The sequence below is a fragment of the Streptomyces sp. NPDC090083 genome, assembly GCF_044747445.1.
Classification (GTDB): Bacteria; Actinomycetota; Actinomycetes; order Streptomycetales; family Streptomycetaceae; genus Streptomyces.
In genome coordinates this window covers 223562-264121 of sequence record NZ_JBIVED010000015.1, presented here as the reverse complement: position 1 = coordinate 264121, position 40560 = coordinate 223562, and the positions used below count along the sequence as shown (strand labels likewise).

The 40560-nt window shown below is 70.6% G+C and carries 33 protein-coding genes, 1 rRNA gene and 1 riboswitch (1 of these 35 running past the window's edge); of the genes, 25 read left to right on the top strand and 9 right to left on the bottom strand.

Annotation, left to right across the window (positions count from 1 at the left end; genetic code table 11):
• The 11 genes from rrf to ACIPTO_RS38375 all read left to right on the top strand — a co-directional run.
• A 5S ribosomal RNA gene (rrf, locus tag ACIPTO_RS38425) occupies window positions 1-95 on the top strand; the annotation flags it as partial.
• Between the two features lie 110 nt (window positions 96-205).
• Window positions 206-814, top strand: a complete 609-nt coding sequence (locus ACIPTO_RS38420; protein WP_366322147.1) for a CDP-alcohol phosphatidyltransferase family protein — start codon at window positions 206-208, stop codon at window positions 812-814.
• A gap of 115 nt (window positions 815-929) precedes the next feature.
• Complete coding sequence (locus ACIPTO_RS38415) at window positions 930-3425, top strand: mannose-1-phosphate guanyltransferase (RefSeq protein ID WP_366322145.1); 2496 nt, start codon at window positions 930-932, stop codon at window positions 3423-3425.
• Between the two features lie 167 nt (window positions 3426-3592).
• A complete protein-coding gene (locus tag ACIPTO_RS38410; protein WP_366322163.1) occupies window positions 3593-4429 on the top strand; it encodes a DUF881 domain-containing protein in 837 nt (278 codons plus the stop codon).
• Window positions 4426-4758: a small basic family protein gene (locus ACIPTO_RS38405; RefSeq protein WP_019059351.1), complete on the top strand. Its 333-nt coding sequence runs from the start codon at window positions 4426-4428 to the stop codon at window positions 4756-4758. Before ACIPTO_RS38410 ends, ACIPTO_RS38405 begins: the two co-directional genes overlap by 4 nt.
• Before the next feature lie 5 nt (window positions 4759-4763).
• Window positions 4764-5600, top strand: coding sequence for a DUF881 domain-containing protein (locus ACIPTO_RS38400; protein WP_401199789.1), 837 nt, complete (start codon window positions 4764-4766; stop codon window positions 5598-5600).
• Window positions 5601-5661: 61 nt separating this feature from the next.
• A complete protein-coding gene (locus ACIPTO_RS38395) occupies window positions 5662-6543 on the top strand; it encodes an FHA domain-containing protein (protein ID WP_327405539.1) in 882 nt (293 codons plus the stop codon).
• Between the two features lie 43 nt (window positions 6544-6586).
• Window positions 6587-7324, top strand: a complete 738-nt coding sequence (locus tag ACIPTO_RS38390; protein ID WP_366322142.1) for a MerR family transcriptional regulator — start codon at window positions 6587-6589, stop codon at window positions 7322-7324.
• An 86-nt stretch (window positions 7325-7410) separates the two neighbouring features.
• Window positions 7411-7884 (top strand): bifunctional nuclease family protein, encoded by a 474-nt coding sequence (locus ACIPTO_RS38385; RefSeq protein ID WP_006123076.1) that lies wholly within the window; start codon window positions 7411-7413, stop codon window positions 7882-7884.
• 216 nt (window positions 7885-8100) lie between these two features.
• Window positions 8101-8745: a MerR family transcriptional regulator gene (locus ACIPTO_RS38380; protein WP_366322140.1), complete on the top strand. Its 645-nt coding sequence runs from the start codon at window positions 8101-8103 to the stop codon at window positions 8743-8745.
• A gap of 57 nt (window positions 8746-8802) precedes the next feature.
• Complete coding sequence (locus ACIPTO_RS38375; protein ID WP_401199773.1) at window positions 8803-10446, top strand: DNA polymerase IV; 1644 nt, start codon at window positions 8803-8805, stop codon at window positions 10444-10446.
• Here ACIPTO_RS38375 and ACIPTO_RS38370 read toward each other — a convergent pair.
• Window positions 10368-10739, bottom strand: coding sequence for a PRC-barrel domain-containing protein (locus tag ACIPTO_RS38370; RefSeq protein ID WP_366322138.1), 372 nt, complete (start codon window positions 10737-10739; stop codon window positions 10368-10370). The two genes, ACIPTO_RS38375 and ACIPTO_RS38370, sit on opposite strands and share 79 nt — an antisense overlap.
• Before the next feature lie 114 nt (window positions 10740-10853).
• A riboswitch (glycine riboswitch) is annotated at window positions 10854-10949 on the top strand.
• Between the two features lie 181 nt (window positions 10950-11130).
• On the opposite strand from ACIPTO_RS38370, the gene gcvP reads away from it, so the two are divergent.
• Window positions 11131-14016 (top strand): aminomethyl-transferring glycine dehydrogenase, encoded by a 2886-nt coding sequence (gene gcvP, locus ACIPTO_RS38365; protein ID WP_401199771.1) that lies wholly within the window; start codon window positions 11131-11133, stop codon window positions 14014-14016.
• A gap of 93 nt (window positions 14017-14109) precedes the next feature.
• Here gcvP and ACIPTO_RS38360 read toward each other — a convergent pair whose 3' ends face one another.
• From ACIPTO_RS38360 to modA, 3 genes are read right to left on the bottom strand one after another with little or no spacing between them, the layout of a single operon-like run.
• A complete protein-coding gene (locus ACIPTO_RS38360; protein ID WP_401199769.1) occupies window positions 14110-15189 on the bottom strand; it encodes an ABC transporter ATP-binding protein in 1080 nt (359 codons plus the stop codon).
• A 49-nt stretch (window positions 15190-15238) separates the two neighbouring features.
• Window positions 15239-16096, bottom strand: a complete 858-nt coding sequence (modB, locus tag ACIPTO_RS38355) for a molybdate ABC transporter permease subunit (protein ID WP_366322132.1) — start codon at window positions 16094-16096, stop codon at window positions 15239-15241.
• Window positions 16093-16914 carry a molybdate ABC transporter substrate-binding protein gene (gene modA, locus ACIPTO_RS38350; protein ID WP_366322130.1) on the bottom strand — a complete coding sequence of 274 codons (822 nt, stop codon included), beginning with the start codon at window positions 16912-16914 and terminating at the stop codon, window positions 16093-16095. Before modA ends, modB begins: the two co-directional genes overlap by 4 nt.
• Before the next feature lie 205 nt (window positions 16915-17119).
• Here modA and ACIPTO_RS38345 point away from each other — a divergent pair, with 205 nt between their 5' ends.
• Window positions 17120-17608 (top strand): molybdopterin-dependent oxidoreductase, encoded by a 489-nt coding sequence (locus ACIPTO_RS38345; RefSeq protein WP_401199766.1) that lies wholly within the window; start codon window positions 17120-17122, stop codon window positions 17606-17608.
• On the opposite strand, the gene ACIPTO_RS38340 is transcribed toward ACIPTO_RS38345, so the two are convergent.
• Together ACIPTO_RS38340 and ACIPTO_RS38335 are read right to left on the bottom strand one after the other, a co-directional pair.
• Window positions 17523-20264: a molybdopterin-dependent oxidoreductase gene (locus ACIPTO_RS38340; RefSeq protein ID WP_401199764.1), complete on the bottom strand. Its 2742-nt coding sequence runs from the start codon at window positions 20262-20264 to the stop codon at window positions 17523-17525. The genes ACIPTO_RS38345 and ACIPTO_RS38340 overlap by 86 nt on opposite strands.
• On the bottom strand, window positions 20261-21082 hold the full coding sequence (locus ACIPTO_RS38335; RefSeq protein ID WP_366322124.1) for an FAD binding domain-containing protein: 822 nt from the start codon (window positions 21080-21082) through the stop codon (window positions 20261-20263). Before ACIPTO_RS38335 ends, ACIPTO_RS38340 begins: the two co-directional genes overlap by 4 nt.
• Before the next feature lie 180 nt (window positions 21083-21262).
• Here ACIPTO_RS38335 and ACIPTO_RS38330 point away from each other — a divergent pair, with 180 nt between their 5' ends.
• The 3 genes from ACIPTO_RS38330 to ACIPTO_RS38320 all read left to right on the top strand — a co-directional run bounded on the left by ACIPTO_RS38330 (window position 21263) and on the right by ACIPTO_RS38320 (window position 24968).
• Window positions 21263-22744 (top strand): helix-turn-helix domain-containing protein, encoded by a 1482-nt coding sequence (locus ACIPTO_RS38330; RefSeq protein ID WP_401199762.1) that lies wholly within the window; start codon window positions 21263-21265, stop codon window positions 22742-22744.
• Between the two features lie 26 nt (window positions 22745-22770).
• Window positions 22771-23706, top strand: a complete 936-nt coding sequence (locus ACIPTO_RS38325; RefSeq protein WP_401199760.1) for a LysR substrate-binding domain-containing protein — start codon at window positions 22771-22773, stop codon at window positions 23704-23706.
• Between the two features lie 101 nt (window positions 23707-23807).
• Window positions 23808-24968 (top strand): NAD-dependent formate dehydrogenase, encoded by a 1161-nt coding sequence (locus tag ACIPTO_RS38320; protein WP_366322118.1) that lies wholly within the window; start codon window positions 23808-23810, stop codon window positions 24966-24968.
• Window positions 24969-24998: 30 nt separating this feature from the next.
• Here the strand turns inward: ACIPTO_RS38320 and ACIPTO_RS38315 are convergent, their stop codons facing one another.
• The gene (locus tag ACIPTO_RS38315) at window positions 24999-25394 is read right to left on the bottom strand and encodes a helix-turn-helix transcriptional regulator (protein ID WP_366322116.1); all 396 of its coding nucleotides are present in this window, start codon (window positions 25392-25394) and stop codon (window positions 24999-25001) included.
• 98 nt (window positions 25395-25492) lie between these two features.
• Here ACIPTO_RS38315 and ACIPTO_RS38310 point away from each other — a divergent pair, with 98 nt between their 5' ends.
• The gene (locus ACIPTO_RS38310; RefSeq protein ID WP_366322114.1) at window positions 25493-26083 is read left to right on the top strand and encodes a DUF1707 domain-containing protein; all 591 of its coding nucleotides are present in this window, start codon (window positions 25493-25495) and stop codon (window positions 26081-26083) included.
• Here ACIPTO_RS38310 and ACIPTO_RS38305 read toward each other — a convergent pair.
• Window positions 26061-26582 carry a hypothetical protein gene (locus ACIPTO_RS38305; protein WP_401199757.1) on the bottom strand — a complete coding sequence of 174 codons (522 nt, stop codon included), beginning with the start codon at window positions 26580-26582 and terminating at the stop codon, window positions 26061-26063. The genes ACIPTO_RS38310 and ACIPTO_RS38305 overlap by 23 nt on opposite strands.
• Window positions 26583-26747: 165 nt before the next feature.
• Window positions 26748-28703, bottom strand: coding sequence for an APC family permease (locus ACIPTO_RS38300; RefSeq protein ID WP_401199755.1), 1956 nt, complete (start codon window positions 28701-28703; stop codon window positions 26748-26750).
• Between the two features lie 466 nt (window positions 28704-29169).
• Between ACIPTO_RS38300 and ACIPTO_RS38295 the strand changes: the two genes are divergently transcribed.
• From ACIPTO_RS38295 to ACIPTO_RS38260, 8 genes are all read left to right on the top strand, one after another.
• Entirely contained in the window at window positions 29170-31002 is a 1833-nt protein-coding gene (locus ACIPTO_RS38295) for an APC family permease (protein WP_401199753.1), read from the top strand.
• Between the two features lie 259 nt (window positions 31003-31261).
• Window positions 31262-31351: a K(+)-transporting ATPase subunit F gene (kdpF, locus tag ACIPTO_RS38290; protein WP_016434100.1), complete on the top strand. Its 90-nt coding sequence runs from the start codon at window positions 31262-31264 to the stop codon at window positions 31349-31351.
• 7 nt (window positions 31352-31358) lie between these two features.
• Entirely contained in the window at window positions 31359-33023 is a 1665-nt protein-coding gene (gene kdpA, locus ACIPTO_RS38285) for a potassium-transporting ATPase subunit KdpA (RefSeq protein WP_401199750.1), read from the top strand.
• A gap of 29 nt (window positions 33024-33052) precedes the next feature.
• Window positions 33053-35149: a potassium-transporting ATPase subunit KdpB gene (kdpB, locus tag ACIPTO_RS38280; protein WP_401199787.1), complete on the top strand. Its 2097-nt coding sequence runs from the start codon at window positions 33053-33055 to the stop codon at window positions 35147-35149.
• Window positions 35150-35154: 5 nt separating this feature from the next.
• A complete protein-coding gene (locus ACIPTO_RS38275) occupies window positions 35155-35787 on the top strand; it encodes a potassium-transporting ATPase subunit C (protein WP_401199748.1) in 633 nt (210 codons plus the stop codon).
• Window positions 35788-35887: 100 nt separating this feature from the next.
• The gene (locus ACIPTO_RS38270; RefSeq protein WP_401199746.1) at window positions 35888-36571 is read left to right on the top strand and encodes a response regulator; all 684 of its coding nucleotides are present in this window, start codon (window positions 35888-35890) and stop codon (window positions 36569-36571) included.
• 1 nt (window position 36572) lies between these two features.
• The gene (locus tag ACIPTO_RS38265) at window positions 36573-39119 is read left to right on the top strand and encodes a DUF4118 domain-containing protein (protein ID WP_401199744.1); all 2547 of its coding nucleotides are present in this window, start codon (window positions 36573-36575) and stop codon (window positions 39117-39119) included.
• 57 nt (window positions 39120-39176) lie between these two features.
• A protein-coding gene (locus ACIPTO_RS38260) for a glycoside hydrolase family 43 protein (RefSeq protein ID WP_401199742.1) crosses the window boundary here: on the top strand, window positions 39177-40560 show its 5' portion. Its footprint extends 62 nt past the window's final position; the window shows 1384 of its 1446 coding nt (coding positions 1-1384); it begins with the start codon at window positions 39177-39179; the stop codon falls past the right edge of the window.

The following is a 40560-nucleotide window of genomic DNA, read 5'->3' as shown; positions in this document are numbered from 1 at the left end:
AAACGCCCGGTTACATTCCGAACCCGGAAGCTAAGCCTTACAGCGCCGATGGTACTGCAGGGGGGACCCTGTGGGAGAGTAGGACGCCGCCGAACTCCTTTTAGAGCTCTGGCTCTTGGGCATGCAGCCCAAGAGCCAGAGCTTTTTTGCGTTGGGGTAAGGTTCGGGGGAATCGTCGGCACGTTTTCCCACAGGAGGCCCCCGGGTGGAGGTCCAGGAGACCCGCGTCCAGACAGACCGGGTGCTCACCATCCCGAACATCCTCAGCATGGCGCGCCTGGTCGGCGTACCCATCTTCCTGTGGCTGATCCTCAGGCCCGAGTTCGGCGGCCCCAAGAGCGACGGCTGGGCGCTTCTGGTGCTGATGCTGAGCGGGATCAGCGACTACCTCGACGGCAAGCTCGCGCGACGCTGGAACCAGATCAGCAGTCTCGGCCGGCTGCTTGATCCCGCCGCGGACCGGCTCTACATTCTCTCGACGCTCGTCGGCCTCACCTGGCGCGAGATTCTGCCAATCTGGTTGACCGCCGTGCTGCTGGCGCGTGAGCTGGTCCTGCTGGTGGTGGTGGGCGTCCTCAGGCGGCACGGCTATCCGCCGTTGCAGGTGAACTTCCTCGGCAAGGCAGCCACGTTCAACCTGATGTACGCCTTCCCGTTGCTGCTGCTCAGTGACGGAAGTGGATGGCTGCCCTCACTCGCAGCGATTTTCGGATGGGCGTTCGCAGGATGGGGTACAACGCTCTATTGGTGGGCAGGAGTGCTGTACGTGGTACAAGTCCGCCGCCTGCTGCGTGCGGACGCCATGGCCGACTGACCTTGCCGATTGGGGCGGTAACAGTCGCTCGATGGCCCGTGGCGCAAAAGTGCGGGACAATCTGGACTGGTGAAGTCGGCTAGACCGTCGTCTCGCAGAGGAGGACGCTTCCGACATGAAGGCCGTCGTGATGGCCGGAGGCGAAGGCACACGCCTTCGCCCCATGACCTCAAGCATGCCCAAGCCGTTGCTGCCCGTGGTCAATCGACCGATCATGGAGCACGTGCTCAGGCTGCTCAAAAGGCATGGGCTCAATGAGACCGTAGTCACCGTGCAGTTCCTGGCCTCGCTGGTCAAGAACTACTTCGGTGACGGCGAAGAGCTCGGGATGGAGCTCTCGTATGCCAATGAGGAGAAGCCACTCGGTACCGCCGGAAGCGTCAAGAACGCCGAAGAGGCGTTGAAGGACGATGCCTTCCTCGTCATCTCCGGTGATGCCCTGACCGACTTCGACCTCACCGAACTCATCAATTTCCACAAGGAAAAGGGCGCGCTGGTCACGGTCTGTCTGACCCGGGTGCCCAATCCGCTGGAATTCGGCATCACCATCGTCGACGAAGAGGGAAAGGTCGAGCGGTTCCTCGAGAAGCCGACCTGGGGTCAGGTCTTCTCGGACACCGTGAACACGGGCATCTACGTGATGGAGCCCGAGGTTTTCGACTATGTCGACCCCGACGTTCCCGTCGACTGGTCCGGTGATGTCTTCCCGCAGCTGATGAAGGAAGGCAAGCCGGTCTACGGCTTCATCGCCGAGGGCTACTGGGAGGACGTCGGTACCCACGAGAGCTACGTGAAGGCGCAGGCCGATGTCCTGGAGGGCAAGGTCGACGTCGAGATCGACGGCTTCGAGCTGTCGCCGGGCGTGTGGGTGGCCGAGGGCGCCGAGGTGCATCCGGACGCGGTTCTCCGCGGGCCGCTGTACATCGGTGACTACGCCAAGGTCGAGGCCGGTGCCGAAATCCGTGAGCACACGGTCATCGGTTCCAACGTCGTCGTGAAGTCCGGGGCCTTTCTGCACCGGGCCGTCGTGCACGACAACGTGTACGTCGGGCAGCACAGCAATCTGCGGGGCTGTGTCGTCGGAAAGAACACCGACATCATGCGTGCCGCGCGGATCGAGGACGGCGCCGTCATCGGCGACGAGTGCCTGATCGGCGAAGAATCGATCGTGCAGGGCAATGTGCGGGTGTACCCGTTCAAGACGATCGAGGCCGGCGCGTTCGTCAACACGTCGGTCATCTGGGAATCCCGAGGGCAGGCGCACCTCTTCGGCGCGCGCGGGGTCTCCGGGATCCTGAACGTGGAGATCACACCGGAACTGGCCGTACGCCTCGCTGGTGCCTATGCCACGACGCTCAAGAAGGGGTCCACGGTCACCACGGCCCGTGACCACTCCCGAGGCGCCCGTGCGCTCAAGCGGGCGGTGATCTCCGCCCTGCAGACCAGCGCCATCGACGTACGGGACCTGGAGAACGTTCCGCTTCCCGTGGCCCGGCAGCAGACCGCGCGGGGCAGCGCCGGCGGGATCATGATCCGGACCACACCCGGTGTGCCGGACTCCGTCGACATCATGTTCTTCGACAGCGACGGCGCCGATCTCTCGCAAGCGAGTCAGCGCAAGCTGGACCGGGTGTTCGCGCGGCAGGAGTACCGGCGCGCGTTCCCCGGCGAGATCGGCGACCTGCACTTCCCGGCCAGCGTCTTCGACTCGTACACCGGGACTCTGCTGCGGAACGTCGACACGACCGGGATCGCCGACTCCGGCCTGAAGGTCGTGGTGGACGCGTCGAACGGCAGTGCCGGGCTCGTGCTGCCGAGCCTGCTTGGCAAGCTCGGTGTGGACTCGCTGACGATCAATCCCGGTCTCGACGAGTCCAGGCCGACGGAGACCGCGGACACGCGGCGGTCGGGGCTGGTGCGGCTCGGCGAGATCGTTGCCTCCGCGCGGGCCGCGTTCGGGGTGCGGTTCGACCCTGTCGGTGAGCGGCTGTCGCTCGTCGACGAGAAGGGGCGGATCGTCGAGGACGACCGGGCCCTGCTGGTGATGCTCGACCTGGTGGCCGCGGAGCGGCGCAGCGGGCGGGTGGCGCTCCCGGTGACCACCACGAGGATCGCCGAGCAGGTGGCGGCGTATCACGGGACCCAGGTCGAGTGGACGACGACCTCGCCGGACGACCTGACCAGGGTCGGGCGCGACGAGACGACCATCTTCGGCGGGGACGGCAAGGCCGGGTTCATCATCCCGGAGTTCAGCAGTGTCTTCGACGGCTCGGCGGCCTTCGTACGGCTCATCGGGCTGGTGGCGCGGACGCAGTTGACGCTGAGCCAGATCGATGCCCGGATTCCGCGGGCGCACGTCCTCAAGCGGGACCTGGCCACTCCCTGGGCCGTCAAGGGACTCGTGATGCGGCGGGTCGTCGAGGCGGCCGGTGATCGCTTCGTCGACACCACGGACGGTGTGCGGGTCGTCGAGACCGACGGGCGCTGGGTGATGGTGCTCCCCGACCCTGCCGAGGCGGTCACGCATCTGTGGGCCGAAGGGCCCGACGACGCCTCCGCGCAGGCCCTGTTGGACGAGTGGGCGGCGGTCGTGGACAGCGCCGGGCAGTAAAACACGGAGCACGCGCGCGTGCCGGACATGTGTCCCCAAGGGGGCCTGTCCGGCATGCCGGTGGGGCCATTCGGAGGTACAGGCCACCACGTGCGACGATGTGCGGCATGCCGCAGCAGCCCCCCGTTCGGAGCACACCCACGCGCCCTTCGCGGCCGGACGCGTCCATGTCGCTGCTCACCAACGTCATGGACCACAGCCTCGACGACGGTTACGCCGAGGCAGCCGCCCGCAAGAAGGCCGCCGGTGCGAGCGGCATGCCGAAGACCCTCCGGGCGAAGCTCGGTCTCGCCGCCGGCCTGGTGCTGGCGGCGCTCGTCGTGACCGTGGGCGCGGCACAGGCGCGGGTGGCCGCCCCGGTGGTGGCCAAGGAGCGCCAGGAGCTGATCGACCGCATCGACAAGGAGACCAAGTCGGCGGACAAGCTGGAGGGCTCCGTCGACGCGCTCCGGGACGACGTCAGCGCGCGGCAGCGGGCCGCGCTCAGGACGAGCGGTGGCAGTGAGCAGGCGGACCTGGTGAGCATGCTCTCCGGCGCGACCGCGGTGCACGGCCCCGGTGTACGGCTCGTCGTCAATGACGCGAAGGAAGCCAGTACCGGCGGCGGCGACAACCCGCGCGAGACCGCGGACTTCTCCGACACCGGGCGGGTGCGCGACCGCGACATGCAGCGTGTCGTGAACGGACTGTGGGCGGCGGGCGCCGAGGCCGTCTCCATCAACGGACAGCGGCTGACGGCGCTGTCCGCGATCAGGGCCGCGGGCAACGCGATACTGGTCGACAACAAGCCACTGGTGCCGCCCTACACGGTGCTCGCGGTGGGTGACGGCCAGCGGCTGAGCAGCGGATTCCAGAACGGTGCCGACGGGCTCTATCTGCATGCCCTGGAGAGCACCTACGGCATCAGGGCGACCATCGCCGTGGAGAGTGACCTCCGGCTGCCCGCCGCGCCGAGTGTGATCGTACGTACAGCACAGCCGAGAACTGAGAAGGGCACATCGTGATCGCCGTACTGGGCCTCATCGTGGGAGTGGTGGCCGGAATCCTGGTCCGGCCTGAGGTGCCGGTGGTGGTGGAGCCCTATCTGCCGATCGCCGTGGTCGCGGCGCTCGACGCCGTCTTCGGCGGGCTGCGGGCCATGCTCGACGGGATCTTCGACGACAAGGTCTTCGTGGTGTCGTTCCTGTCGAACGTGGTGGTGGCCGCCCTGATCGTGTTCCTGGGCGACAAGTTGGGTGTCGGTGCCCAACTGTCGACGGGTGTCGTGGTCGTCCTCGGCATCCGGATCTTCTCCAACGCCGCGGCCATCCGCCGGCATGTCTTCCGGGCGTGACGTCGATGAGCCACGAAGACGAGCGGCCCGAACACCGGCTGCGCAGGGAGCTTCCCGAGGAGGTGGCGGCTTCCGTTTCCGCGGAGGCGCCGGTTCCGGGGGAGCGGGCCGCGTCCGGGGTGACCGGTCGGCAGCGGCTGGTGCAGGGGCTGTGGCCGCCGCGCGTGAGCCGGGCCCAACTCATCGTCGCCGTGCTGCTGTTCGGCCTCGGTTTCGGGCTGGCGGTGCAGGTCGCGTCCAACAGCAACAGCGACAGCGCGCTCCGCGGGGCCCGGCAGGAAGATCTTGTTCGCATTCTCGATGAACTGGATGACCGTACTCAGCGTCTTGAGGACGAGAAGCAGGGTCTGCAGAAACAGCGCGACGAGCTGGAGAACAGCTCCGACCAGGCCGAGGAGGCCCGCAAGCAGACGGCCGAGAAGGAGAAGCAGCTCGGCATTCTGGCGGGCACCGTGGCCGCGCAGGGACCCGGCATCACGATGACCATCGACGACACGAAGGGAACGGTCGAGGCGGACATGCTGCTCGACGCGATCCAGGAGCTGCGCGCGGCCGGCGCGGAGGCGATCCAGGTGAACGGTGTGCGGGTCGTGGCCAACACGTATCTGTCGGATTCCGGCAAGAGCGTGAGCGTCGACGGGAACAAGATCAACGCCCCGTATCGTTTCAAGGTCATCGGCAAGCCGCAGGATCTCGAACCGGCGCTCAACATCCCTGGAGGCGTGGTGCAGACTCTCGAGAAGGAGCAGGCCACCGTTACCGTCGGGCGGTCGGCCAAGATCGTCGTGGATGCCTTGCGGGCCGCGAAGCAGCCTGACTACGCTCGGTCGTCCTCCCGGTGAACCGGGGGTGCATGGGGACCGACCGGCGAGGGCATGAGGTTGCGGGGGGTCGACGCACCGATTGGGTGGTGCGTGGTGGAAACTGTCTGGTGGATACGGACGTTGTGAGGATGTCCGGGTCAACCGGTGTGTTCAATCAGGGTTCGTCCTGCCCCACGGGCGGGTCTGTTTCGGTCAAGGGGAATCGCCCGTGAAGTTGTTTGCGAAGTTGTTCGGCAAGAGTGCGAAAGAGAGCAGCGACAATCAGACCGCTCGCCACCGCGCACAACCGGACGCAGAAGGCCAGCGCCCGCTGTTCCGCGACCAGGTCGCGGGCCAGGGCGCGCCGTCGGTTGACCCTGCGCAGTCCGGCGACATAGGTTTCGGGCAACCGTCAACCTCAAGTACGGGTGGAGGGTTTTCCCCTATGTCGGCCCTGGTGTGTACGAGGTGCGGTAACCGCAACGCGGAGAACAGCCGCTTCTGCTCCAACTGTGGTGCGCCGCTGCGTCCTGGCGCGACCCCGGAGCGTCCGTCCGAGACGACCTCCACGATCTCCATCTCCGGTCTCGAGGCCTACGACGCCGAAGTGACCGGGCAGACGCAGATGCCCACGCTCTCCCCGGAGGCGCAGGCCGCCGTGGACGCCCTGCCGCTGGGCTCGGCGCTGCTGGTGGTCCGTCGCGGTCCCAACTCGGGTAGCCGCTTCCTGCTGGACGGCGAGCTGACCACGGCCGGCCGTCATCCGCAGAGCGACATCTTCCTGGACGACGTGACGGTCTCGCGCCGGCATGTGGAGTTCCGGCGCTCTCCTGACGGTTCGTTCACGGTCGCCGACGTCGGCAGCCTCAACGGCACGTACGTCAACCGCGAGCGTATCGACTCGGTCTCGCTGGCGAACGGTGACGAGGTGCAGATCGGCAAGTACCGGCTGGTGTTCTACGCGAGCCAGCGGGGTTACTGACCCTCCCTCGGACTGGGTCCGGGGGATTCCCCCAGGAAGGTCCATGCTTCAAACACCGAGCGGCGGTGCCGGACACGGTACCGCCGCCACGGACACTGGCCTGATGAGCATCGGCACGGTGCTGACCGTGCTGCGTGATGAGTTCCCCGAGGTCACCATCTCCAAGATCCGGTTCCTGGAGTCGGAGGGCCTCATCGAGCCGCAGCGGACCCCGTCCGGGTACCGCAAGTTCAGCCCCGCCGACGTCGAGCGCCTGGGCCATGTCCTGCGGATGCAGCGGGACCACTATCTGCCGCTCAAGGTGATCCGTGAGCACCTCGACGCCATGGCGCGCGGTGAGGCGGCGCCGCTGCCCACCGTGGGGCGGCAGCGGGACGGCGAGGTCGTCCTGGAGCCCGTGGAAGGGCCCACCGCGGCCCGGATCGGCAGGTCCGAGCTGATGGCCGCCGCCGGGATCGGCGAGCAGGAGCTCGAGGAGTGGGAGTCGTACGGGCTCATCGCCCCGCTGCCGGACGGGGTGTACGACGCGGAGGCCGTCACCGTGGCGGGACTTGTCCTCGAACTCGGGCGGTTCGGGATCGAGCCGCGGCATCTGCGCGCGATGAAGGCCGCCGCCGACCGTGAGGCCGGACTCGTCGACCAGGTGGTGGCCCCGCTCAAGCGCCACCGCAATCCGCAGACCAGGGCCCACGCGGAGGCCCGTACGAAGGAGCTGGCCGGGCTCACGGTGAAGCTGCACGCGGCGCTCGTGCAGACCGCGCTCGGTGTGCGCCTGCCCTGAGCCGGACGGCCTCCGCGGCTGCCTGATCGGTCACCCGTTCTCGGCCCGACTACCCAAACGTCCCGGGCACGGCCTAGGGTTGCTGTGTGAACGAGCTCGATGTCGTAGGTGTCCGGGTCGAAATGCCCTCCAACCAACCGATCGTGCTCCTGCGTGAAGTGGGAGGCGACCGCTACCTCCCCATCTGGATCGGGCCCGGGGAGGCGACGGCGATCGCCTTCGCGCAGCAGGGCATGGCCCCCGCACGACCGCTGACCCACGACCTGTTCAAGGACGTGCTGGAGGCCGTCGGCCAGGAGCTGACCGAAGTACGCATCACGGATCTGCGGGAGGGCGTCTTCTACGCGGAGCTGGTCTTCGCCAGCGGCGTCGAGGTGAGCGCCCGCCCGTCCGACGCCATAGCGCTCGCCCTGCGCACCGGGACGCCGATCTACGGCAGCGACGGTGTGCTCGACGACGCGGGCATCGCGATCCCGGACGAGCAGGAGGACGAGGTGGAGAAGTTCCGCGAGTTCCTCGACCAGATCTCCCCCGAGGACTTCGGCACCAACAGCCAGTGAGGGTGCGGGCAGGCGCGAAAATGCTGGCATTTGCCACCGGCGTGTGAGTGCGTCCTGCGGCCCTCCGCGAGCGCATTCGGCTAGCCTTTCCCCGCGGTGGGACACGGGAAACCACTCCTTGGGTGATTATCACTCGGCGTGCCGAGTGTGGCGATCGTTGACGCACCCCTGGTGACTGCCTACCGTCGAGAAGGCAGGTCAAGGACGGAGGTCGGCGTGAGAAGCAGCGGCGACGGTACGGCTGGGGGTGCCCCGGAACGCAGTTTCGGGGACAGAGGCCCGTACCCGCTTCACGGCAGTGCGGCCGATCGCGTTCCGCAGCGGCCGGCGGCAGTGCCGAGCAGCGGAGGGGCGGCGTCCATGGCGTCCGAGGAGATCGGCTACCGGGGCCCCACGGCCTGTGCGGCGGCCGGCATCACCTACCGGCAACTGGACTACTGGGCGCGCACCGGGCTCGTCGAGCCCAGCGTGCGGCCCGCGCACGGGTCGGGGACGCAGCGGCTCTACAGCTTCCGGGACGTCGTCGTCCTGAAGATCGTCAAGCGGTTCCTGGACACGGGGGTGTCGCTGCAGAACATCCGCAGCGCCGTCCTGCACCTCAGGGAGTGCGGCTTCCGCGATCTGGAGCGCATGACGCTGATGAGCGACGGCGCCACGGTCTACGAGTGCACCTCGCCGGACGAGGTCCACGCGCTGCTCCAGGGCGGCCAGGGCGTCTTCGGCATCGCCGTGGGAGTCGTGTGGCGGGACGTCGAGACCGCCCTGTCGCAGCTGCACGGGGAGCGGGTCGACACCGGCGAGACGCTCGTCGGGTCCAACCCCGCGGACGAGCTGGCCAGGCGGCGCAACCGGGCCGTCTGAGGGCCCTGCGGGAGCCGTGGCGGGGCATTGTCAGTGGCGTAGGGCAGCATCGGAGATGTGAGAACCGCGCCCACGATCCTGCATCTCGACATGGATGCCTTCTTCGCCTCGGCGGAGCAGGCGTCCAAACCGAGTCTGCGCGGGAAGGCCGTCGTCGTGGGCGGGCTCGGGCCGCGCGGGGTGGTGGCCACCGCGTCGTACGAGGCGCGGGTCTTCGGGGTGAACTCGGCGATGCCCATGGCCCAGGCGCGGCGGCTCGCGCCGAACGCCGCGTACCTCGTGCCGCGCTTCGGGTTCTACCGGTCGATCAGCGACCAGGTGATGGGGCTGCTGCGGGCGCTGTCGCCGCTGGTGGAGCCGCTCAGCCTGGACGAGGCGTTCGTGGACCTGGAGGCCGGGGGAGCGGCCTGGGACGCCGAGTCCGCGCGGCTGACGGGGGCACGGCTGCGGGCGGACATACGGGCGGTCACGGGGCTCACCGGCTCGGTGGGACTCGCCGCCTCCAAGATGATCGCGAAGATCGCCTCCGAGCGGGCCAAGCCCGACGGGCTGGTGATGATCGAGCCGGGGACCGAGCGGACGCTGCTGGGACCGCTGTCGGTGCGCACGCTGCCTGGGGTCGGCCCGGCGACGGGCGATCATCTGCGGCGGGCCGGGATCACCACGGTCGACGACATCGCGGAGGCGGGCGACGACGAGCTCGTACGGCTGCTGGGCAAGGCGCACGGGCACGCGCTGTACGCGATGGCGCTGGCCCACGACGAGCGGCCCGTGGTGGCCGAGCGGGAGACCAAGTCGGTGTCGGTCGAGGACACGTACGACGTGGACATCCACGACCGGACCCGGGTCGGCCTAGAGGTGCAGCGGCTCGCGGACCGGTGCGTACGCCGGCTGAGAGCGGCCGGGCTGTCCGGGCGGACCATCGTGCTGAAGGTGCGGCGCTACGACTTCTCGACGCTGACGCGTTCCGAGACGCTGCGCGGTCCCACCGACGACCCTGCGGTGGTGCGGGAGGCGGCGGCCCGGCTGCTGGACTCCGTGGACACCACGGGCGGAGTGCGCCTGCTCGGGGTCGGCGTCTCCGGGCTCGCCGACTACACGCAGGAGGACCTGTTCGCGCAGGCGGCCGGGGAGCAGGTCGATCTGCTGGAGGAGGAGCACACGGAGGCGCCGGGCGAGGAGCCCGCGGTCCCCGTGGAGCGGCGCTGGCCCGCCGGACACGACGTGCGGCACGCCGGGTTCGGGCACGGGTGGGTGCAGGGCAGCGGGCTGGGGCGGGTCACCGTGCGGTTCGAGACGCCGGAGGATGCTGGGCCGGGGAGGGTGCGGACATTCCGGACCGATGATCCGGAGCTGGAGCCGGCGGAGCCGTTGCCGTTGGTGAAGCGGGAGCGGGAGCGGGAGATGGAGGGGGCGGCGGCCGTGTCCGTGTCGGCGCCGTATCCCTCGGAGGCGCGCGTAACCGGCGCAGGGTCTGCCGAGGTGCCTTCCTCGGAGGAGTCCGGTCCCGGTGTTCCCCGGGCCGAGCCGCTGTCCGCCGACGCACGGCTCACCGGTGTCGTGCCGGACGGCCCGACGCGCTCGACGGCGCCGGACCTGCATGCCCCGTCCGCCGGGCCGACTCAGCTGTCGTCAGAGCCCGCCAGCCTGCCGAAGTCGTGGTCCGGGAGGGACGGCGGCGGGGCCACGTCCAGGCCGTAGTGGTGGTAGAGCTGGAGTTCCTGGTCGGGGGAGAGGTGGCGGCCGACGCCGAAGTCGGGGGCGTCCTTGATCAGGGAGCGCTCGAAGGGGATGTGGAGGCTGCCCTCGATCAGTTCGCTGGGCTCCAGGGGGACGAAGGCGTCCCTGGAGAACAGGCCGGTGCGTATGGCCGCCCACTCCGGTACGCCGGTCGCGTCGTCGAGGTAGACCTCGTCGATCGTGCCGATCTTGGCACCGGTGCGGTCGAACGCCTTGCGGCCGATCAGGTTGCGCGGATCGATATCGGTCTGCACGGGCCCTCCTCCTGGTCGCAACTCATCCGTAGACACTACAAAAGAGCACATTCGGGCCTGTGGCCACTCGAAAGCCGGGCTCCAGTGCTCGCTGGTAGGCTGGCCAGCGGCTGCTGACCCCGTGCGGGAGAGTCCTCCAGACTTCATCGGAGGCGCCGAAGGAGCAACTCCTCCCCGGAATCTCTCAGGCCCACGTACCGCACGGACGAGGTCACTCTGGAAAGCAGGGCGGGTGCCGGCGACGGCTTCCGCTCTCACCGACGGTGAAAGCCGGGTGCCCTCGGGATGCCCGGTGAAGCTCTCAGGTTGAGATGACAGAGGGGGAGGCCGTCCGGGCACCCCACCGCCGTGGTGTCCCTCGAAGGTCGTGTCTGACCAGGAGGCCTCCGTAATGACCGCCCCTCGCATTCCGCTCTCCGAGCTCGAACAGGGCATTCCGTTCGAGCAGCGTCACATCGGGCCCGACCAGGAGGCGCGGGCCAAGATGCTCGCGCAGGTCGGCTACGGCTCGCTCGACGAGCTCACCGCCGCCGCGGTCCCGGACGTGATCAAGAACGCCGACTCCCTCGACCTGCCGGGCGCCCGCACCGAGGCCGAGGTGCTGGCCGAACTGCGCTCCCTCGCGGACCGCAACGAGGTCCTCGGTTCCATGATCGGGCTCGGGTACTACGGGACCTTCACCCCGCCGGTGATCCTGCGGAACGTGATGGAGAACCCGGCCTGGTACACGGCGTACACGCCGTATCAGCCGGAGATCTCCCAGGGGCGGCTCGAAGCGCTCCTCAACTTCCAGACGATGGTCGCCGATCTGACCGGGCTGCCGACCTCCGGTGCCTCCCTGCTCGACGAGGGCACGGCCGCGGCCGAGGCCGTCGCCCTGTCGCGGCGCATGGGCAATAACAAGAAGGGCCTCTTCCTGGTCGACGCGGACGCGCTGCCGCAGACCATCGCCGTGATCGAGACCCGTGCCGAGCCGGCCGGCGTCGAGGTCGTCGTCGCCGATCTCAGCGAGGGCATCCCGGCCGAGCTGGCCGAGCGCGAGATCAACGGCGTGCTCGTCCAGTACCCGGGCGCCTCCGGAGCCGTACGCGACATCGAGCCGCTGATCGAGCAGGCGCACGCGCGCGGCGCGCTCGTCACCGTCGCCGCCGATCTGCTGGCGCTGACCCTGCTGAAGTCGCCCGGTGAGCTGGGCGCGGACATCGCGGTCGGTACGACGCAGCGGTTCGGGGTCCCGATGGGCTTCGGCGGGCCGCACGCCGGATACATGGCCGTGCACGAGAAGTTCGCGCGCAGCCTGCCCGGCCGGCTCGTCGGCGTCTCCGTCGACGTCGACGGACACAAGGCCTACCGCCTCGCCCTGCAGACCCGCGAGCAGCACATCCGCCGTGAGAAGGCCACCAGCAACATCTGTACCGCCCAGGTGCTGCTCGCCGTCATGGCCGGCATGTACGCCGTCTACCACGGCCCCGAGGGGCTGAAGGGCATCGCGCGGCGGACGCACCGCTACGCCACGATCCTCGCCGCCGGTCTCACCGCGGGCGGCGTCGAGGTCGTGCACGGCGCCTACTTCGACACGCTGACCGTACGGGTTCCGGGCCGGGCCGCCGAGGTCGTCGCCGCCGCTCGCCAGGACGGGGTCAACCTGCGTCTCGTGGACGCCGACCAGGTGTCCATCGCCTGTGACGAGACCACCACGCGGGACCAACTGGCCGCCGTATGGACCGCGTTCGGGGTCGACGGAGACGTCGATACGCTGGACGGGACCGCCGGGGACACCCTGCCCGAGGGGCTGCTGCGGACCGACGCCTACCTCGCGCACCCCGTGTTCCGGGACCACCGCTCCGAGACCGCGATGCTGCGGTACCTGCGGCGGCTCGCCGACCGGGACTACGCGCTCGACCGGGGCATGATCCCGCTGGGCTCCTGCACGATGAAGCTCAACGCGACCACCGAGATGGAGCCGGTCACCTGGCCCGAGTTCGGGCAGCTGCACCCGTTCGCGCCCGCAGAGCAGGCGCAGGGATACCTCACGCTCATCCGGGAGCTGGAGGAGCGGCTCGCCGAGGTCACCGGCTACGACAAGGTGTCCCTGCAGCCGAATGCCGGTTCGCAGGGCGAGCTGGCGGGGCTGCTCGCCGTGCGCGGGTATCACCGGGCCAACGGCGACGCTCAGCGGACCGTGTGCCTGATCCCTTCGTCCGCGCACGGCACCAATGCCGCGAGTGCCGTGATGGCCGGGATGAAGGTCGTCGTCGTGAAGACCGCCGAGGACGGCGAGATCGACGTCGAGGACCTGCGGGCGAAGATCGAGCAGTACCGCGACGAGCTGTCCGTGCTGATGATCACGTACCCCTCCACGCACGGCGTGTTCGAGGAGCACGTCGCCGACATCTGCGCGCAGGTCCACGAGGCCGGCGGGCAGGTCTACGTCGACGGCGCCAACCTCAACGCCCTGGTGGGGCTCGCCAAGCCGGGGCACTTCGGCGGTGACGTCTCCCACCTGAACCTGCACAAGACGTTCTGCATTCCGCACGGTGGTGGCGGCCCGGGTGTCGGCCCGGTGGGCGTGCGGGCGCATCTGGCGCCGTATCTGCCGAACCACCCGCTGCAGCCCGCGGCCGGGCCGGAGACGGGGGTCGGGCCGATCTCGGCGGCGCCCTGGGGCTCCGCCGGCATCCTGCCCATCTCCTGGGCCTACGTCCGGCTCATGGGCGGCGAAGGGCTGAAGCGGGCCACCCAGGTGGCTGTCCTCAGCGCCAACTACATCGCCAAGCGGCTGGAGCCGCACTTCCCGGTGCTCTACACCGGGCCCGGCGGCCTTGTCGCGCACGAGTGCATCATCGATCTGCGGCCGATCAGCAAGGCGACCGGGGTCAGTGTCGACGACATCGCGAAGCGGCTCATCGACTACGGCTTCCACGCGCCGACCATGTCGTTCCCGGTGGCCGGGACGCTGATGATCGAGCCGACCGAGTCCGAGGACCTGATCGAGCTGGACCGGTTCTGCGAGGCGATGATCGCCATCCGCGGGGAGATCGAGAAGGTCGGGGCGGGGGAGTGGCCCGGCGAGGACAACCCGCTGCGCAACGCCCCGCACACCGCGGCGGCCCTCGGCGGGGAGTGGAAGCACGCGTACACGCGTGAGGAGGCCGTCTTCCCGGCCGGGGTCTCCGCCGCCGACAAGTACTGGCCGCCGGTTCGCCGGATCGACCAGGCCTTCGGGGACCGGAACCTGGTGTGCTCGTGCCCGCCGTTGGACGCCTACGAGGACTGAGCGCGGCGCTTGCGGGTCGGGTGTCGGGCGCGGGTGCGCTGTGGCTGGTCGCGCAGTTCCCCGCGCCCCTTTGGGGCGCTGCGTTTCTCTGGTTCAGGCCGGATACGCGTGGGTCTGGGTCGCCTTGACCGTTGCCCAGACCGGCGCGCCCTCGTGGAGGTCCAGTTCCGCCGCTGCGGCTGTGGTCAGGTCGGCGGTCAGGGGGAGTTCGCCGGTCAGGTCGGCACGGATCTGGTCGCCGTGGGATTCCAGGCCCGCCACCTCGCAGTGCCAGAGGTTGCGGGCGCTGGTGTCGGTGGGGCGGGTGCGGAAGAGGGTGACTCCGCTGGGCGGGAAGGCCACGAAGGCCTCGCCCTGGAGTTCCTCGGTCGTGGTGATCGTGGGGCCCGTGTCCAGGGTGACCGTGTGGCCGTCCGCCCGGCCCTTGTAGAGGTTGAGGCCCACCAGTTGGGCGATGTAGTCCGTGCGCGGGTGGCGGGCGATGTCGGCGGGGGCGCCCTCCTGGACGACCGTGCCCCGCTCGATCACGACCAGGCGGTCGGCCAGCACCATGGCGTCCAGGGGGTCGTGCGTGACCAGGACCGCCACCGCCTCGAACTCGGCCAGATGACGGCGGAGTTGGGCCCGTACGTCCAGGCGGGTGCGGGCGTCCAGCGCGGCCAGGGGCTCGTCCAGCAGGAGCAGCCGCGGGCGGGTCGCCAACGCCCGTGCCACGGCCACGCGTTGGGCCTGGCCGCCGGAGAGTCTGCGGGGCTTGGCCCCCGCGTGCTCGGCCAGCCCCATCCGGTCCAGCCACTCGGCGGCCACCGCGCGGGACTCCGCCTTGGTCGCGCCCTGGCAGCGGGGGCCGAAGCCGACGTTGTCCAGCGCGGTGAGGTGCGGGAACAGCAGGTAGTCCTGGAAGACGACTCCGACCGGGCGGGACTCCGGCGGTGTGCGGTCCAACGCGGTGCCGTCCAGCCGTAGATGACCGTCCGTCAGGCGGACCAGGCCCGCGAGTGCGCGGAGCGCGGTGGTCTTGCCCGCGCCGTTCGGGCCGAGCAGGGCCACGACGTCCCCGGGGGCGGCCGTCAGCTCCACGTCCAGGCGGAACGTGCCGCGGTCCACGACGAGGTGAGCGTCCAGGCCCTGGGCGTCGGCGAGTTCGGGGTCGTAGGGCTTGGTGTCGGTCATGAAGGGCGTGTCCAGGGGGCCGAAGTGCGGGCGGTCGTGGGGGAGTCGGTCATGACGTGGTCATCCAGCGGTCCCGCAGCCCTGCGAGGACCGCGATCGACACGGCCAGGAGGACCAGGCTCAGGGCGATGGCCGCCTCGGGGTCGTTCTGGAGGGCCAGGTAGACCGCCAGGGGCATGGTCTGGGTGCGGCCGGGGAAGTTGCCGGCGAAGGTGATCGTCGCGCCGAACTCGCCCAGGGCGCGGGCCCAGGCGAGGACCGCGCCCGCCGCGATGCCCGGGGCGATCAGGGGCAGTGTGACCCGGCGGAACGCGGTGAAGCGGGAGGCACCGAGGGTCTGGGCCGCCTCCTCGTAGCGGGGGTCCGCGGCGCGCAGGGTGCCCTCGACGCTGATGACCAGGAACGGCATCGCCACGAACGCCTCCGCGACCACGACGCCGGTCGTGGTGAAGGGGAGGGTGATGCCGAACCAGGAGTCCAGCCACTGGCCCACGACGCCGTTGCGGCCCAGCGCCAACAGCAGCGCCACGCCTCCCACCACCGGGGGCAGGACCAGCGGGAGTGTCACCAGGGCGCGGAGGAAGCCGCGGCCGGGGAACTCCGTGCGGGCCAGGACCCAGGCCAGCGGGACGCCCAGGACCAGGCTCACGACCGTCGCCGCCGTCGCGCTGAACAGGGACAGCTGGAGCGCCTGCCACACCTGTGTGCTGGTCAGCTGGGCGGGGAGCGACCGCCAAGGGGCCCGTACGAGAAGGGCGAGCAGGGGGAGGAGGAGAAACGCCAGTCCTACCAGCGCGGGCAGCAGGAGGGGGAGCGGGACACCGCGGCCGGTCATCCGGACACGGCGACGCCGCGGCCCGCCCTTGAGGGTCTCGGCCGCGGCGTCGGAGAGGTCGGGCTGGGTCACGGCTTGAGGAAGCCCGCGGCGGACAGCACCTTCTGGCCCTCGGCGGACTGCACCAGCGCGATGAACGCCTTGGCGGCGACCGCGTTCGGCGCGTTCTTCAGCAGGACGATCGGGTAGTCGTTGATGGCGTTGGAGGACTCGGGGAACTCCACGCCCTCCACCTTGCTGCCGGCCGCGTGCACATCGGTCTTGTAGACGACCGCCGCGTCGGCCTCCTTCAGCACCACCTTGTTGAGCGCCGACTTGACGTCCGCCTCGTACGACACCGGGGTGAGCTTCAGCTTGCTGGCGGTGAGCGCCTTCTGGGCCGCCGCGCCGCACGGCACGGTCTTGTCGCAGAGCACGACCTTCAGCGAGGACTTCGTGAGGTCCTTGAGAGAGGTCACCTTGTCGGGGTTGCCCGGCAGGGTGGCGATCTCCAGCTGGTTGCGGACGAACGTGGCCGGCGTGCCGACGCCGTCGCCCTTGTCCGTCACGATCGCCATGGTCTTGGGACTCGCGGCGGCGAACACGTCGGCCGGGGCGCCGCCCGTGATGCTGGCCGCGAGGGTGTCGCTGCCGCCGAAGTTGAAGGCCACCTTGGTGCCCGGGTTCGCCTTCTCGAACTCCTTGCCCAGGGTCGTGAACGACTCCTGGAGCGAGGCGGCGGCGAACACGGTGACGGTGCCGGACATCTTCGGGGACGCGGAGGCCGAGGAGTCGGACTTCGAGGAGGACGAGTCGTCGCTGGAGGAGCAGGCGCTCAGGGCCAGCAGCGCGGCGGCTCCCGCCCCGGCCACCTGCAGGGTCCGGCGGGTCCGACGCGCGGAACGGGTCATCACGGTTCTACTCCTCTGGTTCTGCTGATAAGGGATCGTCGCGCCCTTGCCCGGCCGCAACGGCCGTGCCGCGATGATACTGCCGCATTTGCAAGGCATAAGTCTCCTGTCGCATCGCATGAGCTGCGCTATTGGCTCGCGGGGCGCGCATGTGCGTTTGTACGGGAGTGCCGTCCGGGTACCACATTCCGGGAGGTGATGGCTCGTGACGCTCGCGCAGCTCGACCTGACCGGGGACCTGGCCCGCCCCGCCCGGCTGACCGTGCCCGATCTGCTCGGCTGGCCGCAGCACCGGGTGCGGGTCAGCTTCGAGTGCGCCACCAGCGGCACCCAGGTCCACCGCTTCGAAGGACCTCGCCTCTACGACGTGCTGTCCTCGGCGGGCCCCGGCTTCGACCCCGTCCGCCGCAAGGACCGGCTGCGCTTCCTCATCGCGGTCCGCGGTGCGGACGGGCACCACGCGCTGCTGTCCTGGGCCGAGATCGACCCCGACTTCGCTCATGCCCCTGTTCTGCTCGCCGTGGGCATCGACGACACCCCGCTCGACCGAGCCGGGCCGCAACTGGTGCTGCCGCAGGACCGTTGCGGGGCCCGGCACATCAGCGGGATCAGGGCGATCCGGGTGGACGGGGGGTACGGGACGATTCCGCCAGTGCCCGCCACACCCGGTCTCGGGTCAGCGGAAGTTCGGTGAAGCGGAGCCCGGTCGCGTCCCGCAGCGCGTTGGCGAAGGCGGGCGCGACCGGGTTGAAGGGGCTCTCGCTCATCGACTTGGCGCCCAACGGGCCGATGGCGTCGGCCGTTTCCATGAAGTGGACCTCGGTGCGCGGCACGTCCGCGTACTGGGGGAGCCGGTAGCGCCGGAAGGCCGCCGTCTCCACCGCGCCCCGCTCGTCGACCCGGACGTTCTCGAAGAGGGTCGCGCCGAGCGCCTGGGCGACCCCGCCCTCCACCTGCCCCCGGCACTGCATCGGGTTCATCACCTTGCCCGCGTCGGCCGCGTGCACACTGCGCAGGATGCGGATCTCGCCCGTGTCCGGGTCCACGGCGACCCTGAACCACTGCGCGTTGAAGGCCACCGAGCGCGGTGTCCCGCCGAAGTGCCCGTCGGCGCTGAACTCCACCCCGACCGCCGCACCCGCCGCGTGCAGCTCCTTCAGGGTGAGCCGCCCGCCCGGATGCAGTACGGCCTCCTCGGCCAACGCGCAGTCGGATCGCGGGAGTCGGAGATGCGCGGCGGCGAAGTCGAGCAGGTGGTCGGCCAGGGCCCGGGCGGCGCGCAGGGTGGCCTTGCCCGCCACGACCGTGCCCGTGGAGGCGAACGCGCCCGTGTCGTGCCGTACGACGTCGGTGTCGGACTGGCGGACGGTGATGCGGTCGACGGTGGTGGCGAGTTCGCCGGCGGCGATCTGGCGGTGGACCGTGGTGGTGCCGTTGCCGAACTCCGCCGTGCCCACGGCGAGATCGAAGCCGCCGTCGGGGAGGAGGCTCGCCCTCGCGTCGGCGATGTGGCCGCCGGGCGGGCCGGTCGCGATCATCGCCAGGGCCGTGCCCTCGCCCACCAGCCAGCCGTCCGGGGCGAGTTGGGCCACCGGCTCCGCCTGGGCGCGGCGGACGACGGCGAGGCACTGGTCGAGGCCGTAGCTCGCGATGTGCAGGTCCTCCTCCTCGCCGCCCGGGGTGATCATCGGCTCGCCGGGGCCGATGATGTTCTTCGCCTTGAACTCCAGCGGGTCCAGGCCGAGTTGGCGGGCCAGCTCGTCGAGGGCGGACTCCACGGCGAACATCACCTGGCCGAGGCCGTAGCCCCGGAAGGCGCCCGCCGGGACGGTGTGCGTGTAGACGGAGAAGGCGTCGACCTTCTTGTGCGGGGCACGGTAGACGGCCATCGACTCGCCGACGCTGTGGAACATGACGGCGGGGCCGTGGTTGCCGTAGGCGCCGGTGTTGGAGACGACTCGCAGTTGGAGGGCGGTGAGCCGGCCGTCGCGGCGGGCGCCCGCCTTCACGTGGATCGTGAAGGGGTGGCGGGTGGTCGCGCCGTAGAACTGTTCGGCCCGGGTGTACTCCAGTTTCACCGGGCGGCGCAGGCGGAGGACCGCGAGGGCGACGATGTCCTCGACGAGCATCTCCTGCTTGCCGCCGAAGCCGCCGCCGACCCGGCCGGCGACGACACGGACCTGTTCCTCAGGCAGGTCGTAGAGCGCGCAGAGGGCGCGGCGGGTGAGGAACGGGGTCTGTGAACTGGTACGCACCGTCAGCCTGTCGTCCTCGTCGAACCACGCGACCGCGCCGTGCGTCTCCAGGCTGGCGTGCTGGACGCGCTGGGTGCGGTAGGTGGCCTCGTGGACGGCGTCGGCCTCGGCGAAGCCCGTCTCCACGCTGCCGATCTCGCCGTGCGCCTCGCCCACGACGTTGTCCTGCGGGCGCGAGATCCGCGCCGTGGCCGCGTCCTTGTCGTGCACGACCGGGGCGCCGGGGCGCATCGCCGCCTCCGGGTCGAGGACCGACGGCAGGATCTCGTACGTCACCTCCACGCGTCGGCAGCCCTCCTCGGCGGCGGCCTCGCTGTCGGCGACGACGGCGGCGACACGCTGGCCGATGTGGCGGACGGTGTCGTCCAGGACGCGGGTGTCGTCCGGGTCCTCGGTGGGGTGTTCGTGGCGGGCCGTGGAGAAGTGGCGTTCCGGGGCGTCGTGGTGGGTGAACACGGCCTGCACGCCCGGGACATGAAGGGCTGCCGTGGTGTCGATCGCGGTGATGCGGGCGTGGGCGTGCGGGGACCGCAGGAGCTTCATGTGGAGCAGGCCGGGGACGTCGACGTCGAAGGTGTAGCGGGCGGTGCCGGTGACCACCTGGGGTCCGGCCGGGGCGGGCAGGTTGCGGCCCACCGCCTCGCCCGCTCCCGGTGCCTCGGCGTGGCAGACGCCCCGCACCGCGTCCTCGATGGCGCGGTAGCCGGTGCAGCGGCACAGGTTGCCCTTGAACGCCCTGGGGAGGTCGGTGAGCTGGTCCTCGTCCAGGGCGGCCGTCGTCATCAGGAAGCCGGCCGTGCAGAAGCCGCACTGGAAGCCCTGGGCGTCGAGGAACTTCCGCTGGACGGGGTGGAGTTCACCGTTCTCGGCGGCCAGGCCCTCGACCGTGGTGACGGTACGGCCGTCGGCGCGGAACGCCGGGTAGAGGCAGCTGTGCACCGGCTCGCCGTCGACGTGGACCGTGCAGGCGCCGCAGTCGCCCGCGTCGCAGCCCTTCTTCACGCCGAACCAGCCGCGCTCCCGGAGGTAGGTGCGCAGACACTGGCCCGGGCGGGGTTCCTCGGCGAAGGACCGGCCGTTGACCTCGATCTTCATGCGGCTGTCTCTCCCAGCTCCCGGCGGATCTCCTCCGCGTACCGGAACGTCATGTGCGCCCGCCACTCGGGGAGGCCGTGGATGTCGTCGAACCACTCGTCGTCGGCGACGGCGGAGGTGATCGCTTCCCGCAGCCGCTCGGCCGTCGGGGGCAGCGGGAACCACAGGCGGAACGGGCGGACCGTCGACGCGGTGATCGTCAGCGCGAGCGAGCCGTCGAGCGGGTCCAGGGTGCCGACGACCAGGACCCCGGAGCGGCCGAGGCCGTAGAGCGAGGCCTGACGGAAGGCCGTGCGGCAGGCCAGGGCGCGGGTCGGGACGGTGACCGAGCGCAGGAGTTCTCCGTCGGCGAGGTCCTTGCGGCCCGCCCCGGTCACGAAGTCGGCGACGCGGACCCGGCGCCGTACGCCGTCCTGGGCCAGGAGCAGGCATTCGGCGTCCAGGGCGGCGGTGAGGGAGATCATCGGGCCCGCGGGCAGGGCGTTGCAGAGGTTGCCGCCGACCGTCGCCATGTTCCAGATCTTGAAGGAGGCGAGGAAGGCACGGCAGCACTGTTCGACGAGCGGCGCCGCAGTGGCCTCCAACCGCTTCCCGAAACGCGAGAGTTGGGCGATCGTGCAGGTCGCGGCGATCTCCAGGGAACCGTCCGGGTGGCGCTCGACGGGCGTCCAGCCGGTGCGGCTCAGGTCCACCAGGCGGCGCAGCTGCGGCTGCGGCTCGGAGAAGAGATACGTGCCGCCGCCGAGCCAGGCGTCGCCCGGCCGCCAGGGTGCCGGCTGCCGGGCGTCGAGGATCTCGGCCACCGTGTTCAGGTCCATGACCGCCAGTGAAGCAACGCCGACCCGGTCGGGACGACTGGTTCACAGCACGGAAACGCCGATGTTCCACGGCGAGACCCTGGAGGATCAACCAAGAGGCGTTTCGGCCGATTGGTCTTGCACTTACCATGCAATCACTCGCAATCACCTGGCGAATGCGAGATGCGAGGAGCCGGAACCATGCACGTCGAACACCTTCTTCAGGACGAGTCCCTCGGCCTGCGGCTGCTGTGGGCCGAGGACACCCAGCTGGCCCGGGAGATCAGCGGAGTGACCGTGACCGACCTGGAGGACCCCGCCCGCTTCGTACGGCGGGACGAGGTGGTGCTCACCGGGCTCGTGTGGTGGTCCGCCGAGGACGGGCCCGGGCGGGCCGAGCGGTTCGTGTCCGCGCTGCGCGGTGCGGGGGCCGCCGCGCTGCTCGCGGGGGAGGAGACGCACGGCTCGGTGCCGGACGACCTCGTCGAGGCGTGCGTGCGGCACGGGGTGCCGGTGGCCGCCGTACCGGCGCACATCATGTTCCGCGCGATCACCGACACCGTGTACCTCGGGCGCTGGGGCGAGCTGAGCCGCCGGCACACCCTGCCGGAGCACGTGCGGGGGCGGCTGAGCCGCATGGCCGCCCAGGGCGCGGGACCCGAGGCGATCGTCGCGACCGCCTTCGCACACCTGGAGCGGGCCGTCGCCTACGTCCTCACGCCCTCCGGCCGGACGGTCGCGGCGACACCGGGTGCTCGGGAGATACCCGTCGGGAAGGCGGCCGGTCTGCTGGCGGAGGCAGTGCCCGTCGACGCCGACGGGGTCTCGCCGTACGAGCGGTGGCACCTCTGCCTGCCCGACCCCGACGACGCGCCGCCGCGCATGGTGCACGAGCTGGCCGCGGTGCTGGGGCGCTGCCAGGAGGCGCGGGTGCGGGCGCGGGCCGAAGAGCGGCAGACAGCCGACGAGTTGGGAGCACTCCTCCTCGCACCGGGTGCCGACGCCGGAGCCGTGGCCGCGGCGGTACGGGCCTGCGGGCTGCCGGACGGGGGGCCGTACCGGGTGCTCGTCGCGGAGACCGGGGCACAGCGGACCGGTCTGGCGGAGGGCGCGTTGGCCGAGGTGGTCGCCCACGCGGGGCAGGGCGCCGTCGGGCGGCTGGCGGACGGCACCGCCTTCGCGGTCCTGGGCGGGGCCGAGACCGGGGAGCTGCGGGACATCTGGCCGCTGGTCGCCGCCGCCGAGCCCGGAGTGCCCCTGCACGGCGGCACCGGTGCCCCCGTCGACGGCGCCAAGGCACTCAACGGGGCCCTCGCGGAAGCGCGTTACGGTCTCGCGTCGGCGCGGAGCACCGCCGGCCCCGGCGGCTCCGCGCTCGCCGACGCCTCGGCACTCACGGGACTCGACGCGCTGCTCACCGGGGTCCCGGCGGAGGTCCGTACCGCCTTCAGCCGCAGCGTGCTCGGTGAACTGCGGTCCAACGCCGTCCTGTTGGAGACCCTGGAGACCTTCCTCGCCCGCGACGGCTCCTGGGCGCGGACGGCCGAGGCACTCCATCTGCACGTCAACACCGTCCACTACCGCATCGGCCGCATCGAGCACTTCACCGGCCGCGACCTCTCCCGCCTCTACGACCGCCTCGACCTGTGGGCGGCCCTGTTGTGCCGGACGGAGAGCGCCTAACCTGCACGTTCCAGGGGAGGTGAGGCATGCTGCTGCGTCAGCTGGAGTATCTGGTCGCGCTCGCCCGTGAACGGCACTTCGCGCGCGCCGCGGCGGCCTGCTATGTCTCGCAGCCCTCGCTGTCGGCCGCGATCCGGCGCCTGGAGCACGAGTTGGACGTGCCGATCGTGCGGCGCGGCCGACGGTACGAGGGACTGACCCCGGAGGGCGAGGTCGTGCTCGCCTGGGCGCACCGCATCCTGGCCGAACAGGACGCGCTGCACCAGGAGTTGTCCGCGCTGCGGGGCGGCCTGACCGGCACGCTGCGCCTCGGGGTGGTACCGACCGCACTGCCCGCCGCGTCCCTGCTCACCACCCCGTTCTGCGAACGGCACCCCCGGGCCCGGGTCGCCCTGGAGTCCCTCGCCTCCGTCGACATCACCCACGGGCTCGCCGAGTTCGAGCTCGACGCGGCGATGACCTACCTCGACGACGACACGCTCCGCAACGTCCGCCGCTACCCGCTCTACGAAGAGCGGTACGTCCTGCTGACACCGGTCGACGGACCGCTCGGCGGTGCCACCAGCGCGAGTTGGGCCCAGGCGGCCACACTTCCGCTCTGCCTCCTCAACTCACGGATGCGCAACCGCCGCATCATCGACGAGTGTTTCGCCGCCGAGGGCGCGACGGCCGCCCCCGCCGTCGAGTCGGACAGCGTCGCAGGGCTCTACACCCTGCTGCCGGGCGGCCGTTGGTCGAGCGTGATCTCGCACGCCTGGCTGCGCATGTTCGACGTACCGGAGGGGATGCGGGTCGTCCCGCTGAACGGGCCCGCGCACGGCCCCCGGGTCGGACTGGTCGTCACCCGCAGCGAACCCCAGTCGGTGCTCGCGGAGGCCCTGCTGAAGGTGGCCAGAGGGGCCGGCGTACGGGACGCGCTCGACGAACTCCTGCACACCTACCTGGGCGGCAGCCGCTCATAGACGCGGGCTATCCGGGCATAGCAACGTTCGCTTTGACCGCGGCGATTGACCCCGAGGATCGTGAAGCGCACCTTCCGACAACGGAGTTGAGGAGCCGCGACATGGCCAAGGTTCTCTGTGTCCTGTACGACGACCCCACCGACGGATACCCGACCTCGTACGCCCGCGACGACCTGCCCGTGATCGACCACTACCCGGGCGGCCAGACCACCCCCACCCCCGAGGCGGTCGACTTCACCCCCGGTCACCTCCTCGGCAGTGTCTCCGGCGAACTCGGCCTGCGCGCCTACCTGGAGGCGGCCGGGCACACCCTCGTCGTCACCTCCGACAAGGACGGCGAGGGCTCCGTGTTCGACCGTGAACTGGTCGACGCCGACGTCGTGATCTCGCAGCCGTTCTGGCCCGCCTACCTCACCCCGGAGCGGATCGCCGCCGCGAAGAACCTCAAACTGGCGGTCACCGCCGGCATCGGCTCCGACCACGTCGACCTCGACTCGGCGGTCTCGCACGGTGTCACGGTCGCGGAGGTGACGTACTCCAACAGCATCAGCGTCGCCGAGCACGTGGTGATGATGACGCTGTCCCTCGTGCGCAACTACCTGCCCTCCCACCAGGTGGTGCTCGACGGCGGCTGGAACATCGCGGACTGCGTGGCCCGTTCGTACGACCTCGAAGGCATGCACGTCGGGACCGTCGCCGCCGGGCGGATCGGACTCGCGGTGCTGCGGCGGCTCGCGCCCTTCGACGTCAAGCTGCACTACACCGACCGGCACCGGCTTTCCCAGGACGTGGAGCGGGAGTTGGGGCTGACCTGGCACGAGAGCGCCGAGGACATGGTGCCGCACTGCGACGTCGTCACGATCAACGCGCCGCTGCACCCCGAGACGGAGGGGCTGTTCGGCGACAAACTGCTCGAACGGATGAAGCGCGGCGCGTACCTCATCAACACCGCGCGGGCGAAGATCGTCGACCGGGACGCGGTCGACCGGGCCCTGCGCGGCGGGCAGTTGGCGGGGTACGCCGGCGACGTGTGGTTCCCGCAGCCCGCTCCGGCGGACCACCCGTGGCGCACCATGCCGCACCACGGGATGACCCCCCACATCTCGGGCTCGTCGCTGTCGGCGCAGGCCCGGTACGCGGCGGGCACCCGGGAGATCCTGGAGGCGTTCTTCGCGGGACGGCCGATCCGGGACGAGTATCTGATCGTGGACGGCGGGGCGCTGGCGGGCACCGGCGCCCACTCCTACTCGGTCACCAAGTGACCCGGTGACGGTCCGGGGCCGCCGCCCGCCTCACACGCGGTCGATGTGCACGTTCGTCGACTTCACGCGGGCGGTGGCCTCCATGCCGACCTCCAGGCCGAGTTCCTCCACGGCCTCGCGGGTCAGCAGGGAGACCAGACGGTGCGGTCCCGCCTGGATCTCCACCTGGGCCGCCACGTCGCCGAGCTTGATCGCGGTGACGATGCCGGGGAACGCGTTGCGCACCGAGGTGTACGCCGTGTCCTCCTCGACGCCGCCCGCCTTGGCCAGCGCCACGGAGAACGCGGCCAGGTCGACGCCGTTGATGAGCCGGCGCCCGCCCTCGTCGCGGTGGGTCGTCACCCGGCCCGCGTCCGCCCACCGGCGCGCGGTGTCCGGACTCACGCCGAGCAGCCGCGCCGCCTGGCCGATTGTGTAGGACTGCATAGGCGTCACCCTAGGGCCAGAAACGACAGGCGGTGGACGGGGGGCCGCCCCTGGGGTATAACGCGATATAGCGTCAGTCCGTCGATCGGGGTGAGGGTATGTCGGGTGAGCTGATGGGCACGACCGGGTTGCGGGCCTCGCACGCGGACCGGGACCGCGTCGTGGACGTGCTGACCGGTGCGGCCGGCGACGGACGGCTGACCGCCGAGGAACTCGACGAACGGGTCGGGGCCGCGTTGTCCGCCCGCACGATGGGGGAACTGGCGCTCCTCACGGCCGACCTGCCCGCGGACGCGGGCCCGGCCCCCGTCGAGGCGAAGGACGTCGTCCGCATCGAGCAGAGCGGCGGGTCCACGCGGCGCGCCGACGGCTGGGTGGTGCCCGGCCGGCTGGAGATCCGGTCCCGCCTCGGCGATGTGACCCTCGACTTCACCCAGGCCGTGATCACCCGCAGCACCCTCCACATCGACCTCGACATGCATCTCGGTGAGCTACGGCTGCTGCTCCCGCCCGGCATCGTGGTGGACACCGACTCCCTGGTGCTCCACTACAGCAAGGTCAAGACCCGTGGACCGGACGACTCCGGGGCGCCGGTCGAGCTGCGGATCGAGGTCGCCGGGAACCTGGGCTTCGGGAAGGTCAAGGTGCGCCGGACGCGGCGCGCGGTCAGGAAATCCCCGACGCCCTGAGCACCGACCGCGCGGTCTCGTCGTCGATGAGACGGCCCAGGTGACGCAGGACATCGGTGCCCTGGAGCAGGGTGCCGCGCTCCATCGAGCGCCGCATGCCCGTGTCGAGCTCGTGCCAGAGCAGGGGGTTGGCGACCAGGACCCGGGGGTCGAGTTCGAGCCACTGTCCGTCGGTGTCCCGCAGGAGCAGGCGCGCGGAGACGTCGCCGTACTGCCGTACGACGGTCAGCGCGTCCGTGTGCACCGTGCGCCGCAGCAGCGGGCTGTCCACGGTGAGCCAGCCGGGGCCCGCGGTGACGCGGTGCGGGAGCAGGACGGCGAAGAGCACGACCGACAGCGCGAACCACAGCAGCGCGCGGGTCGGGGTGAGGGTTCCGGCTTCCTCGTCGACCAGCACGGTCATGACGAGGAAGCCGAGAGCGCAGCCCGTCGCCAGCCGGGCGTCGCCACGCCAGTGACGGTCGCCGGCCGGGTCCGGTGGGAGGGTGCTGTGCCGCATGAGGCCGACCGTAGGCCGCCCCGAGCGCGGTGCGCGGGCCGCTGACGGGGCTCTTACACACCGGCACCTGATTTTGTCGTGGCTCTTACGCTGACGTCCGCACCGGCCGCACTCAAGCGGCGGCCGGTGCGGGGTGCCGGTGCGGGTGCGGGCGCGGTGTGCCGGTCAGCCGGTGTGCACGCGCGGGCGTCGGGTGCGGTCCGGTTCCGCCTCGCGGAGGACCTCCCGGGTGACCGGGGCGACCTCGCCCTGGCCGAAGAGGAAGAAGCGGAGGAAGTTGGCGAAGGGGTTGCCCTCGGTCCACTCGAAGTAGATGTGCGGGATGCGGCCCGTCGAGTCCCGGACGGTGAGCATCAGCGCGGCCAGGGCGTTGGGGATCGACGACGACTCCAGGGTCAGCACCCGGTAGCGGCCGTGCAGGACCTCGCCGCGCACCGTCAGGCCGGTCTCGAACTCGGAGGCGTCGAGGACCGTCACCTCGACGAACACGAAGTCCTCACCCGGGATGTCGTTGTCGTTGCGGATCTGTTCGATCTTCTCGCGGTACTCGGCCTTGTCGCGGCGGTCGGGCTCGTTGGCGACGAAGCGGATCTTCCGGCTGGCCATGTCACGAATGAATCGTTCCGCCATGGGGTCCAACTGCACGCTCGTCACGCGGAGTTCGAAGGCGCGGGCCAGCCGGGACAGCAGGGAGACCAGGATGATGCCCGCGATGAAGCAGGCGCCGATCTTCACGCCGTCGGGGCGTTCGATGACGTTCACGACGGTGACGTAGAGGAGGACCGCGGAGACGATGCCGAAGACGACGGTCCAGTTGCGCTGCCGGGCGCGGCGGGCCGCGATGGTCACCGCGATGGCGGCGGAGGACATGAGGACGAGGACGCCGGTGGCGTAGGCGCCGCCCTGCGCGTCGACGTTGGCGTCGAAGATCCAGGTGACCAGGAACGCGATCAGGGTGAAGACGATCACCATCGGGCGGACCGCGCGGGCCCAGTGCGGGGCCATGCCGTAGCGGGGGAGGTAGCGCGGCATCAGGTTCAGCAGGCCGGCCATCGCGGAGGCGCCGGCGAACCACAGGATCGCGATGGTCGAGAGGTCGTAGACCGTGCCGAAGCCGTTGCCCAGGTACTCGTGTGCCAGGTAGGCCAGCGCGCGGCCGTTGGCCTGGCCGCCCGCCTTGAACTCGTCCTCCGGGATCAGCACCGTGGTGATGAAGCTGGTCGCGATCAGGAACACGCTCATGATGAGTGCGGCGGTCGTCAGCAGCTTCTTGGTGTCGCGGATCCGGCCCCTGGGGTTGTCGCGGGTGTCGTCCGGGTCGCCCTCGACGTGCGGCATGACGGCGACGCCGGTCTCGAAGCCGGAGAGGCCCAGCGCCAGCTTCGGGAAGACCAGCAGGGAGACGCCGATCATCGCGAAGACGTTGCCGTGCTCGGTTGTCAGGGCGCTGCTCCAGTCGGTGACCACGTGGCCGTGGGTGACCACGTGCCACAGGCCGACGATCACGACGACGACGTTCAGGCCGAGGTAGACGGCGACCAGGTACACGGCGACGCCGATCGCCTCCAGGAAGCCCTTGAGGAACACCGCGCCGAGCAGGGCGACCAGGATGAGCGTGATCAGCATCTGCTTGTCGTGCAGGACGCTCGTCAGATGCGGGTTCTCCACGAGGTGGGTGGAGGCGTCCGCCGCGGACAGGGTGATGGTGATGAGGAAGTCCGTCGCCGCGAACCCGAGCAGGGTCAGGACGAACAGCTTGCCCTTCCAGAACGACAGCAGCCGTTCCAGCATCGCGATGGAGCCCTCGCCGTGCGGGCTCTCCTCGGCGACGCGGCGGTACACGGGGAGGGCGCCGGCGAGGGTGATGACCACGAGCACGATCGTCGCCACGGGGGAGAGCAGGCCCGCGGCGAGGGCCGCGATGCCCGGCTGGTAGCCGAGGGTCGAGAAGTAGTCGACGCCGGTCAGGCACATCACCCGCCACCAGCGCTGGCCCTGGTGGGCGTGGTGCGGGGGTTCCGGTGCGGTCTGCGCGACCTGGTGGCCGCCCTTGCCCATGTCGGCCAGGCCCTCCAGCATCCAGGCGCGCAGGCGACTGGGAGGGTGTTCGGTCGTGACCATCGGCGTGCTCCTGAGGTGCGGGTCAGCGTGTGGGCGTGTGGGCTCTGGCCATCACGCGGACGGCGGCACCAGCGTAAGCGGAGAGTGACGCGTGGGCCCATGGATGTGGGGCCGGTGGGCGTCAATCTTGCGTTAAGACTGGCCGGGTCGGTGGAGGGGGCACGTCAGGAAAGGCGGGAAGGGCTGGTTGGGGGCGTGTTGGGCTGTATGGGGGTGCGGAGGGCTGGGTGGGGGGTGGTGGATACCCAGCGTTACGGGGGCCGGTGCTTCTTGACGCCGTCGCGGCGGTGGCGGGCGACCATGCCAGGTCGCCAGGTCGCACGGCCGTCAAGTTCGCGTCAAGGAACGCCTGTTCGGCGCGAAGAAGCCGCAAGGGGAAGGGGGAACCGGCCGCGGCGGGACAGAACCTGAAGCGCACTCGCGCGGTCCCGTTCACCGCGCGCCCGTACGCGAAGGAGCCACCAGCATGACCGTTCTCGCAGTCCAGCCGGGTGCCACACCGGCCGACGAGGAGCCCCCGGATACCGGCGAACGCCACCGGCTGACCGCGACCGCCGGGTTCGCCGCGCTCTCCCTGGACGCCATGGCGTCGGTGGCCTACGGCCCCGAGGCCATCGTCCTCGTGCTGGCCGCCGCCGGTGCGCGCGGACTCGGCTTCACGCTCCCGGTCACGCTCGCCATCGCCGCGCTGCTCGCGGTGCTCGTCGCCTCGTACCGGCAGGTCATCGCGGCCTTCCCGGACGGCGGCGGGTCCTACGCGGTGGCGAAGACGCACCTCGGCGCCCGGACGAGCCTGGTCGCGGCGGGCTCGCTGGTGCTGGACTACGTCCTGAACGTGGCGGTCGCCGTGACCGCCGGAGTCGCGGCGCTGACCTCCGCCTTCCCGTCGCTCTACGGTGAACGGCTGTGGCTCTGTCTGGCCGTGTTGACTCTGCTCACAGCTGTGAACCTGCGCGGGATCGCCGAGTCGGCGCGGGTGTTCATCGTGCCGACCGTCGTGTTCATCGGTTCGATCTTCGTCCTCATCGTGGTCGGGCTGTTCCGCGATGCGCCTGTGAACCGAGTCAACAGCGCGTCCGTGGTGAGCGACAACGCCACGAGCGTCGGCGTCCTGCTCCTGCTGAAAGCCTTCGCCTCCGGGTGCAGCGCCCTCACCGGTGTCGAGGCCATCGCCAACGCCGTGCCCACCTTCCGCACCCCCCGGGTGAAGCGGGCCCAGCGCGCGGAGGTCGCCCTCGGCGCGGTGCTCGGCGTGATGCTGATCGGCCTGTCCGTCCTGATCTCCCGCTTCCACCTCCGGCCCGTCCCGGGAGTCACCGTCCTCGCCCAGCTCGCGGACGCCTCACTCGGCCACAACTGGGCTTTCTACGTCGTCCAGTTCGCGACGATGATCCTGCTCGCCCTGTCCGCGAACACGTCCTTCGGCGGGCTGCCGGTGCTGCTGAAACTGCTGGCCCGCGACAACTACCTCCCGCACGTGTTCGCCCTCAAGGCCGACCGCCAGGTGCACCGGCACGGGGTGCTCGCGCTGGCCGCGGTCTCGGCCGCGCTGCTGGTGTTCTCCGGCGGCGACACCAACACCCTCGTGCCGCTCTTCGCGATCGGCGTCTTCGTCGGTTTCACCGTCGCGCAGGTCGGCATGGTCCGGCACTGGCGCGGCGAACGCGGCCCCGGGCGGCATGGGAAGGCCCTGCTGAACGGCTTCGGCGCGGTCCTCACCGGCGCCGCCGCGATCGTCGTCACCGCGACCAAGTTCGAGGAGGGCGCCTGGCTGGTCGTGATCGCGCTGCCGCTGCTGGTGGCCGCCTTCGGGACCGTGCACCGCGCCTACGCGCGCATCGGCGAACGGCTCGGCCTCGGCCGTGTCCCCGAGGCCCCGCACCGCGACCGGTCCATGGTGATCGTGCCCGTCTCGTCGCTGTCCCGCCTCACCTCCGAGGCGCTGACGGCCGCGGCCTCCCTCGGCGACGAGGTCCGCGCGGTCACCGTCGGCTACCCCGATCCCGAGGACCGCGCGCACCTGCACGCCCTGGAGCGCGCGTGGGCCGAGTGGGACCCGGGCGTCCCCCTGGTCCGGCTCGCCTGCGAGCGCCGCTCGCTGGGCCGCCCGATCGCCGCCTACGTACAGGACGTCTCGGCGACGGAGCCGGACACCCGGGTCACCGTCCTGATCGCCGAGGTGGAGCCCGTACGGCTGTGGCAGCGGCTGCTGCAGAACCAGCGCGGCGCGGTCGTCGCGCATGCCGTACGGCGGGACACGGACGCGGTGATCTGCCGGCTGCGGTTCCGGCTGTTCTGAGGCCGGGGCACGGGGCGACGCCGTACACCCGGGGCCCCGGCTCACGGCATCGCCGTAAGAGTCCCGTCAAAGGGATGTGTGCCGCCGTATGGGACCCGTCAACGGCGGCCGAATCCGGTCGTGGGCGCGGTTACCTCTAAAGCGTCCGTTCCATCCGCACCTCATTCCAGGAGCTCACGATGGCCGATCTGGCCTTCGTCGTCACCACGATCGCGGTCTTCGCGCTGGTGGCCCTCGTCGCCAAGGGGGTGACGAAGCTGTGACCGCCGAGAACATCGTCGGCCTCGTCGTGGCCGTCGCCCTGCTGGGCTATCTCGTCCTCGCCCTGATCTTCCCGGAGAGGTTCTGAGCAGCGCATGGGTCCCGTACTCGCCGGCGTGCTCCAGCTGGTCGCCCTCATAGCGGCACTGGCGCTCGTCTACGTCCCCCTCGGCACCTACATGGCCAGGGTCTACTCCTCCGACAGGCACCTGCGCGTCGAGAGGTGGATCTACAAGGGCATCGGTGCCGACCCGAACACCGAGATGCGCTGGCCCGCCTATCTGCGCGGTGTCCTCGCCTTCTCGGCCGTCGGGGTCCTCTTCCTGTATCTCCTCCAGCGGCTCCAGGGCGTCCTGCCCGGCTCGCTGGGTTTCTCCTCGGTCGACCCGGCGCAGTCGTTCAACACGGCCGTGTCCTTCGTGACGAACACCAACTGGCAGTCGTACTACGGCGAGCAGACCATGGGTCACGTCGTGCAGACCGCCGGTCTCGCCGTGCAGAACTTCGTCTCCGCGGCCGTCGGCATCGCCGTCGCGGTCGCTCTCGTCCGGGGCTTCGCGCGCTCCCGCACCGGTGAACTCGGCAACTTCTGGGCCGACCTGGTGCGCGGCACGGTCCGCATCCTGGTGCCGCTCGCGGTCGTCGCGGCCCTCGTGCTGGTGGCCTGCGGTGCCATCCAGAACTTCTCCGGTATCCACGAGGTCGGCCAGTTCATGGGCGGCCACCAGCAGTGGAACGGCGGCGCGGTCGCCTCGCAGGAGGCCATCAAGGAGCTGGGCACCAACGGCGGCGGCTACTTCAACGCCAACTCCGCCCACCCCTTCGAGAACCCGACCCCGTTCACGAACCTGTTCGAGATCTTCCTGCTGCTGGTGATCCCGTTCGCGCTGACCCGCACCTTCGGCGTGATGGTCGGCTCGATCAGGCAGGGCTACGCGATCCTCGCCACCATGGCCACCATCTGGGTCGGCTTCGTCGCCCTGATGATGTGGACCGAGTTCGCCCACCACGGCGCGGCGCTCCAGGCCGCCGGCGGTGCGATGGAGGGCAAGGAACAGCGCTTCGGCGTCGGCGCCTCCTCGATCTTCGCGGTGTCGACCACCCTGACCTCGACGGGCGCGGTGGACTCCTTCCACTCCTCGTTCACCGGTCTCGGCGGCGGAATCACCATCCTGGGCATGCAGTTGGGCGAGATCGCACCGGGTGGCACCGGCTCCGGCCTCTACGGAATGCTGATCATGGCGATCATCGCGGTGTTCATCGCCGGACTGATGGTCGGCCGCACGCCCGAGTACCTGGGCAAGAAGATCGGCACCCGTGAGATGAAGCTCGCGGCCTGCTACATCCTGATCACCCCGGCCCTGGTGCTGACCTTCGCGGCCGCCTCCATGGCGCTGCCGACCCCGCCGCACTCGATGCTGAACTCCGGCGCGCACGGCTTCTCCGAGGTGCTGTACGCCTTCACCTCCGCCGCGAACAACAACGGATCGGCGTTCGCCGGCCTGAACGCGAACACCGACTGGTTCAACACCATGACCGGGCTCGCGATGCTGTTCGGCCGCTTCCTGCCGATGGTGTTCGTGCTGGCGCTGGCCGGCTCGCTCGCCGAGCAGCAGCCGGTGCCGGTCACCGCGGGCACCCTGCGCACCGAGAAGCCGCTGTTCACCGGTCTGTTGGTGGGCGCGATCCTCATCATCACCGGTCTGACCTACTTCCCGGCCCTCGCGCTGGGACCGCTGGCCGAGGGGCTGGCGTCATGAGCACCCGTACGGACAACCAAGAGGACTCGATGTCCACAGTCACTCCGACCAGGGCGCCGCACAGCGATGTGCCGACCGGTCACAAGGAAGAGGGACGGGTCGGTGCGGGTCTGTTCGACCCGAAGCAACTGCTCAGGTCCCTGCCCGACGCCTGCCGCAAGCTCGACCCGCGGGTGATGGTCAAGTCGCCCGTCATGTTCGTGGTGTGGATCGGCTCGGTGCTGACCACCGTCTTCTCCTTCAAGGACCCGGGCGACTGGTTCGGCTGGACGATCAGCGCCTGGCTGTGGCTGACCGTCGTCTTCGCCAACCTGGCGGAGGCGGTCGCCGAGGGCCGCGGCAAGGCGCAGGCCGACACCCTGCGCAAGGCCAAGACCGACACGGTGGCGCGGCGGCTCGACGGCACGGCCGAGGAGCAGGTCCCCGGCACCGAACTGCGCATCGGCGATCTGGTCGTGTGCGAGGCGGGCGACATCATCCCCGGCGACGGGGACGTCGTGGAGGGCGTCGCGTCCGTCGACGAGTCGGCGATCACCGGCGAGTCGGCGCCCGTCATCCGCGAGTCCGGCGGCGACCGCTCGGCCGTCACCGGCGGCACGAAGGTCCTCTCCGACCGCATCGTCATCAAGATCACGACGAAGCCCGGCGAGACCTTCATCGACCGGATGATCGCCCTCGTCGAGGGCGCCGCCCGGCAGAAGACGCCCAACGAGATCGCGCTGAACATCCTGTTGGCGTCCCTCACCATCGTCTTCCTGCTGGCCTGCGCCACGTTGCCGCCGTTCGCGGACTACGCGGGCACCCACCTCACGATGATCGTGCTGGTCGCCCTCCTGGTCTGTCTGATCCCGACGACGATCGGCGCCCTGCTCTCCGCGATCGGCATCGCGGGCATGGACCGCCTCGTCCAGCGCAACGTCCTGGCCATGTCCGGCAGGGCGGTCGAGGCCGCGGGCGACGTGTCGACCCTGCTGCTCGACAAGACCGGCACCATCACCCTCGGCAACCGCCAGGCCTCCGAGTTCGTGCCGGTCACCGGCACCACCGAGGCCGAGGTCGCCGACGCGGCCCAGCTCTCCTCGCTGGCCGACGAGACGCCCGAGGGCCGTTCCATCGTCGTCCTGGCGAAGGAGAAGTACGGCCTGCGGGAGCGCCACCAGGGCGAGTTGACCCACGCCGAGTGGATCGCCTTCACCGCGCAGACCCGGATGTCCGGCGTCGACGTGGACGGGCGCAGGATCCGCAAGGGCGCGGCCGGTTCGGTCGTCGCCTGGGTCCACGAGCGGGGCGGCGAGGTGTCCGAGGACGCCGGCGCGCTCACCGACCGGATCTCGGCGGCCGGCGGCACCCCGCTGCTCGTGGCGGTCGAGGACACCGACGGCGCACGGGTGGTGGGTGTCATCCACCTCAAGGACGTCGTCAAGGCGGGCATGCGCGAGCGGTTCGAGGAACTGCGCCGCATGGGCATCAAGACCGTCATGATCACGGGCGACAACCCGCTGACCGCCAAGGCCATCGCGGACGAGGCCGGTGTCGACGACTTCCTCGCCGAGGCCACTCCCGAGGACAAGATGGCCCTCATCAAGCGGGAGCAGGCCGGCGGCAAGCTGGTCGCGATGACCGGCGACGGCACCAACGACGCCCCCGCGCTCGCGCAGGCGGACGTCGGCGTGGCGATGAACACGGGCACGTCGGCCGCGAAGGAGGCCGGCAACATGGTCGACCTCGACTCGAACCCGACCAAGCTCATCGAGATCGTCGAGATCGGCAAGCAACTCCTCATCACCCGGGGCGCGTTGACGACGTTCTCCATCGCCAACGACGTCGCGAAGTACTTCGCGATCATCCCGGCGCTGTTCGCGGCCGTCTACCCGGGCCTGGACAAGCTCAACATCATGCACCTGGCCTCGCCCGACTCCGCGATCCTCTCCGCGGTCGTCTTCAACGCGCTGGTCATCATCGCGCTGGTCCCGCTCTCCCTGCGCGGCGTGCGGTACCGGCCGGTCAGCGCCGACCGGATGCTCCGCCGCAACCTCGGGATCTACGGCATCGGCGGCCTGATCGCGCCCTTCGTCGGCATCAAGATCATCGACCTGCTCGTCTCCCTCATCCCCGGAATCGGCTGATCGGCATGAACAACTCGGTTACGAACACGGCCCGGTTGCTCGGGGCGGCCCTGCGTGCCCTCCTCGTGCTGACCCTGGTGACGGGTGTCCTCTATCCGCTGGCGGTCACGGGAGTGGCCCAGGCGCTGTTCAGCGGCAAGGCGAACGGCTCGGAGATCACGGCGGACGGCAAGGTCGTCGGTTCCTCGCTCATCGGTCAACAGGGCTACGGCCTGGACTACTTCCAGGGGCGTCCGGCCGACGGCCTGGGCACGAACTCGGTCAACACGCAGTACAAGCTGATCCTCTCCGGCGCCACCAACCTCGCCGCCGACAGCAAGGTGCTCCTCAAGCAGGTCGAGGACGCCAAGGCGGCGGTCGTGAAGAACAACTCCACGGCCGACTACAAGGTCAAGCCCTCCCAGGTCCCGGCCGACGCGGTCACCTCCTCCGGCTCGGGCCTCGACCCGGACATCTCCCCGGCCTACGCCGCACTCCAGGTCCACCGGGTCGCCGAGCGGAACCACCTCCCGGTCGGCCAGGTGGAGAAGCTGGTCGAGGACCACACCGACGGCCGCACCCTCGGCTTCATCGGCGAGCCGACGGTGAACGTGCTGGAGCTCAACATCGCCCTCAAGTCCCTTGTGACCAAGAGCTGATGGCGTTACACGACCGGCAGGGGAGCCGGCGGCCCGGGCGAGGTCCCGGCACCGCCGACTCCCCTCGCCATGCCAGGGACCACACGAAAGGCACACCCCCATGACACGGGTGCTGGTGGTGGAGGACGACCCGCAGCTCGTACGGGCCCTCGTGATCAACATGCAGGCCCGGCGGTACGGCGTGGACGCGGCCCCGGACGGCGCCACCGCGCTCCGGCTCGCCGCCACGCGCCAGCCGGACGTCGTGATGCTCGACCTCGGACTGCCCGACATGGACGGCGTCGACGTCATCAGGGCACTGCGCGGCTGGACCCGGGTCCCGATCCTGGTGCTGTCGGCCCGGCAGGCCTCCGACGAGAAGGTCGCCGCCCTCGACGCGGGCGCCGACGACTACATCACCAAGCCGTTCAGCATGGACGAACTCCTCGCCCGGCTGCGGGCCGCCGTCCGCCGCGTCGAGGACGTGCCGCTGACCCCGGCGACCACCTTCGTCACCACCGACGACTTCACCATCGACCTGCTGGCCAAGAAGGCCACCCGCGCCGGACACGACATCCGGCTCACCCCCACCGAGTGGCACCTGCTGGAGATCCTGGTCACCAACCCCGGCCGTCTGATCACCCAGAAGTACCTGCTCCAGGAGGTGTGGGGAGTGACCCAGGGCGGCAAGACCAACTATCTCCGGGTCTACATGGCCCAGTTGCGCCGCAAGCTGGAGGGGGACCCGTCGAGCCCCCGCTATCTGATCACCGAGCCCGGCATGGGCTACCGCTTCGAAGGATGACATGGGACGCGGCAGGCTCAGGATCTACCTCGGCGCGGCACCGGGCGTCGGCAAGACGTACGCGATGCTGTCCGAGGCGCACCGGCGGACCGAGCGCGGCACCGACTGCGTGGTCGCCTTCGTGGAACACCACGGCAGACCGCGCACCGAGGTGATGCTGCACGGCCTGGAGGAGATCCCGCGCCGTGAACTCGCCTACCGCGAGACGGCGTTCACCGAGATGGACGTCGACGCGGTCCTCGCCCGCCACCCCGCGGTGGCCCTCGTCGACGAGCTGCCGCACACCAACGTCCCCGGCTCCCGCAACGCCAAGCGCTGGCAGGACGTGGAGGAACTGCTCGCGGCCGGCATCGACGTGATCTCCACGGTCAACATCCAGCACCTGGAATCCCTGGGCGACATCGTCGAGTCCATCACCGGCGTCCGCCAGCAGGAGACCGTCCCCGACGAAGTGGTCCGCCGGGCCGACCAGATCGAACTGGTCGACATGTCACCCCCCGCGCTACGGCGCCGGATGGCCCACGGCAACATCTACGGACCGGACAAGGTCGACGCGGCCCTCTCCAACTACTTCCGCCCCGGAAACCTCACCGCCCTGCGGGAGTTGGCGCTGCTCTGGCTCGCCGACCGGGTCGACGCCTACCTCCAGGAGTACCGCAGCGAACACCGCGTCTCGGCGATCTGGGGCTCCCGTGAGCGGATCGTCGTCGGCCTGACCGGCGGACCGGAAGGCCGCACCCTCATCCGCAGGGCCGCGCGCCTGGCCGAAAAGGGCGCCGGCGGCGAGGTGTTGGCGGTCTACATCTCCCGCAGCGACGGCCTCACCGCGGCCTCCCCCAAGGAACTCGCCCAACAGCGCACCCTCGCCGAGGACTTGGGCGGCACCTTCCACCACGTCGTCGGCGAGGACATCCCGGCGGCCCTGCTGGACTTCGCCCGCGGGGTCAACGCCACCCAGATCGTCCTCGGCGTCTCCCGCCGCAAGGGCTGGCAGTACGTCTTCGGGCCCGGCGTCGGCGCGACGGTCGCCCGGGAATCCGGCCCCGACCTTGACGTCCACCTCATCACCCACGACGAGGCGGGCAAGGGACGCGGACTGCCGGTGAACCGGGGCACACGGCTCGGGCGGGCCCGGATCGTCCGGGGCTGGCTGGCCGGAATCGGCGGACCACTGCTGCTCACCTGGCTGTTGAGCGGGGTCGCCCCCGAAGTCGGCCTGGCCAACGACATGTTGCTGTACCTGTCCCTGACGGTGGCGGCGGCCCTGCTCGGCGGACTCTTCCCCGCCCTGGCCTCGGCGGTGGTCGGATCGCTGCTCCTGAACTGGTACTTCACCCCGCCCGTCCACACGTTCACCATCGCCGACCCCAAGAACATCGTCGCCATCGCGATCTTCGTGGCCGTCGCGGTGTCGGTCGCGTCCGTGGTCGACCTGGCGGCCCGGCGCACCCACCAAGCGGCCCGGCTGCGTGCCGAGTCGGAGATCCTCTCCTTCCTCGCGGGCAGTGTGCTGCGCGGCGAGACCAGCCTCGAAGCCCTCCTGGAACGGGTCCGGGAGACCTTCGGCATGGAGTCCGCCGCCCTGCTGGAGCGTGCGAGCGACGTCGAACCCTGGACCTGCGCGGGCAGCGTGGGCCCCCGCCCGTGCCGGAACCCGGAGGACGCGGACGTCGACGTACCGGTCGGCGACCATATGGCGCTGGCCCTCTCCGGCCGGGTCCTGCCTGCCGAGGACCGGCGCGTCCTGGCCGCCTTCGCCGCCCAGGCGGCCGTCGTTCTGGATCGCAGGCGCCTGCGGGAAGAGGCCGACCAGGCGCGGGCGTTGGCCGAGGGCAACCGCATCCGCACCGCGCTCCTGGCCGCCGTGAGCCACGACCTGCGCACCCCGCTGGCCGGCATCAAGGCGGCCGTCTCCTCGCTCCGTTCCGAGGACGTCGACTGGTCGGACGAGGACCGGGCCGAGCTGCTGGAGGGCATCGAGGACGGCGCCGACCGCCTCGACAGCCTCGTCGGCAACCTGCTCGACATGTCCCGGCTCCAGACCGGCACGGTCACCCCGATCATCCGCGAGGCGGACCTCGACGAGGTCATCCCGATGGCCCTGGGCGGCGTCCCCGAGGACAGCGTCGAACTCGACATCCCCGAGAGCCTCCCCATGGTCCCCGTCGACAAGGGGCTCCTGGAACGCGCCGTCGCGAACATCGTCGAGAACGCCGTGAAGTACAGCCCGGAGCGAACTCCCGTACTGGTCACGGCGAGTGCCATCGCCGACCGTGTCGAGATCCGTGTCGTCGACCGCGGCCCCGGCGTCCCCGACGAGGCCAAGAACCGCATCTTCGAACCCTTCCAGCGCCACGGCGACGCCCCGAGCGGCGCCGGAGTAGGCCTCGGACTCGCCGTCGCCCGCGGCTTCACCGAAGCGCTCGGCGGCACCCTCGGCGCCGAGGACACCCCCGGCGGCGGCCTCACGATGGTCCTCAGCCTCCACCTCACCCCCGCGCCCGCCCTTGCCCCCGCCGAGAGATCCACCTACAGTCCCGCTCCGTAATGTTCGCCAATCGGCCCGAAACTTTCGACACCGGGCCGGACGGAGGGGCGGAACCACATGCGGACCTACGACAACCCGGTCATCGGCGGCTTCCACCCCGACCCCAGCGTGTGCCGGGTCGGCGAGGACTACTATCTCGCGTGCTCCAGCTTCGAGTACGTCCCTGGGGTCCCGCTCTTCCACAGCCGCGACCTGGTCCACTGGCGGCAGATCGGCAACGTCCTCGACCGGCCAGGGCAGTTGGACCTGCCCGCCGGCACCCCCGCCTCGGCCGGCATCTACGCCCCGACCCTCCGCCACCACGACGGCCGCTTCCACCTGATCACCACCGACGTGCGGGGGAAGGGCAACTTCATCGTCACCGCCGACCGCCCCGAGGGCCCCTGGTCGGACCCGGTCCTCGTCGACTTGCCCGGCATCGACCCCGACCTGGCCTGGGACGAGGAGGGCAACTGCTGGTGCGCGGTCGCCGGGGTCACGGTGGCCCGCATCGACCCGGGGACCGGCAAGGTCCTGGAGGGCCCGCTCCCGGCCTGGTCCGGCACCGGACTCCAGCACCCGGAGGCCCCGCACCTCTACCGGATCGGCGACTGGTGGTACCTGCTGCTCGCCGAGGGCGGCACCGCGCACGGCCACAGCGTCTCCGTCGCCCGCGCCCGCTCCCCGCGCGGCCCCTGGGAACCGGGCCCCGCCAACCCCGTCCTCTCCCATCGCAGCACCGACCTCCCCATCCAGAGCGCCGGCCACGCCGACCTGGTCACCGCCCCCGACGGCACCTGGTGGATGGTCCTCCTGGGCACCCGCCCCCGGGGCTGGTTCCCCGGCTTCCACGTCCTGGGCCGCGAGACCTTCCTGACCCCGGTGGAGTGGGCCGACGGCTGGCCCCGGGTCGGCCCCGTGCGGGAACAGCACCCGGCACCGGCCGCCTGGCACCCCCTCGAACTCCCGCCGGTGCGCGACGACTTCGACGCCCCGGCCCTCGCCTTTCACTGGATCTCGCCGCGCAGCCGGCCGGACGACACCTGGTCGCTGACCGACCGCCCCGGCTGGCTGACCCTCGACGCGACAGCGACCCCGGTGTTCCTCGGCCGCCGCCAACAGCACCCCGACTGCTGCGCGTCCACCCGGATCGCCCCCGGCTCCGGCCGCGCCGGCCTCTCCGTCCGCATGGACGAGGCCCATCACTACGACATCGAGATCGCCGGGGGAGCGGCGAGCGTGGTCGCGCGGATCGGCCCCGTACGGCAGCGGATCGCGGAGCACCCGGTGGCCCCCGGTCCGGTCACCCTGACCGTCCGCATCACCGCGACCGGCGCCGACACCCTCGGCCCCGACATCCTGGCCTTCTCGGTGGAGGGCCCCGAAGGAGCCGTGGAACTGGCGGAGTTGGACGGCCGCTATCTCTCCACGCAGGTCGCCGGGGGCTTCACCGGCCGGGTGA

Bases quoted from the DNA above. Each gene is read 5' to 3' on its own strand.
- gcvP (WP_401199771.1), top strand. From the start codon at position 11,131: ATGACCGCCCCTCGCATTCCGCTCTCCGAGCTCGAACAGGGCATTCCG.
- ACIPTO_RS38300 (WP_401199755.1), bottom strand. From the start codon at position 28,703: ATGGTCACGACCGAACACCCTCCCAGTCGCCTGCGCGCCTGGATGCTG.
- ACIPTO_RS38315 (WP_366322116.1), bottom strand. From the start codon at position 25,394: ATGCAGTCCTACACAATCGGCCAGGCGGCGCGGCTGCTCGGCGTGAGT.
- ACIPTO_RS38330 (WP_401199762.1), top strand. From the start codon at position 21,263: ATGCACGTCGAACACCTTCTTCAGGACGAGTCCCTCGGCCTGCGGCTG.
- ACIPTO_RS38390 (WP_366322142.1), top strand. From the start codon at position 6,587: ATGCTTCAAACACCGAGCGGCGGTGCCGGACACGGTACCGCCGCCACG.
- ACIPTO_RS38310 (WP_366322114.1), top strand. From the start codon at position 25,493: ATGTCGGGTGAGCTGATGGGCACGACCGGGTTGCGGGCCTCGCACGCG.
- ACIPTO_RS38320 (WP_366322118.1), top strand. From the start codon at position 23,808: ATGGCCAAGGTTCTCTGTGTCCTGTACGACGACCCCACCGACGGATAC.
- ACIPTO_RS38270 (WP_401199746.1), top strand. From the start codon at position 35,888: ATGACACGGGTGCTGGTGGTGGAGGACGACCCGCAGCTCGTACGGGCC.
- ACIPTO_RS38410 (WP_366322163.1), top strand. From the start codon at position 3,593: ATGTCGCTGCTCACCAACGTCATGGACCACAGCCTCGACGACGGTTAC.
- ACIPTO_RS38295 (WP_401199753.1), top strand. From the start codon at position 29,170: ATGACCGTTCTCGCAGTCCAGCCGGGTGCCACACCGGCCGACGAGGAG.
- ACIPTO_RS38415 (WP_366322145.1), top strand. From the start codon at position 930: ATGAAGGCCGTCGTGATGGCCGGAGGCGAAGGCACACGCCTTCGCCCC.
- ACIPTO_RS38305 (WP_401199757.1), bottom strand. From the start codon at position 26,582: ATGCGGCACAGCACCCTCCCACCGGACCCGGCCGGCGACCGTCACTGG.
- kdpB (WP_401199787.1), top strand. From the start codon at position 33,053: ATGTCCACAGTCACTCCGACCAGGGCGCCGCACAGCGATGTGCCGACC.
- ACIPTO_RS38325 (WP_401199760.1), top strand. From the start codon at position 22,771: ATGCTGCTGCGTCAGCTGGAGTATCTGGTCGCGCTCGCCCGTGAACGG.
- ACIPTO_RS38335 (WP_366322124.1), bottom strand. From the start codon at position 21,082: ATGGACCTGAACACGGTGGCCGAGATCCTCGACGCCCGGCAGCCGGCA.
- ACIPTO_RS38275 (WP_401199748.1), top strand. From the start codon at position 35,155: ATGAACAACTCGGTTACGAACACGGCCCGGTTGCTCGGGGCGGCCCTG.
- ACIPTO_RS38340 (WP_401199764.1), bottom strand. From the start codon at position 20,264: ATGAAGATCGAGGTCAACGGCCGGTCCTTCGCCGAGGAACCCCGCCCG.
- modA (WP_366322130.1), bottom strand. From the start codon at position 16,914: ATGACCCGTTCCGCGCGTCGGACCCGCCGGACCCTGCAGGTGGCCGGG.
- ACIPTO_RS38265 (WP_401199744.1), top strand. From the start codon at position 36,573: ATGGGACGCGGCAGGCTCAGGATCTACCTCGGCGCGGCACCGGGCGTC.
- kdpA (WP_401199750.1), top strand. From the start codon at position 31,359: ATGGGTCCCGTACTCGCCGGCGTGCTCCAGCTGGTCGCCCTCATAGCG.
- ACIPTO_RS38360 (WP_401199769.1), bottom strand. From the start codon at position 15,189: ATGACCGACACCAAGCCCTACGACCCCGAACTCGCCGACGCCCAGGGC.
- ACIPTO_RS38400 (WP_401199789.1), top strand. From the start codon at position 4,764: ATGAGCCACGAAGACGAGCGGCCCGAACACCGGCTGCGCAGGGAGCTT.